The sequence below is a fragment of the Anaerobiospirillum sp. NML120449 genome (assembly GCF_023051105.1).
Lineage (GTDB): Bacteria > Pseudomonadota > Gammaproteobacteria > Enterobacterales > Succinivibrionaceae > Anaerobiospirillum.
The window spans coordinates 1-57671 of record NZ_JALKIL010000013.1 but is presented as its reverse complement, the minus strand read 5'-3'; the positions used below and the strand labels follow the sequence as shown (position 1 = coordinate 57671).

26 protein-coding genes (1 of these 26 running past the window's edge) are annotated in these 57671 nt (G+C 53.9%); 18 read left to right on the top strand and 8 right to left on the bottom strand.

Going from position 1 to position 57671, the window contains the following annotated elements; genetic code table 11:
• Positions 1-488, top strand: the 3' portion of a protein-coding gene (locus tag MXE41_RS05685) for a chemotaxis protein CheW (protein WP_246978145.1). It extends 25 nt beyond the left edge of the window; 488 of the gene's 513 nt are visible here — the last part of the coding sequence; its start codon lies off the left edge, out of view; it ends in the stop codon at positions 486-488.
• A gap of 654 nt (positions 489-1142) precedes the next feature.
• Positions 1143-6230 carry a hypothetical protein gene (locus MXE41_RS05680; protein ID WP_247099688.1) on the top strand — a complete coding sequence of 1696 codons (5088 nt, stop codon included), beginning with the start codon at positions 1143-1145 and terminating at the stop codon, positions 6228-6230.
• A gap of 264 nt (positions 6231-6494) precedes the next feature.
• Here the strand turns inward: MXE41_RS05680 and MXE41_RS05675 are convergent, their stop codons facing one another.
• The 3 genes from MXE41_RS05675 to MXE41_RS05665 all read right to left on the bottom strand — a co-directional run bounded on the left by MXE41_RS05675 (position 6495) and on the right by MXE41_RS05665 (position 11483).
• Complete coding sequence (locus MXE41_RS05675; RefSeq protein WP_246978147.1) at positions 6495-6851, bottom strand: hypothetical protein; 357 nt, start codon at positions 6849-6851, stop codon at positions 6495-6497.
• 401 nt (positions 6852-7252) lie between these two features.
• On the bottom strand, positions 7253-9322 hold the full coding sequence (locus MXE41_RS05670; protein ID WP_247099687.1) for a metallophosphoesterase: 2070 nt from the start codon (positions 9320-9322) through the stop codon (positions 7253-7255).
• Positions 9323-10118: 796 nt separating this feature from the next.
• The gene (locus tag MXE41_RS05665) at positions 10119-11483 is read right to left on the bottom strand and encodes an anhydro-N-acetylmuramic acid kinase (protein WP_247099685.1); all 1365 of its coding nucleotides are present in this window, start codon (positions 11481-11483) and stop codon (positions 10119-10121) included.
• 694 nt (positions 11484-12177) lie between these two features.
• Here MXE41_RS05665 and MXE41_RS05660 point away from each other — a divergent pair.
• The gene (locus tag MXE41_RS05660; RefSeq protein ID WP_246978150.1) at positions 12178-13227 is read left to right on the top strand and encodes a galactose ABC transporter substrate-binding protein; all 1050 of its coding nucleotides are present in this window, start codon (positions 12178-12180) and stop codon (positions 13225-13227) included.
• Between the two features lie 265 nt (positions 13228-13492).
• Here MXE41_RS05660 and MXE41_RS05655 read toward each other — a convergent pair whose 3' ends face one another.
• The 3 genes from MXE41_RS05655 to MXE41_RS05645 all read right to left on the bottom strand — a co-directional run bounded on the left by MXE41_RS05655 (position 13493) and on the right by MXE41_RS05645 (position 16365).
• On the bottom strand, positions 13493-13987 hold the full coding sequence (locus MXE41_RS05655) for a GNAT family N-acetyltransferase (protein WP_247099684.1): 495 nt from the start codon (positions 13985-13987) through the stop codon (positions 13493-13495).
• Positions 13988-14005: 18 nt separating this feature from the next.
• A complete protein-coding gene (locus MXE41_RS05650) occupies positions 14006-14500 on the bottom strand; it encodes a hypothetical protein (protein WP_246978152.1) in 495 nt (164 codons plus the stop codon).
• Positions 14501-14889: 389 nt separating this feature from the next.
• Positions 14890-16365, bottom strand: coding sequence for an AraC family transcriptional regulator (locus tag MXE41_RS05645; RefSeq protein WP_246978153.1), 1476 nt, complete (start codon positions 16363-16365; stop codon positions 14890-14892).
• Here MXE41_RS05645 and MXE41_RS05640 point away from each other — a divergent pair.
• From MXE41_RS05640 to MXE41_RS05590, 11 genes are all read left to right on the top strand, one after another.
• Positions 16364-16570, top strand: a complete 207-nt coding sequence (locus tag MXE41_RS05640) for a hypothetical protein (RefSeq protein WP_247099682.1) — start codon at positions 16364-16366, stop codon at positions 16568-16570. The genes MXE41_RS05645 and MXE41_RS05640 overlap by 2 nt on opposite strands.
• A 1746-nt stretch (positions 16571-18316) precedes the next feature.
• Entirely contained in the window at positions 18317-20059 is a 1743-nt protein-coding gene (locus MXE41_RS05635) for a putative transporter (protein WP_247099681.1), read from the top strand.
• 121 nt (positions 20060-20180) lie between these two features.
• Complete coding sequence (locus MXE41_RS05630) at positions 20181-20714, top strand: GNAT family N-acetyltransferase (protein ID WP_247099680.1); 534 nt, start codon at positions 20181-20183, stop codon at positions 20712-20714.
• Positions 20715-21784: 1070 nt separating this feature from the next.
• On the top strand, positions 21785-22957 hold the full coding sequence (locus tag MXE41_RS05625) for a hypothetical protein (RefSeq protein ID WP_247099678.1): 1173 nt from the start codon (positions 21785-21787) through the stop codon (positions 22955-22957).
• A gap of 284 nt (positions 22958-23241) precedes the next feature.
• The gene (locus MXE41_RS05620; protein WP_247099676.1) at positions 23242-23733 is read left to right on the top strand and encodes a YbaK/EbsC family protein; all 492 of its coding nucleotides are present in this window, start codon (positions 23242-23244) and stop codon (positions 23731-23733) included.
• A 153-nt stretch (positions 23734-23886) separates the two neighbouring features.
• Positions 23887-24603, top strand: a complete 717-nt coding sequence (locus MXE41_RS05615; protein ID WP_247099674.1) for a DNA-deoxyinosine glycosylase — start codon at positions 23887-23889, stop codon at positions 24601-24603.
• A gap of 301 nt (positions 24604-24904) precedes the next feature.
• Positions 24905-26332, top strand: a complete 1428-nt coding sequence (locus MXE41_RS05610) for a hypothetical protein (protein WP_247099673.1) — start codon at positions 24905-24907, stop codon at positions 26330-26332.
• Between the two features lie 1206 nt (positions 26333-27538).
• Entirely contained in the window at positions 27539-30670 is a 3132-nt protein-coding gene (locus MXE41_RS05605; RefSeq protein ID WP_247099672.1) for a glycoside hydrolase family 2 TIM barrel-domain containing protein, read from the top strand.
• A 2263-nt stretch (positions 30671-32933) separates the two neighbouring features.
• Positions 32934-34544 (top strand): methyl-accepting chemotaxis protein, encoded by a 1611-nt coding sequence (locus MXE41_RS05600; protein WP_247099671.1) that lies wholly within the window; start codon positions 32934-32936, stop codon positions 34542-34544.
• A gap of 547 nt (positions 34545-35091) precedes the next feature.
• A complete protein-coding gene (locus MXE41_RS05595) occupies positions 35092-48519 on the top strand; it encodes a hypothetical protein (protein WP_247099670.1) in 13428 nt (4475 codons plus the stop codon).
• Between the two features lie 15 nt (positions 48520-48534).
• Entirely contained in the window at positions 48535-49314 is a 780-nt protein-coding gene (locus MXE41_RS05590; protein ID WP_246978164.1) for a hypothetical protein, read from the top strand.
• A 158-nt stretch (positions 49315-49472) separates the two neighbouring features.
• Here MXE41_RS05590 and MXE41_RS05585 read toward each other — a convergent pair whose 3' ends face one another.
• Positions 49473-49703 carry a hypothetical protein gene (locus MXE41_RS05585; protein WP_247099669.1) on the bottom strand — a complete coding sequence of 77 codons (231 nt, stop codon included), beginning with the start codon at positions 49701-49703 and terminating at the stop codon, positions 49473-49475.
• A 292-nt stretch (positions 49704-49995) separates the two neighbouring features.
• Between MXE41_RS05585 and nadA the strand changes: the two genes are divergently transcribed.
• The 4 genes from nadA to MXE41_RS05565 all read left to right on the top strand — a co-directional run bounded on the left by nadA (position 49996) and on the right by MXE41_RS05565 (position 55145).
• Positions 49996-51081 (top strand): quinolinate synthase, encoded by a 1086-nt coding sequence (nadA, locus tag MXE41_RS05580; protein WP_246978166.1) that lies wholly within the window; start codon positions 49996-49998, stop codon positions 51079-51081.
• A 415-nt stretch (positions 51082-51496) separates the two neighbouring features.
• Positions 51497-52498, top strand: coding sequence for a DUF3261 domain-containing protein (locus MXE41_RS05575; protein ID WP_247099667.1), 1002 nt, complete (start codon positions 51497-51499; stop codon positions 52496-52498).
• A gap of 636 nt (positions 52499-53134) precedes the next feature.
• Positions 53135-53830: a hypothetical protein gene (locus MXE41_RS05570; RefSeq protein WP_247099666.1), complete on the top strand. Its 696-nt coding sequence runs from the start codon at positions 53135-53137 to the stop codon at positions 53828-53830.
• A gap of 1018 nt (positions 53831-54848) precedes the next feature.
• Positions 54849-55145, top strand: coding sequence for a hypothetical protein (locus MXE41_RS05565; protein ID WP_247099664.1), 297 nt, complete (start codon positions 54849-54851; stop codon positions 55143-55145).
• A 510-nt stretch (positions 55146-55655) separates the two neighbouring features.
• Here the strand turns inward: MXE41_RS05565 and MXE41_RS05560 are convergent.
• Complete coding sequence (locus MXE41_RS05560) at positions 55656-57365, bottom strand: hypothetical protein (protein WP_247099661.1); 1710 nt, start codon at positions 57363-57365, stop codon at positions 55656-55658.
• Between the last annotated feature and the right edge of the window lie 306 nt (positions 57366-57671).

Genomic DNA, 57671 nt, shown 5'->3' with positions numbered 1-57671 from the left:
CCTCAATTTACGATCCTGATAACAACAACCAGGGTGAGGTATTACGCTGGGTTACCTTCCAGCTGGACAAGGAAATCTATGGCGTAAACGTAATGCAGGTTCGTGAAGTATTACGTTACTCCGACATTGCTCCTGTTCCAGGTGCTCCTGCCTATGTTCTGGGCATTATCAACCTGCGTGGTAACGTAGTATCTGTTATCGACACCCGTATGCGTTTTGGTCTGCCTCCATCAGAGGTTACCGACAACACCCGTATCATGATCATCGAGTCTGAGCGTCAGGTTGTGGGCATTCTGGTTGACTCCGTTGCCGAGGTAGTAGACCTCAACACCGCCGATATCGACGACACTCCAAACGTCGGTACCGAGGAGAGCGCCAAGTTCATCTGCGGTGTATGCAACCGTGATGATGACCTCTTAATTCTCATCGATTTATACAAGCTCCTTTCCGAGGAAGAGTGGCAGGACATCGCCAACATCTCCAACTAATAAGGACCTGTATCGCTCCTGACTGCCACGGGCTTTGCCTGCCACAGGCCGGGCCAGGAGCTGCATCAGGAAGGCTTCATGACCTCACCGGTCGTGGAGCCTTTCGTCATTATGGGCCCCCATTTTCATTCCCTGTCGCCAGAGAGTCTCATACCGGTGATGAAGCTGCCCCGCGCGCAGCGCGCTGCGCCGGCCTTCCCGCCGGGGCGCGCGGCCAGTCCACAGCCTTTATGGCTGAAAGCCTCCACGACGGGCAACAGGCGGCGCAGACAGGCCCTGACAGGCAGGAGATCCGGTTCCGGGAGTGCGGTCACCGTAGACGCGCAGTCAGTCCGTGGCCCTGTGCGCTTAAGATGTGATCACATCTGCGTATCGGCAGTGCCATAAGGCTTAAAAGGCTTGATAACTGGGGGCTTGTGGTATACTGAGGCGCTTGCAGGTATATCCTGCTTTTGGTTTTTGTATCGATATGGTGATACAGAACCTGTCAATTCTAAGAGAGATTGAAAGGGCTTCACTGCCTGGTTCCTGTCAATGTCACTTCTTAACCGTGACAGACCGGCTTTGGAGTATTTGGTTTAGGTTGTACAGTCAGCCAGTACCGCCAGGATAAGGCGGTGCAGTTTCGGAAAGCTGACTTATAGGAAAATTCTGATGGACATGACCAGCAGCGGAATGAGCCTGCTCTCAATTTATCTCGTGGGCGGCCTGATAGTTGTTTTGCTCCTGTTACTGGCAGCCTTTATCCTGAATAACAGGCGTGCTTCCCGCATCGAAGGTGCCATGGAGGAGATGCAGGAACGTCTTGTTCAGTCAGAAGTTGCGCTTAAGGACGCCGAGCAGTCGCTCGACGAGCTCTTTGGCCGTCGTCGTCTTGAGGGCGGTTCCTCCGTAAGCGATCTGTCTTCCATTACCTATGTTGATGAAGAGGGTAACGAGCATAACCTCAAGGAAACCATTGAGGGCATGAACCGTCAGATCGCTGATATCGGTGCCGAGCAGCAGCGTTATTACGAAAGCATTATCAAGGAGCAGCAGGTTCTGGTCGAATCAGTATCCTCGGTCAAGGATCTGATTGGCAATATTCAGTCCGGCGGCTCCCATGGCGACATGGGCCAGAGTGACACGTCCATGCGCGCCTCCATGAACATGGACACTCAGCAACCTTTGCGTCAGCAGAGCTATGGCAATCAGAACATGTATGCCCAGAATGAAGAGCAGGCATACATGGCCGCTGACGAAGCTTTCAATCAGAGTTCCAATGGCATCTTTATGCCACCTGATGGCACTGAAAGCCAGGGTGGTGGTGATGACGATCTGGTTAATGATGCCGCCTTTGCCCAGACTGCCTCAGATATTGCACGTCTGGTAGCCCGTACTGACTTTAACAGCCTGGACACTTCAGGCGCTCCGGCCACCATTGGCGAGCACATGAACAATGCCCGCAACGAGCAGGGGGCTCAGAGCCGTGGTCAGGGCCGTCAGGGACAGGGTCGCGGTCAGGGGCAGAACCGTGGCCAGAATCAGGGTCGCAAGCCTCAGCCAGGCCAGCCTTTCTACAATGGCGGCCGCGATCCTATGAATCCTCTGGGAATTAACAACAACTATTCCCAGAACAATGCCGAAATGGGCTCCTTTGCTGCCGACCAGAACATGCCATATGGCTCCCCACAGGGGCAGGTTTATGGTTCCGGCCAACAGGTGAATCCCACGCCAGGCTTATCCTCAAACTCAGAATTCATCCAGGTCGAGATCGACCCGCAGCAACGTTTATCACGACAGGAATCCGTATTAGAGCAGCCTGAGGCTGATCAGCAGCCTGAGCTGGCTGTCGGTGAACGTACCTCATCAGGAACTGCCTTCATCAAGGCTGCTGATGACGACAGCTTTATCCCGGTAAATCATGCTGATGCCCTCAGTGCCGTCGATGACAGCGCCTCAGCCATGAGCAGCGGCAGCGCTGGCATGGGCAGCGCTGACCCGGGCATGGGCAGTGGCTCACAGGGCAGCGCCGGTCGTGACCTTGGCAATATCTCAGTTGACGATCTGAGCATGCCTGATGACATGATCATTCCTGAGGGCATGCAGGCCCCTCCACCTCCAGTTCATGTTCCGCCACCAGTAGATGATCTGGTATTACCAGACAATGGAAGTGCTGATGGCATGAGTGGACTAAGTGCCGAGGACATGGCCGACCTTTCTGATGATCAGATTGGCGATATTGCCGATGCCACCATGGACGAGGTCATTGCCGAGGCCACCTCTACCTCTAAGGTTAATGATGGCCTTGAGTTTGCCTCGGACGATTTTGAGGCTCCGGTGCCATCACCAAATCTGTCAGCCAATGACGGCATGTCAGACAATGTGCTCTCAGGTGACGAAGTTCAGGACATGCTCCATGAGCTCGATGACCTTGACCTCAAAGCTGTCTCCCAGTCAGATAATGACGGCGCTGCCTCTGCAGGCAATGCTGCAGCCTCAGCATCATCTGCAGACACTTCAGGCGCTGACGCTCAACCACGCGATCCTGTAGCCGATACCATTGAGGAAATCATGGATATCATGGGCGACGATCCGGCTGCAGCTGTCGTAGACGAGCTCAGAATGAGCAACAGGCCTGACCGTGATGAAAAGTCTGATCTGGCTGACAAATCAGACAGCTCTGACCTTTCAGATAAGAACATCAGGGGCCGCAAGAACCGTAAGTCCGACAGGGGCGCCAGGTCTGGCAAGGACAGCAAGTCGGACAAATCCGACATGGCAGCTGACCTGTCAGCTGACAGGTCAGCTGGCGAGGCGGATACAGCCGGCGGCGCAGCAGGCGCAGCAGGCGCTGCAGCCGGGGCCGATGGCAAGGGCGGCGATGAGAGCAGCTCTGCTGCTCAGAGCGGTGCAGCCGCACGCGTGATTGAGGAACCAGCTCAGGTTATCCTTTCTGTTCAGTCTGGCATTGCTCCTGAAGAGTCATCCTCAGCTCGCAGAAATAACAACAGACTCAAGGAGGGTGAGCGCTCCACCTACAAGGCTGAAAGCTTTGAGGGCAGTGGTCGTCCTGATCACTCCAATGGTTATCAGCCTGATAAGGACAGCTCTGATTTTTCCTCTGTTGCCATTACCGAGGAAGGTCAGGCGCTGCGCTCTTTTGCCAGCGCAGATCAGCTCAAAAACGGCAGCTATGCTCAGCCTGATCGCAATGATGGCTGGACCATGGAAAGTGGTGACAGTTCCCTGATTTCATCAAAGGATATTGGTGGAAAGGAAGATCAGGAACGCCTTGAGGCTCTTGAGAAATTTACCCGTCGCAACAGCAAGGTTACCCCGTCTGAGGACATCAGCTCTGATGGTGATGATGGTGCTGTCTCCTTCAGCTCAGAGCAGAGCGTGGGTGAGGCCACCGGCAAGACTCAGCTGACCATCGACTATGCCTCAAGCAAGTCACTTGATGATATTGACGATCTCAGAGTGGCTGTTAACCATGATATGAGTCCTGCTGATGCAGCCAAAGCTGCCAGGGCTGGCCGAGGCAGTGCCGGTGACAGCGCCGGTGCGGCAGGTGGCATGACCGGCGACATGTCTCAGGCCAATGAGAACTATGCAAGCTCTGCAGAGTCTGCTCCTGTGGTAGACATGATCTACGATCATGAATTTGTGCAGAAGCAGAAGGAAATGGGCAATACCGGTATCAGACTGGATACCCTGGACAAGGCCCATGAGTACATCGAAGCAGGTGTTTCCCTGGCTGAGATTTCTGCCAATACCGGTCTTAGTGAAGATGAGCTGCGTCTGATTTACGAAGTTGATGAAGACGGCAGGATCAAGGACACTTCAGCCGAGTTCAAGCGTAAAGCCATGGAGCATGAGGCTGAAATGCAGCGTCAGGCTCTGCTTACCCCTGAGGAAAAGGCCGCTCTGGAGCTGCCGGTTACCGAAGAGGAGCTGGCTGCCGCCGACTCTGCTCTGGCCGCCGCAGCTGCATCAGATCGCGACAGTCATACCGGCCGATCCGGCAATGCCGCCTCAGGCAGCGCCCAGAACGACTCAGACTCACAGGCAGGTTCAGCAAAGAGCCGCAAGGGCAAGAAGAAAAACAAAAAGAATGCTTCTGGCAAGTCACGCAAGCGTGCTGCTCTTGAAAGTCCTGAGCCATCATCAGCCCTTGATAAGGATGAGCGTCAGATCATTGCCTCCATGATGCAGGAGAAGCCTGATCCATTCTCCCCAGAGGTGGCACGTCAGGCCCGTCTGGAGCTCAATGATCTCTATGCTGTAGCCGGTAATACCACTTTTACCGCAGGTGTCGAGCTTCCTGATGAGGTTCCTGAGGAAATTGCTCTTGCAGACAAGCTGCGTGAGGCCGGCGCCCGTCCTGGCGACATGCCGGAACTTAATGTTCCTGACACCATGATGAGCTTTGGCCGCTCGCTTGATGATATTTCCTCTCTGGCTGCCGGTGACGGTATCCGTGCTCAGAGCATTACCCTTTCAGATGATGAGGTAATCAGTGACAAGGATCTCGATGCTATCGACCGCCTTGCTGATTCCATCATCAGTGAAAACGAGAAGAAGGGGCTGCTCACTACCAGCCGTCAGAGTCAGGGTGAGACTGCAGCCGGTTCATCAGTTTCCTACGATGAAGTTGAAGATCCGCTCAATGTGCTCAATGACTTCAAGCACAAGGGCGCTTCAGCTGCAGCACTGGCTCTGAGCGTGGAAAACACCTCACAGGATTATCTGCGCAACCTTACCGCTGACCTTGATTCAGCTCTTGAGGATGACAGCGTTACCATTGGCAGCTCTGCCAGGGCACCGGCTGAGCCGGTGATCGAGCTAAGTCCTGAGGACAAGGTTAAGGCCAACCGTGAGAAGATCAGCAAGCTTGCCTCCGGCCGTGACAGCAACTCACATGCAGCCCGCGCTGCAGCTGTTGAAGATCAGCGCGCCCGGGCCCGCCGCAACAGAGCAGCTGACCAGAGCTCCATTGGAGCCATTGGTTCAGTTACCTCTGAAAGCTCCATTGCTGAATCGGTAATGCCAGTGGGTAACGGTTCTGCCTGGGCTGCAGCTGCTGGTGCAGCAGCGGCGGCCGGTCGCAGCATCGCCCGTGGCGGCGCTCAGGGAGCTGCTGCCATGAATGGAGGCGGTCACGGTACCCCTCAGGATCTGGCACAGCTTTTAGGTGCTGACGCTGTTGATGACGAGGATCTGCAGATGCTTACCGGTGCCCATGCCGAAGCAGCAGGTGCCGGTATCGCCGGGGCAAACCGTGGCGGTGGCCGCTCTGCCTCCTATCCAACAGTAGAGCAGGCTCTTGCCCGGATGGATTCACCTCCATCGGCAGGTGGCGCGCTCAGTATTGGCGCTGTGGAGAGACCGCTTCCGGCTACCTCTGCCTTCTCTCATGCCACCTCCATGAATCCGGGCATGTCTGATGTAGTGTCCATGGCTCCAATGGCTCTGGGTACTATTGAGGGCGGCACCTCATGGAGTGATGATGCAGCTGCAGCTGCGGATGATGACGAGGATCCGGCAGCCCTGTTAAGCCAGGTAGTAAACGGTGGTCTCAACTCGGTCTCAACCTTAAGCAAGGACCAGCTTGATACCCTCAATGAGCTGCACAATACTGGCATGGCAGGTGGTGCCGCCGCAGCCTCAGCTGCAGCAACGGCTCAGCCAGGCAGCCGCAGTGGTGGCCATTACGCCAACTACCAGGCCCGTAACGCTTACGGCATCAAGCGCCGCTAAAGGGCACGCCAGCAGCACCCGGCTGCCGGCTCGCCCGTAACCTCCAGATCAAAAAAGGCCCGTCGCTGACAAGCTGACGGGCCTTTTTTTGGCCTGGCTACCAGATCTCAAAGTGGACCTGCTCCGTAATCTTATCTGCAGACCGGCCTCGTCGGGGCAGTTGCGCTGCAGCAGCGCTGCAATTACGCACCAGCGACGCTGCGTCTACGCAGCTCTCAAGCAGTCTCATCGCAGCCTCGAGGCAGTCTCGAGGCAGCCAGGCGGTCAGAGCGGGGCGCTTTCGTAATCCTGAGGCTCGCTGACCATTTCGTTCTTGACCAGGGCCGGAATAAAGTCATCCTCATCGGCAGGAGAGGTAAAAGGGCTGATCTCATGCCAGCTGCAGGCACCGGGAATAAAGTGCACATATCTGAGCACATCCCTGTCCTCGTGGGAGCCGTGAACAGTATAGGGATCGGTGCCCAGGGCGTTGCAGTTTTCCACAGGGTCAGGGGCATTGCATGAGAGCATTTCCAGGAACCATACGTCTACACTCTTGAACCTGCCAGAGGTGCCGCTGCCATAAATTCCCTCCAGGGTGCCCTCTACTGAAGGCAGGTTATAAATCTCATTATTGCTCATAGACGTACCACAAAATCATCACAATACAGCCACACCAGACAGCCTTACCCGTGCAGCGCCTGCACAGTACAGACAGTACAGGCAGGACGGCAATCCATTCATACCTGCGCCTGCGCCTGCACCTGCACCGGCGCCTGCGCCATGCAGAGCACAAAGGCCAGTCATGACCGTCATGCCTGCACCGGCCCTGCTCAGAATACAGAGAATACTCATATCTGTAGCGTACCGCCAGGCCGCCGCAAAATTAAAGAGCCTATTCTAGCATGCCCTCAAAAACACAGCCCGTCGCCTGTATGTCAACAGGAGGCGGGCTGGTATTGGCGCTGCTGCGCCTGCAGCAAGCGCCGCAGTAGCTGCAGCTTAAGCTGCAGCATGTCGTCAGGCAGGCAGCAACGGGGGAATCAGCGCTTTTCGAGCATGTCCTTTACTCCCTTGTCATCAGGCTTTTGCTTAGAATTGCCCAGGGAGATGGCGTACTCGCTCTGAATTTCAGCGGTGCTGTTTTCGGAGTTGTACTCAAGTTCAGCAAGCTCCTCAGGAGTGAGCGGCCTGACAGGAGCGCGACCTGATGGCGAGGACTGGTCAGCCGGATTGGCCGGAGTTCCTCTGGCCTTGCCGTCGGTACTGTGAGTCTGGGACATGCGCTCGGCTGTCTGTCCCTGATTACGGCCCAGTGATGCGGCCTTGCTGTCACTTACAGCCGCTGAGCTTTCCTTGAGCACCTCAAGGTAAATTCCGTCAGGGAAGTGTACGCGGTTATCCTCAGGTGCCGGTTCTTCCACTGTTTTCTCGGGAGCAGCCGGAGCCGGAGTGCGGCTTTCATTGATGATTTCGTTGATGCGGTTAATCTGGTCTGTGCTCAGGTTTTCTGGCAGAAGGGCCAGACTGGTTATGCTATGCCAGGTCTTGCCACTTTCAGTGTCTACCATAGGCAGGATGAGATTGAGTCCCTGGACGCTGCCTGAACTGGTACGGATTTCACTGGCATCCACAGGGCTGCCTCCACGAGGTGAGGTTTCCTGAGAAAGCACATCTGGCAGTGCGCCGCCTGGTGCTCCAGTGCCGGCTGCTGCTGCAGCCTGGTTTTTGCTTGCAGATGCTGTCAGCACCATCTGGCCAGGTGCACCCTGTGACTTGCCTGCAGCACCGGCTGCACCTGCGCCGTCAGCCTTGCTGCCAGCTGCCGCATTCTGAGCGGCGCCTCTGGCCTCTGCCATGGCCTTGCGCTGTTGGGCCTCACGGGCCTTGAGGGCAGCTGCCTCAGCTCGTTCGCGTTTGATGTCTGCAGCCCTGGTAATTTTGACTGTTTTTTCAGTGGCCGGAGTGCTGGAGCGCAGGGTCATGACTACAAATTCATTAGGCACGCCCAGACGCATTGGGTAGCCCTGCCATACGGCAATGCCGTTGCTTACTATCAGATCGGTGCTTTTAATGCGGTAATGTCCGGATAAAAAGCCGTCATTGAGACGGGCGACAATCTGGTTAAAACCCAGGACCAGACCGCCATGGGTATGGCCTGAGAGCACCAGGTCAACCTTTTTGTCGCTGTCGGCAAAATCAACAGCATAGGCCGGGCGGTGCGAAAGAATGACGGTAGGAGCGCTGTCATCAAGAGCGGCAGCTACGCCTTTGACATCAGGCAATGGCAGGCCGTAATTGGCCGCTTTAGGGTCGGTAAGACCGCCCAGAGTAAGCATGGTCTTGCCCTTGGCGTCCTTAAGCGCAACTACCTTGTTATCAAGGCTGATAAGGCCTCCCTGGACAAAATAGTCATGCCACTGCTGATAGCCTGAGTAGTACTCATGATTACCGGAGGTGATATAGACACCGTATTTGGCCTTGAGGTCAAAGAGCTGGCGTACTACGGCATGACGGCGGTTGACCTTGCCATCGATAAGGTCGCCAGGCAGCAGGACGAGATCAGGGTTGAGGGCGTTGATGCGGGTAATAATGTCAGCCACATAGGACGGATCAGACGGAGCGGAAATATGGAAGTCTGAGAGCATAATCACTCTGAGACCATCAAGGCGCGGATCGAGGCGCTCCATGGTGATCTGATAGTGATTGATACGTGGCTTGGTATAGGCGCAGGAGGTACCGTAGCAGGCAATGGCAAAGGCACCAAGCAGCATCAGCTGGGCATGGAAAACGGAAAATTCAGGCAGGACAGAGGCCTTGATGTCACGGCGCATGATCTTGACTGTGCCATTGATGGCAAGGCGGATCAGGACGAGCGCAGCAAGGGTAATCAGGGTAGTGCGGGCCAGATCGAGAACGAAGTAAAGATTGTAGGGAATATCAGGATCAAAGCCGTTGCCGCCGGTAATCACGTAGATGTAGTTGCGGCTCATGCCTGTAATGACAACAGCAGCAAGAATGGCCTTGGAGCGCCATGAAAGACGCAATGGCAGAATAAGGCCTGCCAGGAGAACCAGGAGAACAACTAAAGTAACTGCTGTCAGGGTGTTCATAACTTAACCGAAAAACTGTTCTGTTAACCGTCACCATCTGCCTCACAGTAGCAGGGGGCTGACGGTCTGTCCCATAAAACCGTGCCTGTGGTGCAAGGAGCCACACAGCTGAGCATATGGCAACATAAGCTCCAGGCAGCGGAGGCCAGTAAACCTTGCATTAAGGACAAGCATATCAGGAACACCTGTGGTCTGCAGATGTCTGAGCCTGAGCTCACGAAACGCGACATCATCACAGCAACCGCCCCTGCCTGGCCAGCGTCACGGCCCTGGCCACAGGCTATGGCTTGGCCGGGCAGGAATTGAGCGCCAGTCATCAGGCCTTATCAGGCCAGATGCCATATGGGCAGTGGTTTTGAGGGGATATCTTCTGCAGGTGCAGATTGCGACCGGTGATGTTCGGTCTAAAGTGTTCCAGATTATGGACTGAAAGTGCAACCGGACCTCAGGCGGTTCCGGAAATACTCCATGGCGCACATTACACAGGTCTTATGCCTGTTCAGGGCAAAGGCAAAACGCCATTGCATCTTTCGTCCGGACTGTGTGTACACAGCCCCGCCTGATTATACATAGCAAAACTTAGCTGAAACATGGTCATGGCAAAAAGGCGGGAGTGCTTCATGGCCTTTGAGCATGACCAGACCAGGATCTGTTTGTCCACTGCGTCGCCGCGCATCATCAGGCCAGGCCAGGTCTTGTTCATGCAATGCCTTTCTGGCAGTCCCCAGGCTTTGTGCCATACAGCCGGACATACATCCGGTCATACAGCCAGGTAGCGGGGCAGGCGTGCTGACGGTCAGCGTGTGGCGCGGATAAGGCGGCTGAAGGCGCCATCGGGAGCCGGACACAGTGTGCCGGCAATTGAGAGGCGGCGGGCATTGCTCGAACTGAACAGAGGCAGGGGGACAGCATTTACTGTGCACCAGGCAAACCAGGCAAAGGCCTCAGCCTCAAGGAACTTTGGATCGACACCAAAGTCCTGAGCCTGCATGACAGTAAGCTCAAGTCCGGCCTTTGAGCCCAGAGCTACCATGCGTTCAAGCAGGAAGCTGTTAAAGGCTCCTCCTCCGCAGGCCACAAGGTCAATGCTGTTGCTCATGACCTCAGGGTGGGCATCACAGACGCGGCTTATGGCATCTGTTACAGTGCTTGCGGTCAGCTCTGTAAGCAGGGCCAGCAGGTCGTTTATCTGCTCAGTGCTCTGAGGGTTGAGTTCTTTGAGCAGGGGCGCAATGAAGTCCTGATTGAACAGTTCACGGCCGGTAGACTTTGGCCATGGTCGGGCAAAGTATTCGTGCTTTAGCAGGGAGCACAGCTGCTGTTCATCGCACTTTCCCTTGCGGGCATGGGCGCCATCAGGGTCAAAAGGGATATCAAGGAAGGTACGGCACACATAGTCCATAAGGGTATTGGCTGGACCGGTATCAAAGGCAGTGAGCAAATTGTGCCCAGCTGGCAGAACGCTGATATTGGCAATGCCGCCCAGATTGAGTACTACACGGGTACGGCTGCTGTCAGCAAAGACGCTCTGATGAAAGGCCTGAGCAAGGGGAGCACCTTGACCGCCATTGGCAATATCGGCAGCACGGAAGTTGACCACGGCATCAATACCTGTGGTGGAGGCCAGCAGGGGGCCGTTATCAATCTGGATGCTGAAACCGGCCTCAGGATGATGACGTATGGTCTGGCCGTGAGCTCCAAGAGCAAAGACGTCCTGAGCACTGACACCTGCCTTGCTGAGCACGGCAGTTACAGCACGGGACTCACCAAGGGCTACGGCATTTGACGCAAGGCCCAGAGTGTAGACATTATCATGCTCTGATCCTGCTGAGCACAGGCCATTGAGCATGGCGCGCTCCTCATCACTCCAGTCCACGGCAGCGGTGGCCAGAGTGCGGTACCTCATGGAGCCTTTCTCATCCTGTCCAATGGACATGAGCACAGCATCAATACCGTCAATGCTTGTACCTGACATAAGACCAATAAACAGCCTGTCCTGCAGCCTGCCCTTGCCATAGCGCTCATATGGATCGGCACCACCTGAATTGCATACTGAACCGTTATTGCCTGATCCAGTGGCTCCAGGAACGGTGGTATCAGCACCTGGTGCACTTATGCCGGGCTGTAAGCAGCCTGCAGCTGTCATATTGCTCATATCCATACTCCAAAACCTGTCATACTCTGTTCTGATAGACCAGCCGCTCCGGCTGCCTCGGCTGCCACGGTCCTCAGGTCTGGTCCGCCCGTGCTGTCGCCCGGCTGGCTATGGCCGTCTGTCTGCCCGGGCCGTCCTGCCGCCCGGCTTGCCATGGCCGTCTGTCTGCCCGGGCCGTCCTGTTGCCCGGCTGACCATGGTCGTCTGTCTGGTCCGGCCGTCCTGGCGCCCGGCTGGCCATGGCCGTATGTCTGGCCGGGTCAGCCTGCCCCAGCTTTGCAAGGATGGGCCCACAGGACCGCAGCACATAATACTGCACAAGAGGCAGGCAGGGAAAATCAATACGCTGCTTACTGCTCAGTATGGTGCGCTGCACTGTGCCCCTGAGGCACGCAGGCGTTCAGGCAATAAGGCAGCCGCTCTGGAGGCGGCGCTGCCGGCATGCTTCCCGGCCTGAGCGTCTCAAGGGCGGTGTCAGGACCTATTGTTCTGTGAACGGGCGTGTATTGTCAGGTTCCCGGCACGGTGGGGTATAGTTGAGACTGAGGCAGGGAGCAAGGGCGAAATCGGGGGCAGGCATGAATCGACCTGGGATGAGCATACCTGGCCTTGTATGTCACCATGAAGTGGCGCGGATGATAAATTTATCAGGGCGCTGAACAGAGTATAATGACTGTCACAGCTACGAGGAATTTGGATTTTGAATAAATTTTTATCCTTTCTGGCAGCAGCTTTTGCAGGTCTGTCCAGTATGTCGGCCGTCAGTGCAGGTATTGATCACAGTGAAAGCCCGGCCCAGGTTAAGGTGTTCTACTATTCGCTTTCTGATCCCTTTATCGGTCATTTGAGCATCTCTTTGCAGGATCAGGCCATAGGCAGCATGATCAGGGTTACCCAGTATGATGCTCAGGGAAGTCTGCAGCGTCAGCTCGAGCAGCTGGAGTTTGTGCTCAACGGGCAGTCCGACCGTACACCTGTGATGGTAAACCCTGTTGATAATCACGATGGCAGTGAGGCCCTGGAAATTGCCCGCCGTCATAATGTGCCGGTAATTTTCTTTAACCGTCGACCTTCTGATGAGGTCATGAACAGTTATCCCGATGCCTGGTTTGTGGGTACCAATCCTGAACTGGCCGGCATGATTCAGGGCCAGATGGTATCTGAATATGTCAAAAGCCATCCTGAGATGGACCGCAATGGCGATGGCATCATCAGCTACCTCATGTTCAAGGGCGAATCAAATCACGAAGATACCGAGCAGCGCACCTCTGCTTTTGTCCGTAACATTGCCAATGCAGGGGTCAAATTCGTGCAGCTCAATGCTGCCTATTGCGACTGGTCACGTCCCCGTGCTTTTACGGTGATGAACAATCTCATCAGCCGCCACGGTCTTGATGGTATAGAGCTGGTGGTCTGCAACAGTGACTCCATGGCTCTGGGCGTCATTGATGCCCTGCAGGACAGGGGCTATAACCGTACTGAGACATCAGACGGATCAGAAAGCCCGCTCATTCCCGTATTTGGCATCGACGCGCTGTCGGCTGCTCTTGATGCTGTTGAGCGCGGCATTATGGCCGGCACAGTTCTCAATAACTACAGCGCCACAGCTGATGTGCTGCTGCGCATAGTTGAGGGCTATCTTTACGGCGAGCAGATTGACTCAGACTTCCTTGGATATCCCGTTATGAACCGCACTGTTGAGGTGCCTTACGTCAAGGTCAATACCGATACCGTCTATTTGCTGCGCTGACCATGCTGCAGCGGCCTGCAGCTTGCCTGCAGCTGCGCTCCCCGGCGGTCTGCCCCTGCAGCACATGGGCATGCCCCGGGCACCAGGCAAAGACGCGTCGCGCCCGGGCATCACAGGGAGCTGTGATGCCCAATAAGGACAGAGGCCCTGGCCCACACAAGTGAGCCAGGGCCTCTGCCTTTACAGGGCGCGGGCGCTGCCAGCGGTGCGGCCGCCTGCATGTGCTGCAGTACAGCAGCAGCGGCTGGAGCCGCCTCCTGCTGTATTATTTACTGCGCATCCAGTCGTAGCACACACGCTCGCCATCGCCGCCTGGACGATCGTACATGACAACGCCAATGTACTTGAAGCCCAGCTTCTCCATGATATGAATCATTGGCTTGTTGGCGCGGTGGGTGTCAACGCGCACATAGTCGTGCTGATCCATGACATGACGGAAGATGAACTGACCGGCGCCATAGCCCGGAGCTGTAGCCAGACGGTGAATTACTGCATAGTCACGGTCGGCACTCCACTGACCGTCGAGCTGATGGTAGGCAGGCTCATAAGGGCTGACCACGAAAACTCCCACTACCAGATCATCTTTGCAGCAGACAAAGGCCTCATTTTTGGACAGAGCTTCATCAAGGCAGCTGCTGTCAGGGAAACCGTTGGTCCACTGGGTAGTGTTGCCAATGCTGGCCATATAGCTGCGGGCATCATCGAAAAGCTCATCGATGCGTGGATAGTCTTCAAGTGTTGCAAGTCTGATTGTAAGCATAGTGGAGGATACCTGTATTCAGTTGGCTGATGGACGCATCCAGTCGTAGGCTACACGGTCACCGTAGCCAGGATAGTGAACAATACCGCAGTATCTGAAGCCGAACTTCTCCAGCAGGTGGAGCATGGTCTTATTGTTTTCGTGAGTATCGATGCGAATGTAGGGGTACTTTTCAGTCAGGTATTGGAAAATGAAGCTGCCGGCACCTTTTTCAGGCAGGGCTCCCATACGGTGGACCACAATATAAGGCTCATCACAGCTCCATGAGCCGCTGTGAATATGGTCATACTGCTCTTCATAATCACCAAGAGCAAAGCTGGCCAGCACAGTGTTGCTCTCATCTGTGCACACATAGCCGTGGCCGGAAACAATATCCTGCTCCACTACGGCTGCAGTAGGATATTTGCTGTCCCATTGATCAGGGTTGCCCTGTGCGTTCATATAGGCACGACAGGTGTCAAAGAGCTGGTCGAGGCAGGATAAATCCCCGGTTTCGGTCTTTCTGATGAGCAATCTTCACCTCATTTTCTGGCAGAAACAATAGTCTTATGCACAAGTGGCCTCACTCAGGTCAGGACCACTGCAGCTCAATAGTTTACCCTGAAATATCAGCCCTTTTGCCCAAAATCTGAATGCCCGCTCCAAATTCAGCAAGGTCCCTTCATGCCCGCTCAGCATGGCCGGCCGCCCAGCCTCTGAGCCGGTCTACCTCCTGGGGAGGCCTGCCGCACAGCTGACCGTATGCCCGGCTGCCCTGGCGTGCAGCGCAGGTCGCTGCGCAGCTGGCAGCGTATGGCATAAAGCACTGCGCCGGCATAAGCCGGCGCGTGTTAACAGTAAATGAGGCTGGGGCGGGGCCTGGTGCCATGGCCTGCAGATGTGCAGCGGCCTCAGGCCCTGATTCAGACTCCGGCTGCTGCTCCGCCTTCGGCCGCAGCACCCATGCTGCCGTATTCGGATGAGTAGCGCTCAAAGTAGGAGTAGCTGCGTGAGACCGGCTCCTGGTTCTCCCTGAGCATGTTACGTACTTCCTTAGGGGTGAGCTTGAAGCGGGCCTTGAAAGAGCGGTAGAACTGCTTGGAGTCGGAGAAGCCGTGGCGTCTCATAATGGTTGAGATAGGGGTCTTGTCCTCGGTAAGGTCATTGTAGACGTGGCACAGGCGCAGCTCGCTTACGTAGGACAGCAGACTCATGCCTACAGCTTCTTTGAATACCTTGCAGAAATAGCGCGGATGCAGATTGATAAGAGCGGCCATGTCATCAAGACGTATATGCTCGTTGTAGTGCGTCTTGAGGAAGTCCAGCACCGGCTGCAGACGGCGCAGGTTCATGTTCTTGCTAAGAGCAATGGCTACCTTGGCCTCGGCTTCGAGCTGAGCTGATGCGGCATTACCGGCCATCAGACTGTCGTCATGATCTTCATGGCCGCACATGCAGTCAGCAGCGCTGCCATCGCCATGAAGACTGTAAGGGGCGCCGTCCTCATCAGAAAGCCTGAAGCCATGGGCTGGCTCATTGTTTTCCAGATCACTGTCCTGACGGGCAGAGCTCATGGAACCAAAGCGCGGAGTCATGCCGCTGAAACTGGTGGCCATGGTGGTAGTACGGTCAGGATGGGCGTTGACCGGCTCTGTTTCCAGCAGTTCTGAGGCATGCTGGCTGAGAGCGGCCTGCTGGGCAAGATGATGGAGGTTAAGGGCACCAGGTGTACGCAGCTGATTGTGCATGGAGGCACTAAGGGCCGGCAAAGGTACAATGATTTCCATAAGGCATGAGAGTATGCCATACAGGGCATGGTTGAAATGAACCTTAAAGCCCATTTCCCCCTGACTGGTTTCATGAGCTACGGTAAGCTCAAGCAGGTAGTCGGCAAGTCGCTCCAGACACCTGGGGGAGGCGCGCTTGAGATCAAAGCGCAGCGGCAGGGGCAGATCGTAGCTGAGTTCCTGCTCAAGGAAGCTCTCCGGAATCTGCAGTACATAAGCCTCGTTATAGCTGGTACATGCAGAGTTGTGCAGCTCATTGCAGTTAATGAGCACGAAGTTGGCACCCTCAGCGCTCAGGTTGCACTGATTAGGCAGGTCAGCTTCAATTTCCGGCGGTGGATCACTAAAGCGCAGGTTAATACCGCGCAGATCACTGACACTGGCAGGCAGAGGTTCAGGGAAGCGGGGCAGCGCGCATTTCATGCAGGCATTGCTGGCAGCCTGCTCGGGGATCTCCACCATGAGCTTGCCTCTGGTGAGATAGATCAGCTCAAGGGCAGGATGGTAGTGGAAAGGCACAAAGGATCCGTAATCACCGGAGCGGAAGAAACGCACCGGCAATTTCTCCTGGATTTCTGCCTGTTCATATTGCTGTATATGATTTTTGCCCATGTTAAACCTACCTGAAAAGCTGTTTAATTTCAGAATATATCACAGATGGTTTGCAGGTCATGTTGAGAAAAAAGTGAAATTATCCCCTAAATCACTGACTATTTTCTCTGGATATCAGGTGCAGGACTGCATTATTATCTGCATTGTTGAAAATAACCCAGCCCGGGCCCAAGTGGTAAAAACTGAAAAATTTTCCCGTCCCTAAGGGCTTTTCAGCCCAAAAGGGCATTATCTGGATCACTGTCTTGCACCTGTGGGCACAGCTGCTCTCAGGCCGGCAGTTTACCTGAAGCAATACATATATAAGGGGCACATAAGGGAATCACGGGCACCAGGCCCGCCCCACGTCAGCAGTGCCGCCAGGGCCCCTCGGCCCCGCTGACACATGGCACATGACACATGGTCCCACAGCCCGATGATTTCCGACGCAGTGGCCCATGAGCTCATGGGCCAGCATCCTGCGGCTGTGCCGCTATATGGCCGCATGGCCCCGTGGTCCGGTCACCTTTCCCGCGCAATTCAGGGCAATTGAGCGCAATTTCGGCTTTGGTCCGCTCAGGCAACATAAGGGCAGTTTATGTATACAGCTCAGCGCCCCTCCTCAGAGAGGCTCTTATTCTTGTCTGATTTGGTCAGTACTTCAATTTTGTCTGGATGTGCTGACACGACAGCACCGGCCGTACAGCGTGACCCGGTGCCAGAGTTAAACAATCCGTAGGGCGGTTCTTTTCAGAGCCGCCGTTCCTGATTCATTTTACTGTGTCCTGGTGCGCCGTTCATAGCGTTTCCAGCCTGACGTATGACCGCATCGACATTCTTAAAGCAAAGCCAGCAGCAACGCAGCTGCCACCGCTATCCAATCCCATACGCATTTACCACTCCCGCATCACAGTCAAAGTGCCCGGTAAGCTCAATAAGCTCAATAAGATCTGACAGCAAATGAGCATAATGAGCTCAATGAGCTTACTCAGAGCCCTTACGCGCTTATGCAGTCAGTGACAGCATGACACCTGAGCGGCATTGTGCGCCGCACGTGTGCTGCCTGCCCAGCCGCTTCTGAGGTGGTTGCGGCAGCGGAGGCGGCGCGGCAGCTGCTGATCTTGCGCCAGCCGGGCAAAGGTATGACAAGCATGCGAAAAAAGCTTTGCTGTGGTGTACTTATGCATGATTTTATGCAGACGGAAAAGTAGTTAGTTTACACAGGTAAAACACAAATAAATGTGTATATCTTTGTATTTGTCTGATGAATAAAAACTGGTGTAATCAGCATGTTTACGGGCATTGCCCAGGCCTGATCCTGGGGCATGCCCATGGTATGTTATTGTCAGAGCATTGTACATGTCCAAAAACATCCGTAAAAAGGGCATTTTCATAGCTCAACATGGCCATTAAAAGCGGCTTTTTGCGCTTGATTTTGTGATGAGGATCACCGAAAATAGCGGCATTGAGCACTTGTTGGAAAAATTGTTCATTTTATATTTGTTCAATATATGTGATGAACTGCTCAAATTCTCCTTCCAGAGTCATCGTTTTTACTGTGAAAATACCCGTGCAGGGTATGAGAGTTTTTTACATTGCCAAAACGGGCTCAACTGCATTCTGATCACCTATGGATGTGATTGGAGGGGCAGTAAGGGTTAATGGCTTTTGTCAGGGGCTGCCCTGATAATACGTTTTTCAGGTTGTCTTTTAAGATCTGGTCAGTTGTCCCTGAAACGGGGTTGCCTGTGCCGGACATAACCGTGACAGGTCAGGACTTTTCAAAACGGCAGCTTCAGGGCTGCAGTTTGAAGTACTGGCGGTTGCGCGGAAGAGGACGGCTCTTAAAAGAGCACTTGGAAAGTGAGATGACAACCCTTTTGCCTTAAGTACTTTGATGTTATGGCGCAATGCGGGAGTTTTACTCCCTTTGTACTGTGATCATGACTTCCGGTGTTTTTTAGGAAAGCTTATGTCCACAATTCCTTTTTTAACGTTGGCGATTTCAACAGCCGCCATATTGGGAATTCTGCTTGGCGAAATCCGCTATCGCGGTATCGGCCTGGGTATTGGTGGTGTACTGTTCTCAGGTATTTTCGTCGGTCACTTCTTCCACGAGTGGTTCGGTTTAACCGTACGTACTCCAGATGGTCTGACCAATGCAGGTGAAATTCTGACCTACGTACAGGAGTTTGGTCTTATCCTGTTCGTATACGCAATTGGTGTGCAGGTAGGCCCAAGCTTCTTTGCATCTCTGCGTTCCATGGGCGCCAAGCTTATCGGCTGGGTAGTAGTCATCATTGCTCTGGGCTGCTCCGTGGCCTTGACCCTCCACTTTGTCGGTATTCTCAAAATCGACGCCATGGTTGGTGTCTATTCCGGTGCCATTACCAATACCCCGTCACTTGGTGCTGCCACCCAGATGATTCTGGACATGGAGAGTGTGCTGGGCGAGCAGGGTGTTGATACCAGTGCTGCAGGCTTTGATGAGACTCTGGTTCCATCAGCATACGCCATGGCCTATCCATTTGGTGTCTGCGGCATTTTGCTGACCATGATTCTGATTCGTACTATCTTCCGCGTAAATATCGAAGACGAAGCAAAGAAGTACATGGAGTCAAAGGCTGCTTCTCAGGGTGAAATTACCTCTTTCAACGTCAACGTACTGTCCAAGGACTTCATCGGCAAGCCTTTATCATCAGTGCCTGGCATTGTTGAGGAGCACCTGGTATGCTCCCGTATCAAGCGTGGCAAGGATCTTTTAGTTCCTCATGCCGATACTGTTCTTGAGTACGAGGACATTCTGCACCTGGTAGGTGCCCGTCAGCATTTGCACCCTGTTATTGCAGCTGTGGGCAAGAAGGTGGACTCTGCCTATACCACTACCCGTGGTACCAACAAGATCGTAAAGCGCATAGTTGTTACCAACAATGCCGTCATCGGTCACTCCATTGAGTCTCTGCACCTTGAAGAGCGTTTTGACATCATAGCTTCACGTTTATACCGTGCCGGTGTGCAGTTTATTCCTTCTCATGACATGAGACTGCAGTTTGGTGACTCCCTGAACGTTCTGGGTACTAAGGAGCACATTGACGCCGCTTCCAAGATTCTGGGTAATTCTGATATCGCCCTGCACAAGGTCGCCATGCTGCCAATCTTTATTGGTCTGGCTCTTGGTATTCTGCTTGGTTCTATCCCAATTCCTGTTTCAGGTGTTCCAGCCCCTCTCAAGCTGGGTATTGCCGGTGGTCCTCTGGTTATGGCCATTCTGCTTTCCCGCTTTGGTGAGACCCTGACTTTCAAGCGTATCCGCTGGTACATGCCATCAGCAGGTCTTTCTGCCCTGCGTGAAATTGGTATCACCCTGTTCCTTTCCATTGTCGGTATCTGTGCCGGTGCCAATGGCTTCTGGTCTACTCTGACCCAGGGTCCAGGTGTTACCTGGATGATGTGCGGTATGCTGATTACCTTTATCCCAATCTTTGTAGTCGGCATTCTGGCTTACAAGATTTCCAAGGTTAACTATCTGGTACTGTGCGGCATGATCGCCGGTTCCATGACCGATCCTCCAGCCCTTGCTTTTGCCAACGGTATGCATTCCAACCCTGAGGCCTCTTCCCTGGGTTATGCCACCGTTTATCCGGTAACCATGTTCCTGCGTATTCTGTCACCACAGGTCATGATTATCATTGCGGTACTGGTTGCAGGCTTCTAGCCTCAGTTATAAGATCCTGTCTGCACCAGGAACAGTATCGCATGCAGCAGCTGTTGGGGCTGCATGAAAAAAGCCGGCTGCTCAGTGCAACCGGCTTTTTTCTTAAACTAAGGAGTTGTCTATGAAAACATTTGAAATCAAAGATCCGACTCATAGGATGTATAAGGCCTTTGAAACCCTGTACCACTCCAGCTTCCCGGCTCATGCTCAGCGTTCGCGCGTCCAGCAGATGGAGGCTTTCAAGGACAGTGCCTATCATCTGCTGTGCTTTGAGGATCAGGGTGAGCTTCTCGCCTTTATCAGTTACTGGACCCTTGGCAGCTGTACTTACATTGAGCACATTGCCGTTAACGACAAGCTCAGAGGTCAGGGCAATGGAGGCCGTGTTCTCAGATCTTTCATGGCTCTGATGAACAAAATCGTGCTGCTGGAAATTGAGCCTCTGACTGATGCCGAGTCCCAGGCCCGCTTCAATTTCTACCAGAAGTGCGGCTTTGGCGCCAATGAGATCGAGCATTTCCATCCTCCTTACAGAAAAGACAAAGAGCCTCATCCTCTTATTGTCATGACCTACGGTCGTCCAGTTTCCCAGGGAGAGTATGAAGCTTTCATGAGTGAGCTTACCAGCAAGGTAATGGCCATAACTCCCGATTAGTCAGCTCCTGCAGGCTCACCATAGCTGTGAGCCTGTTATGCCAGAATCAGGACCTGGCCTTAAAGCCAGGTCATGGCCAGCCTCAGCCCATTCACAACAAAATTCCGTCCCGCACCCCTGAGTCCACGGCAACTCCAGCACCATACCACGCCAGTACCAGTCCCATTGTTCAGTTCCATAGCGACATCCCTGGTCCGTCAATCCTCCCTGCAGCCGACCACGCCGCCCCCAGGTCATATCAGCCCCCGGCCAATTCCTCCCTGCAGCCGACCACGCCGCCCCCAGGTCACATCAGCCCCCGGCCAATTCCTCCCTGCAGCCGATCACGCCGATCCATGGTCACATCAGCACCCGGCCAACTCCTCCCTGCAGCCGATCATGCCGATCCATGGTCACATCAGCACCTGGCCCATTTCTCAGTTCCACTGCAAAAGTCCCAGTACCGCCCGAAGAGCACCTGGTCCTCAATTAGATAATTGTTCAAACATACATACTGTATGTATGTTACAGATTGCGCTATAATTCACTGTCCCATCAATAAGAGGGGCAGAGTATTAGCATCATTCTCATGCTCATGCTCATGCTCATGCTCATGCGTCTGAGCAGCAGCTGAGTTGCATTACCTGCTGTGGCGGCACCTGAGATAAGGTGCATGGCAGGTCCAGGGGCCTCTTTTCAGGCGGCTGACAGGCTCTGGCAAGTTTATGTGCCGGCACCTGAGATAAGGTGCATGGCAGGTGGCAGGGACGGCTTTCCAGGCAGCATCCAGGCATCGTGGCTTATGATGCATGATAATTTATATGTTCCAGGCTGAAGGTTGCAGCTTCTGGCTATGCAGCAGGGCCGGCAAGTCAGTACCGTGCAAGGCAGTACCGCGCAAGGCAGGCTTGCACAATGCAGGTGAGCAAGAGTTGGCACCGTACCTGGCAGAGCCTTGCTGCGCAAAGGCGCCTGGCAGCTACCGCCATGGCGTGCCGTGTGGGGCCTGGTTGCGCAAAGGCGCTGTGTCGCCGGACCCATGGCGTGCTTGCGGGGGGCGGGCAATTGAGGTTGATTAAAGGCAAAGGGCTATGATTACAGTAAAACCAGTCAATATTGGAATAGGTGGACCGCTTGCGGCTCTGGTAAGCGGCATGTCCGGTTACTCTCAGGCTTTGCCATGGTGGTCTCTCTTTCCTCTGGCCTGTGTGGTCGGTGCGCCGCTGACAGTGCTTTTTCCTGTGATCCTGCCTCTGTATATGCTCACCGTCATATCACGCCGTTACCGTGAGCGCTGGGGAGCCCATGCCGCTTTTGAAGAAAGGCTCAGAGCCATGGCGGCCGCCGAGGCTCAGGCTGCTGCTGTAACAGACAGCGCCGCCCGTGAATTAGCTGGTGCGGCTCAGGCGGCAGCTGAAGCCGGCCGTCAGATTAAGGATGACAAAAAGACTGAGCTTGGTCCTATTGAGGGTATTGGTGAGGCTGAGGTCAAAAAGGCAGGCGATCGTCAGGCCCAGATTGATGCTGAAATCGAGCAGGAGAGACTGAGCCGTGAGCATCAGCATGAGCTGGTCAGCAGCGCTCTGGCCCGCTTTAATCTTTCGGCCTTTATCAAAAACCACATGCTCATGCTCTCGCTCATTCTCACTGCCTACTACACAGTGCTCTCAGGAGCCTTTATCTGGGCAGGCTGGTCAATTTCTGAGGCCATGAACCGCTATACAGCCCTGGCCAGCAAGAACAAGGTACTGCAGATTGCTACCCCTGAGCAGCTTGCTTACTCAGATACAGTTATCAATATCGTAACCATTGCCGGCATTATCATTTTTACCGCCATGCTGGTGAGCTTTACTCTGGTGGCTGTGCGTGCAGTGAAAGATCTGCTGGTAATCAAACTCAATGACAGCAGTTCAGAAGGCTCTCAGAGCATTTCCTTTAATGTAAACAGTGACAGTCAGGATCTGCTCTCCGGCTCCATGTTTTCACTGACCATGTCCGTAATCATCAGAAATCTGCCGGGCATAGCCGTACTGTCGGCCATTTTCTACTCAGCCTTTATTGTCATTGAACGCTACTATGCTCATCTGCGCATTTCAGCCATTGATGCCATGGTGCTGGGCAGGGATTACTTTGACCCGAGTCTGCTCTTTATCTTTCTCAGGCTGTATGCCGTCCAGGCCTTTACCGTCAGCCTGATGCTGGTGATCCTCATGTCTCTGCACGCCATAGCCCTCAACTTCCAGCACCGCTTCTCCCGCATCTGACCGCCGTGTGCGCAGCTGCCGCTGCAGCAGCCGCTGTGGCAGTGGCATCTGCGTCAGGCGCAGTACCGCAGGCAGCCGCCGGCATGTCTGCAAGCTGGCCTGCGGCCAGTGGCCAGTGAGCCAGGACGTGGTACTTTCAAAGACCGTATGCCGGGCATTGCCATCCGATGTGGTGCTCAGCTACGGTCTTTTTGCTTACATACTTGGGAAAGGGGCAGCTTTAAGGCACAATAGTCAGGCTCTGAGAGCAGGCAATATCATGGCTCATTAATCAGGAAAGGCTCATGTACATCAAGGATACTCTGCTGCCATTACTTAACTCTTATCAGATCAACTATCAGCTCTATGCCCATGAGGCCCTGTCTCATGGCGATATTGATATTGAGCTGCCGGACATGAAGGGCACCATTTTGAAGAATCTGGTGCTGACCAATAAGACCAGAGAGCTCTATCTGTTCACTCTGCCTCTGGATTTCAGAGCCAATCTCAAGGGACTGTCCAATGCTCTGGGGGTACCACGTTTCAGCTTTGCCTCAGCAAGCGATCTTGCCTTCATGGGCATTCCTGCAGGTCACGTAAGTCCTTTCTGTCTGCTAAATGACCCAGGCTGCAAGGTAAGATACATCCAGCCTGTAGAGCTCGATGACTTTGCTCTGGTTAACTGTCATCCGCTGGATAACCATTTTTCCGTAGATATCAGCCGCCATGACCTCGAGCAAATCGTAACCGGCAGCGGCCACGAAATTACCCGCGTTGACGGCGCGGTCTTCCGTTAACCATTATCGGCCAGGCCTGCCCACAATGGCTGCCCCCTGGGCATTCCTGCCTCTGGCTTTCATCCCCGGGGGCAGCGCATGGCTTTAATCCCCGGGGGCAGCGCATGGCTTTAATCCCCGGGGGCAGCGCATGGCTTTCGGCACGGAGCTCTTATGACCACATCAAAAAGCTCATCTCAGACCACTCTGGCAAAGGCTGGCGCGGGCAGCAAAAAGAGGACTGCCTCAGCTGCCCGTACCAGAGCTGCATCTTCCAGGGGGTCATCTGCAGCTGTGGCTGACGCAGCTGCACCAGCGGCAACCGGTGTGGCTGAGGCCGGGGCCGGTGGTGAGCGCATTTATGGCTTTGAGCCCTTTGTTCCCGACAATGCGCGCGTGCTGATCCTGGGCTCCATGCCCTCGGTCAAAAGCCTGGAGCAGGGCTTTTACTATGCCAATGCGCAAAACCGCATGTTCAGGCTGATTGCCCTGTATTATGCGCGCTCACTTGGTATTGCCTCTGAGGATGCCCAGCCGCTTGCTACTGTTGAACAGCGCAAGGCGGCCCTTGAGCATCTGGGCATTGCCATGTGGGACGTAATCGCCAGCTGTCAGAGAGTGGGCTCGCTTGATTCCAATATCAAAAATCCCGTCTGTGCCGACATCATTGGCCTTATCAGCCATTACCCCTCAATAACAACCGTTATCACCAATGGCGGTCTGTCAGCCCGTCTTTTTGAGCGCCATACGCTTAAAGATCCCCGTCTTCAGGGCATTGAACTGCCCTTTACCCATATTGCTCTGCCCTCAACCTCTGCTGCCAATACCATCAAATTCGAGCGTCTGAAAGAAAGCTACGATCAGGCCCTGCTGCCTGTGCTGGGCATTTAGCAAGGCCCCAGCCTGCTGCTGTTACAGCAAAGCCCTGGTCAGCCCAGGCATGTCCTGTCCATGCATGGCATGCCCTGTCCAGGCGTGGCATGCCCCGGTATGCCCCCGCATGGACGCTCCTTGCGGGACAGTGCAGGGTCGGGAGTGTACTTCCATGATGCCCTGGTGGCCAGGTGTTGAACAGATGCGGTCATGATGGAGCTGATGCTGATAAAATAGGGCTTATGAGCAGATCAATTCCCGGCGGCAGCGCCGCCAGGTGACGCTCAGTATTATTGTTTTTTTTATCGATGAGGTTGCCATGATCAATGACATTGATGTGATATGGAGAAAGCTCCTGACACTGACAGGCGCGGGCGCTGTTGCCGTCGCTTCATGCCTGATGGCCGCCCATGCCTCAGACGGTACAGCAACTTCCTCATCACATAATGAATCCATTTCAGCTGCCAGTAAAAACGACGCCGAGGCGCTGGCCGACGCCAACAGTCTGAGCAAGGTAGAGGCTGACCGTGCCATTGAGGCTCTTGAGGAGCAGCTGCTCTCTGAAAATACCAGCAGTGCCGGTGACACGGGCGGCACCAGGGGCAGCGCAAACGGCAGAGCTGCTGGAACTGGCGCCGCTTCGGCAGGAGCTGTTATCGCATCACGTGCGGTGACCGCAGATGAGGCATCTGCAAGTTTAAAGGGCGCCTATGATCGCTCAGCTGCAGCAGCCAGTAAGCATGATGCCCGCCGCAAGGCCGACCGTGAGGCCGCCAGCAAGGCAACAGCTACCGCTGACCGCAAGGACAATGCAACCAGCAGCCGCGATTCAGACAATGTAAGTCACGTGCTCGACAGCGGAGCTGCCAAAGCAAGTGACATAGGTGGCGGCAAAGAACTGGTGCTTGAGCGTTCCTTCAGCATCAGTTACATCAAGGTGCCAGCCAAGTGTGAAGAGGATACCCTCAAGAGCACCTGTACCCGTCTGGTCAACTACTATGCCCGCCGTTTTGAGCGCGAAATGGTGAGCAATATCAGCATTGACTACGATGAAAGTGATCCTTTTAACAAGGACAATTTCAAAAACAGTCTTAACCGCCAGAAGTCAGTGCAGCACATTCAGATGAGTGTTTACACTCATCCTGACAACAAGTTAATGACCATGTTCAGTATCTTCCGTCAGCGCATTGCCGGTGGAAAGGAGCAGCTGCTGGTCGAGACTATCAACTTTGAAACAGCCACTGGTCGTGTTATCCGTTTTAACGAGCTTTTTGAAAACCACCAGCTGGCCGCCATGCTCTGTGCACGCGCCATCGAGGCCCATTACCGCAAGTACAACTCTCCGCTGTTGCCTGTGGTTATATCAGCAACAGAGCTAAGTCCGTCCAATTTCATCATTACCCCGCGTGGCCTGCGCTTTTTCTTTGCTCCAGGCCTGGTAAAGCCTGACAGCAAGATTGCCGAAAGCATGCTGGTCGGACTTAATCGTCTTAAAACTGCCCGCCCGGACAGCCGCTGGTGGTCAGGCAAGAACATACCTGTGACCGAGGAGGAGAAAAAGGCTCTGGCCAACTCAGCTCTTGCAGGGGTCATCAGTCTTGATGAAAACAGCAATCTTGAGAAGATCAACGCCATCAACTCCCGTCGTCAGGCCGAAGGGGCAGCCGATCAGATTGCCAGCGACGTATACGATGATGAAGCCATGAGGGGACAGAAACGCGCCGTGGTCAAAGTTAAAGAAAAGTAAGCCCCATAGTGACCTGCACAGGCTCTGCCCATGGCACAACCCTGTCTTGCGCTGTGCCATGACAGAGGTCCTTGCACCCTGGTAACGTCCCGGGCAGCTGCAGCATGACAGCATGCAGCTGCCAGCCTTTATGACGTGGCATAACATGCGGTAATTTGTCTAATGCAAAGGCAGCTATCTGAACGCATCAGAGGCTGCCTTTGCTTTTTTGTCAGGGGAGTCCACGCTAAAAGATGTGTCATTTGTGCTGTGCCGGCACAAAGTGCACGGCTGACGGGGGCGGCATGCCTGCAGGCATGAGCGGCATGCATGTCTGTCGACAGGGGTGCCATTTCTGTCTGTCTCGTGGTCGGCATGTCTGTCGGCAGGGGGCGACATGCCTTTGGTCGTTGGGGCTGGGGCACGCTGGTATGGAGCCTGTAATTTGTGCGGCATTTCATGGCTTTACTGGAGGGGAAAATAAGGTGGTCCGGGCCAGCCTGATCCGGGTTTAACTGGCTTTTTTATGGGGAATGTATGTATGGGACGAGGGGGTTGGAGTTAAGACACAGGTTTTTTGTGAGAGTGGAAATAAATTGCGCAAATAGTTCCAACAAAGGGAAAAAGGCACGCTGTTTTTTGCTAACATTATCCCTTGTCCGGGAAGTGAGAATCCTGTTCATGTCAGGTGAAAAACAGGACATATACTGCATGGTACTGACGGTGGAGGAGCCGCAGTCAGCCGCATGAACACAGCATGAGGCACATGACAGGGAACAGTAAGGTGAATTTTCCGGCAGCAATACAGCACAGTAAGCACACTTAATGGTGAAGGTATGACCTGGTTGAGTCCGGCTGCCTGCTGCTTTGAGCGAGCATAGCTGCAGGTTCAGACTCTGTCAGTGACTGAGGTCTTTACCGTGTTGCCTGCGCTTTATCAGCTGTATTTGGCTGCATCTGTCAGCAAAGGACAGAGGCAGTTATCAGGCATATGAACTCTTTGCCCGACAGGGGAAGTATCTCCGGACGAAAAACGGATGGGCTCCCGACAGGGGCCGGCGCTGCCGCCCTGTGGTTTCAGGAGCGCTCTGAGACAGTCGGAGCCAGGTGCTGAGCTCATTGAGAAGCTCAGTGCAGAGCAGAGAGGGGCTTTGTGGTGGCCTCATATGACTGTGACACAGCTTGTGTGTTTGGTTGATCATTTCTTTATTCTAAGGAGTCTCCACAATGGCTGATTTTGATCTTGGCATAGTTAAGAATCCTCAAATTTATGAGCAGAACCGTCTTGCTCCTCATTCAGATCATGAGTGTTTCAGCAATTACCGTGAGCTGCTGGACGGCACTGAGAACTCGCTGCGTCACAGTCTCAACGGCAACTGGTTCTTCCATTACGCAAAGAACTTCGGTCAGATGGCTGCGGGCTTTGAAAATGACGATTTTGACGTGTCCGGCTGGAGCTCCATCCGTGTCCCAGGCCATTTTGAGACTCAGGGCTACGGCAAGCCTCACTACACCAATGTCTGCTATCCATGGGATGGCCGTGAGAAAGTACTGCCAGGTGAAATCCCAACCCGCTTTAACGCTGTAGGCTCATACGTTACTTTCTTTGAGAGCAAGTGGAACTGGGAAAACTGCTTTATCTGCTTTGAGGGCGTTGACTCAGCCTATGCCGTTTACCTCAACGGCCACTATGTAGGCTATGCCACCGGCTCCTTTACCCCGTCAGATTTCGACCTCACCCCTTACGTACGCCGTGGTCAGAACCGTCTTGCAGTACGTGTCTTCAGATACAGCTCAGGATCTCACCTTGAAGATCAGGATTTCTGGCGTCTGTCCGGCATCTTCCGTGGTGTCTACCTGTACTCAAAGCCAGCTGTTCACCTTGAGGATATATTCGTAAGGGCCACTCTTGATGAAAGCTGCACCCGTCCACTGTTAAACGGTACCGTACGTCTGAGCGCTCCTGGCGCCGTACAGATTCATCTGGTTGACGAGCATGGCAAGCGTGCTACCCGCTGGTTCAGCTCTGATGAGAGCAAGGGCAATGAATTTGATTTCAGCCTCGATATCAGCGGCCTTGATATCAAGCCATGGTCTGCCGAGCATCCAAATCTGTATTCCCTGCTGTGCCAGGTAGTAACCACTGAGACTGCCCAGTCCATAAACTATGTCAGCGAAGGTCAGGACGTCAAAGACGATATCGACCAGATGCTCAAAGTTGATGAGTCTGCACTCGAGGCCTGCCAGCTGAGAATTGGTTTCCGCCGTTTTGAGATGAAGAACGGCATCATGCACATCAACGGCAAGCGCATTGTGTTCAATGGCGTTAACCGTCATGAGTTCAGTCCTGTAGGCGGCCGTACCGTACCTGCAGAAGAGATCTACGAAGATCTGCTGACCATGAAGCGCAACAATATCAATGCCGTACGTACCTCTCACTATCCAAACTCCAGCATCTTCTATAATTTCTGTGATGAGCTGGGTCTGTACGTTATTGATGAGACCAATCTTGAGACTCATGGTACCTGGCAGATTCAGGGCAAGGCTACCCATACTCAGTACACTCTGCCTGATGGCCACCCTGAGTGGCACGATGCCGTTATCGCCCGTGGCCGCGCCATGCTCGAGCGTGACAAGAACCATCCTTGCGTGCTGATCTGGTCATGCGGTAATGAATCCTTTGGCGGTCAGACTCTCTTTGATCTGTCCAATTTCTTCCGTGAGCGTGATCCATCCCGTCTGGTCCACTATGAGGGCATTTTCCATGACCGCCGTTTCAACGGTACTTCCGACATGGAAAGCCAGATGTACACCACTGTTGCCGGCATCAAGAAGTTCCTGAGCGAGAACCCTGAGAAGCCTTTTATCATGTGTGAGTACACCCATGCCATGGGTCAGTCCTGCGGCGGCATGAAGCTTTACACCGATCTGGCCCGCACTGAGCCACGTTATCAGGGCGGTTTTATCTGGGATTACAAGGATCAGGCTTTCCTCGTATGCAATCAGGACGGTGTTGAGTACTATGCCTATGGCGGCGACTTTGACGATTTCCCAACCGAGTACAACTTCTCCGGTAACGGTATTGTCTATGCTGACGGATCTCCTACCTCCAAGATAAATGAGGTCAAATTCAACTATCAGAATTTCGACATCAAACCATCACGCAACAGCATCACCATCACCAATCACTCTCTGTTTACCAATGCTGATGAGTACGTACTCCACATAGAGCTGCTGCTCAATGGTACCAGTATCCAGACCTTTGATGACATTGTTTCTGTAGAGCCAGGTGAGACTGTTGAGACTGAGCTGCACATTGACGCCTTCGAGGACGTGCTGAGTGGTGACAGCTTTGATCCTTCCGCCGAGTATGTGATGCGTGCCTGTCTGTGCCTGAAGAGCCAGACTGCATGGGGCCCAAGCGGTCACAAGGTAGCCTTTGGTCAGTCTGTTATTCACTCTCCTGAGAAGTATGTAACCCTGCCTGAAAAGGAGCATGGTCTTGAGCTGCTCTCAACCGGCTTTAACTACGGCGTAGTAGGCGAAAACTTCCGTGTCCTGTTCTCAGTAGCTGCCGGCGGTCTGGTCAGCTACCAGGTAAATGGCATTGAGTACTTAAGCGGCATGCCTAAGCCAAACTTCTGGCGTGCTCCTACTGACAATGACCGAGGCAACAAGATGCCTTTTCGCAATGCCGTATGGCGTTCAGCAGGTCAGTTTGCCCGTTGCGTTGAGCACAAGGCCGAAAGCCTCAGGGAGTGCGTACAGGTAAAATTCAGGATGCAGCTGGCTACTCTGCCAGTTGAGGCCTTTGTTGACCTGATCTACTCAGTCTACCCAACAGGTCAGATTCGTGTTGATCTTGACTACAAAAAGGCCGAGGGTCTGCCAGAGATTCCTGAATTTGGCATGCTCATGCCAGTCAAGTCCAGCTTCAGCCAGCTTGAGTTCTACGGTCGCGGCCCAACCGCCAATTACTTTGACCGCAAGAACGGCTACAAGCTTGGCTACTACACCAATGAGGTTATCGACGAGTTTGAGGTCTATCTGCGTCCTCAGGAGAGCGGCACACACTGCGATACCCGCTACTTCATCGTTCGTGACTCCAAGAGTGATCACGGTCTGATTGTGACCAGCATTGAGCGTCCTTTCAACTTCTCAGCTCTGCCATGGACTCCATACCAGATTGAGGAGGCCCAGCATCCATTTGAGCTGCCTGACTACGAGCGCACTATCCTCAAGATCAACTCCGAGATGATGGGCGTAGGCGGTGACGACAGCTGGGGCGCTCCAGTGCTCGAGCAGTTCCTGGTTCCAAACCGCGACTGCCACTTAAGCTTTGTCTTCCAGGGCTTCTAAGCCCCAGACCACCATCCATGCCACGGTCTGAGCTCCAGCAGAGCCCTGGCCAGGGCCTCAGTGTGGCCCCTGGCCGTGGGCCCGGATGGAGGCCCGGCAAGGCCGGTGCTGCACATCAGTGATGGCATCATGTCTGAGCCAGTACGGCTGCTTATCAGGTGGCCGTCAGTCCATGTTCCTGAGTGCCCTGATTTGCGAGTAAAACTCCAGGGAACATGGGCACGGGCATGGTGGGGATAACATATAGGTAAAGATCAAGCGTAATGCTGATAAAAAAGGCGACTGTTGTTTACGGACAGTCGCCTTTTGTTATTTCAGGGGTATAAAAACGGTTACATGCACTGTTATTTTCCGGCCTCAGGTGCACTGACATGGCCCAAATAATTACCCTGTGCGTTGACAGGATATACTGAATTGAAGTTCCTTAATTTACGCTGTCACCAGGTATGTGACACATGAAAGGTCATATTCGTCACAAATCAAACCTGTAATTACTGACAGCACTGCATCTGTGCGTTATTTTGTCAATATTCTGCTATTACATGGGCTTAACATACTGCAAGCACAATAGCCCGGCCTGACATGCTTTTGAGCCATGCCGGCCGTACGGAAAAATGAAAAACACCAAGAGGACCCAGCGCCAGTCAGCTAAATGACGCAGACATCAACAGGGAGCAAGTTCATCAGACACTGCTGAGCCAGATAATGCCATGGGACCAGGTGATATCAAAAGGTGGCCAGTTCAGCCAGTGACACCAGGGGCAGCTGTCTGCCCTGACATCAAAAGCATGGCGCTCCAGCCGCGACAAATGCGGCTCTGCAGCGAGCCCGGACATCAGAAGCATGGCGCTCTTGCCGCGACAAATGCGGCTCTACAGCCAGCCCGGACATAAGGAGCATGGCAGTACGCCCGCGATATCAGCAGCACTACAGCCAGCCCGGACATCAAAAGCATGGCGCTCTGGCCGCGACAAATGCGGCTCTGCAGCCAGACTGGCCATAAGGAGCATGGCAGTACGAATGCGATATCAGCAGCGCTACAGCCAGCCCGGACATCAAAAGCATGGCGCTCTGGCCGCGACATATGTGGCTCTACAGCTTCTCTGACATCAAACAAATCCCTCCTGTCTCAGCGCAGACATAAAGCCTCTGTGCCATGGCTGCAATGAAAGGGGCAACAACAATCGAATATGAATCATAAGGAGATGCTTACTCCGTCAGGCTCGCAAATGAGTCAGACAAAATAATTTGCTGTGAGTACGTTACTGTGGGTCGCATCAGTCTCTCTTGTCAGGTTCCGGCAGTTCAGCTGGACAGGGACGGTAATGGTCAAGGTCGTACTCACTATGGCATGCTGCCCGTCTTTTCTGACTGCGCTTACATCTGATGCTATATGGTCTTTCATAACTGTCAGCATGACAGCAATGCTGGATTTGATCCTGAGTCATATCTGTAAGAGAGTTTTCATTCCCGGAGCAGGTGATGTATGCCAGATAGCATTGCGCTCCTTAACTGCCTGAGCTGTTCCTGGGCACAGCCAGGCAGCAGGACGCAGCCTTAACTTCACAAAACTGTTCCTCAACAGTCCGTGGCTCATTGTTGATGCCTCAAAGAGCCCTTGCCTGCACTGGTCTATGCCCATGTAGCCATGCCCGACCTGGTTCAGGCCCAATGGAGCCATGCCCGACCTGGTGCATGGCTCATGTGGCCATGGCTGAACTGATCCAGGATCCATGTAGGTATGGGTGAATAACTCCCAGATCAGCGAGTGTATGTTGGCATGAGGACGGGCTCTGGAACGTAATACCTGTTCTTTAAGGACGCAGTGCGTGATGCGGCATGATGCTGTGGCTGTGGCTGTGTGCTGTGATGCGCATGATTGCGTACGGTCTGATTGTTTACGGTCTTTTCTGTTTTCCCCTGACTGCTCTCAGGGATGATTCGACAAGTGCTTAAATTTTGCTCATGCAGCAGGGATAAGTATCAGCATCTGAGTAACTTGTGGCAGGCGCCGTGGTGCCGGTCATATGCCCTTAGAGACGGTACTGGCTGCAGGGGCAGATATCCTGTTTTTGGTCCAATCAATATAAGCGTTCATAGTGGAGACTTCCCTGATAACTTAGCGGATCTGTACCAGCTGTACTTTTTTGCTTTTTATGCATGTGGTGGCGCTCCTGCTGTTGGAGGCAGACTGAGCCTTACCGGCTGTGTCCGGTCTGGCAGGCCAGCTCTGACGGGCATATACGCATATGGCTGTTTAGTTATGAGTTTCTTTGCTTCTTCTTCCATCAAAGTCCGGCTTATGGCCTGTTTTGGTCTGGTCATGGTGCTCTCATTGATAGTATCCGGCCTGTCAATCAATGCCATGTACAGCTCCATTTCAACTGCTACCAGGGTTTCAGAAATCATTACTGGTAATTACCGCCGTATTGCCCTGACATCGACTACCTTTGAAAGCACCAACGCAGCCATTATTAATTATCTGACTCCAAACAATCAGACTCCGGCAAACATGCAGAAGGTTAATGAGGAGATGGACAAATTCATTACCTCAACCAAGGCTCTGGGTGGCCGTCTTGGTCTGAAAGAAATAGTGTTTGCCCTCAAGGATCAGGCTCTTGAGTACGAGAGAATCTTTGAAAATGATGTAATGTCGCTTATTAATGCCGGCCGACCTTATGAGGCCCTTGAGGTTTACCTCAATGTGCTGGCTCCTCTGTCTACCACCATGAGAGCAGAAATCGAAAAGGTGGTGGCCTTACGCTTCATAGTAATTGAAGACCTTTCTGAAGAGCTGGTTCAGACAGGTTCACTTATCATGGTTATTTCCCTGACCACAATACAGCTTATTGTCAGCATCATCATTGCACTTGTCATTTCCTCCTCCATCCAGCGCGCCATCAAGGCTCAGTGCACTGCAGCACAGGCACTTTCAAATGGTGAGTTCAACTACAGGTTTGCTCCATCATCAAAAGACGAGTTTGGTGTGCTCAACAATGCCATGATTTCCATGGCAGCCAAACTGCGTGAGACCATTGCTCATGTCATAACCCTTGCTGATAAGGTCAATGCCGATATGAGTGATATGGAAAAATCAGCTCAGAATATCTGTGAGGCCATGGAGCGCACCGAGCGCAAGGCTATTGCCGTATCTGCATCTGCTGATGAGATGGTGGCTACCACTACCAATATTGCCAACAACTGTAAGGATGCCGCCGCTTCATCTCAGGAGTCGGCTGATCTGACCAGTGTGGGCATGAAGAGTGTTAACGAGTCCACCAACGCTATTCGGGATCAGTATGAGCACATGAAGCAGAATGCCTCCACCATCCAGTCTCTGGTAGACCAGGCTCTCAAGATTGGTTCCATTGTAGGCACCATTGATGAGATTGCTGCTCAGACCAATCTGCTTGCCCTTAATGCTGCCATTGAGGCTGCCCGTGCCGGTGAGGCCGGTCGTGGCTTTGCCGTGGTAGCAGATGAGGTTCGAGCCCTTGCTAACCGTACCACAGCCTCTACTCAGGAAATACGAGGCATGGTGGACCGTATTCAGATAGAGACAGCTCATGCTACCGAGGCCATGCAGCAAAACCTGGACAGCATGTCTGAGGTTGCCGCCAGCAGCTCCGGTGTTCAGGAGAATCTGTCCAATGCCCTCAACTTTGTAAATGATGTAAATACCCAGATTACTCAGATTTCCAGTGCTGCTTCCCAGCAGACCACGGCCTCATCTGAGATCTCAAACAACATGCAGGACATTACCCATGCAGCCACCGAGGTTAACAATGTGGCTCAGAATGCCCGCACCACCTTCGTGGGCACAGCAGACAGCCTCAACGATCTGATAGACAGGCTCAAGTTCTTCAAGATCTGATGACGGTCTCATGACTGCACAGCAGGCAGGCATGGTCATGGTACGTAAGACCATGCCCGCCAGGCTGTGGCGGCCAGGCCCTGGTCCTCCGTTCATGGCCTTGAGCCATGGTGCAAGGGTCTTGCTGCCAGACAGGCAGCTGGATGCCTTAATGCAGTTATGTTCACCATAGATCAGTTATTCATATGATGGCCGCCACCTGGCAGCCGACTGCAGCAATGCCCCCGTAATCCTTATCCGGATGCGGGGTTTTTACGTCTTAAGGGGCACTGTTGCTTATGGCTGGTCCAAAAGGGGCCTTTTGCGCGAATCAGAGCCTGATATTCAGGAAAGTAACAGGTGTACTAATGGCACGCAAATGGAGCGCAGGTGGCGCGCAAGTGGCGCGGCTACGGGCCGTGCGCGGGCCGCAAGCGCTCCCGGGCTTTACGGATGCCATGGGAGCTATTTGCTATAATGAGTGATCCATGGCCCGCACGCGGGCCGACCTCTGCCATCTTCTGAATCAGGCTTAAGAGCTCACAGGCTTTTACCCGAAGGACATGCTGTGCCATCTTCATCCTCATCCTCAAAAGCACGCTCTGCGGTAAAGAAAAAGGATACTTCCCTTATCCGCAGCAAGCGACGCTCCTCAAGGTCTTCAAGCACCGGGGTTCAGCCCGATGACGAATTGTCTGTTTATCAGGAGCTCGAAGCTGCCTTAAGCGCCGATCTTGAAAGCCGCAGCGCTCAGAAAGCTGCCGCCCGGTCCGCCCGCAGTGCCGACAGCCAGTCTGACAGGAGCGTCGACAGCCATACCCTGGGGGCTGACAGCAGCGCCTGCTCCGGAGCCGGCGAACAGACCGCTGGCGCCGCAACTGGCGCAGCAGCGGCCGCTGCTGGTGCGGGCGCTGAGGCTGCCAGGGGCGGCTCTCGCGCTGCCGGTCGTGCCGGTAAAGCAGCTGGGCGCTCAGCCACCAGGACCCGTAACTCCCGCAAGAAAAACACTGACACTGCTGCAGCTGCAGACAGTGCGTCAGACATGCCTGCCGATCACATGAGAGAGGATGACTCTGTGGTGGCTGTCGCAGCTGACATTTTCGTGGATGATGACAGCACAGCTCAGACAAGCCTGATTTCCGATGAGCTGATGAGTGATGCCCGAGAGCATGCCCGCCGTCGTCGTGCCGCCTTTGACGGTCAGGATCTTACTGATCGTGCAGATGCTGCTGCAGATGTTGCAGATGGTGACGTTGGCGCAGCTCGTGATGGCTGTGGCAGGGACGACAGTTCTGGCATGGCCGACAGCGCAGCTGTCTCTGTCCATGATGACAGCGATGAGCTGGTGCAGATAGATGATGGCGGGATAAGTGGGGCTGCAACTGACGCTGCCGACTATGAGTACACTGCATCTGTATCTGACGATGACGCAGCTTCCGTCGATGATGAGCAGGCTGAAAGCTCTGAGGGAGTATCTGGCAGGGCAGGCAGAGGTTCTGGCCGTGCCTCCAGGTCCGCCAGGGGATCCCGCAGCCGCGCAGGCAGCGGCGGCAGCCGCGCCAGAAGCCGCACCGGCAGTGCGCGGGGCGAAGCTGGCGCGGGCGATGGGGGCCGTGAAGATGACGGGTACGTTGCCGACGGTGCGCTTGCTGATGACAGTAGGTTTGCTGATGACAGCAATGGCAGGGGCGAGGCCGCCATTGATGTAGGCACTGATCTCACTGAGGATAAGGCAGCAGGCTCTGACATGCATATTGGATCGCTGCTCAACTCGGGCATTGGTCTTTCTCATGCCATGATTCAGGGGACCCGTCTTGCCTCGCGCCGGAGCGGTAAGGGCGAAGATGCTGCAGCCATATCTGGACAGTTTCCGGGATCTGATCCGCGCCGGGTCATGATTGACAGACTTACTCATGTCTCGGGACGCACCATGGACATGAGTGCCCTTATTCATGAGCTTAAGCTGGTTGAAAAGGAGATGGCCAGGGTGGCCGGTCAGGAAAGCCTCGGTGGTTTTGCCGCTGCGGCCAATGATCTTATTCTCTATCGCAAGCTTGAAGAGCTGGGCGCCGAGCAGTACAGCAATATCACTGCAGGTCAGCTGCGTACCCTTATTAAGCGCAGTATTCCCAAGCTTACCGACAAGATGATTTTAGAGTGCTGGCAGTGCTTTAAGTCATGTATCAAAAATGAAGAGCTCAGCGAGTCAATTGAAGAAATTGCCAGAGAGCACAATATCACTCTGCCCTACAATGAGGTGGAGGCCTGGCTCTTTACCGAGGAGGCTGACTTCCGCGGCGACCCTGTGCTTTCAGCTGTTCGTCGTACCGTGGTTGATGCCTACAGCAGCTATGAAGAAGAGCTGCTGAACATTGTCAAAATCTTTGATATCAAGAACTCCCATTTCTCCAAGGCTTATGACGAAGTAACCTTCTATTACTATCTTATTGCCCACAAGACCGGCAGGGAGAGTGATTTCCGCATTTATGAGGCTCTGGTAAAGCTCAAAAATCATATTGAGCTCTTTATCCTCATGCGCGGCAGCTTTGTCAAAACCTCAGATTTCTCGGTATTTTCCGACAGTGAGCAGGCAGGTGAGATTTATGACGATCACAGTGTCTTTTCCCAGCCTGTCTACAATAATGGCAGTGAGCTTGGCAAACTTGATCCCTGTGGCATGCACTTCTGCTACCTGGAGTCAGTGCTCACCAAAGTAGTGGACTCAAAATCTGACCGGGATCTTCTCTTTACCTTTATCCGCAAGTTTGGCGATCTCTACGTCCAGCAGGCCAGCCACAAGTTCTTCAATCCCAGCATGGGCTTTGAATTTGACTTTGTGCCCGGAGTGCTGAGCTATCTGCATGGTGTCTATGCCTGCAAGACAGGTGCTGAGGCTTTTTATGATGCCTCCCGTCGCGTTGAGGACAGCGAGGAATCTCCTATTGTGCTCTACGAGCTCTTCATAAACGAAGAGGCTCTCAACAGTGCCAGATGCGCCGAGCACCGTCATGCCTGGGACAAGTTCCACAAAACCCTTGCCGAAAACCCTTTTGAGCATCAGTTTACCGACGAGATGAAGGAGTGGGCTACCCACATCTATCATCAGGAGGCGGTGGACAGGGCTGTTGCGTCCTTAAATCCTGGTATCGTTACCTGCGGCCATCCTATGAGTGCCGAGGTCAATTACCTCAATGACCAGGTTTACTGTGAGCTCATGGCTTTTTACAGTAAGTATCTCATCAATATTGAGCGCCGTAATCTCTATGCTCTGACTCAGCAGCAGGCTGTTGATGAGGCCGTGGAGTCCGCCAGCGCTGACGATGATGAGGCAATTGGGGCCGCAGCCACCTCTGCATCAGCTGCAGCTGCGGCAGCGGACGCTGCTGACGCGGCCGATGGTGCAGATGCTAATGACGGGGCAGGGGCTGACAGGGATGACGGGGATGATGGCTCTGAGGCCGCAGCAGCACTGGCGGCAGCCAGAGCGGCGGCAGCAAAGGCTGCTGCCAGGGCGGCGTCTGCCACAGCTGCTGCCTCAGCTGCTGCCTCATCTGCAGCCAGCGCGGCAGGATCTGATGATTATGACAGTGACATCTGGCTGCTGGGTGACAATGGCTTTATTCCTGTAATTCCTGGCACTCCGGCACTGTCATCTTTCCTTATTGGCCGTGTCTTTACCTATGGCGAGCTTATTGGCGAGCAGAACATAGGCATGGGCTATTCAGCCATGATTTATGCCGATATCTGCGGCAACTATCTGGCCTCTGCCTACCGCTCCCAGTATTACCAGGCGCTCTTTGACTCCAAGATCAACTGCGAGGGGCAGCTCTTTTTCCTCTATCAGATGCGCTCCATTCTGGCATTTCATATGGGCATGACCTGCCTTGACATGCCGCTGTGTTCGCTGCGTCTGTACCACAATTACGATTTCCACATTTCTCACAGCTCAACAGCTGCCTATTTCCGTGCCCTCAGCGCCCAGAGTGACTCCTGGAAAAAGATTCTGGAGCGCAATCCAACCCTGGACCCAGGTCTTGAGCACGAAGGCCGTCAGTGTCTGCAAAGTACGGTCTTTGGCACCATTGTAAGCAATGCCCTGATCTACCTTTGTGATCTGGTGGAGGAGAACACCCGCATGGGTGACTTCTACCATAACAGTCTTCTGTTGCTTACCAGTCTGCTGGCCCGCTGCCTTAAGGCTGAATACAATCCGGCAGGCTGTCTGGCGGTCTACCGTGTCATGACCACCAACTGGGGCGGCTCCATCAGCTCTATCGATCAGGCCGAGTTTTCAGTGCTGTTCCCGCACAGCTCGCCCTCTGATCTGCTCTACCATCAGCTTTTTCCTCATGCCGCCAGCAACAGTAATGCCGATGATCTCATTGGTCCTGAGTTCTCCCGTGAGGACACGGCAGCTCTGTTTTTACAGACAGGCATGCTCTCACCTGACCACCGTGAACAGGGTTACAACCTGCTCAATGGTCATCTGTCTTCATACAAGGGCAATTTTGCGCCGGTAACCGAGCCTTATCTTGACGAGCTTTACCGTACCAGTGCCGGTCTTGGTAATGCTTCATCAATTTCCTACCTGTCAGAAATCTCCCATGCTCTGCAACATGAGGATGAGAGCGATCTCTATGCCCTGATGGGCGGGCGCATGCAGGCAGGTGCGCTGTACAAGAAGCTCAGCCATTACTTCATCAAAAACGAAATGGATGCCGAGCGCAGCCGTCTTGCTTTCCAGATGTTCCTCATGCACCGTCCTTACGGTTTTTATGAGTCCTATCTGGTACTGCGCGAGCATGAGGACCGTATTGCCGAGGCACATACCTGGCTGTTTTATGCAGCACGTCTTGCCGTTCCTGAGGCCGTGAGCGAACTGGAGTCCCTTAAGGCTGCCGGGCGCTTTGAGCCTCTGCCTTTCGTGGTTTATATCAAATACCTCGAAGAGCTGGCTCTTACCCGTGTTGATGCTCTGCTGGCGCTGCGACAGCTGGCTACCCGAGGCGGTGTGCTGCCGGTTAACAGCCTCTACTTTATACGCTACATCGAGCGCAATCATGAGTTCTTCAGCAACTCCATGCTGCGCCGCAACATGCTCTCAAGCGGTCAGATTGATCTGGAGCTCGATGAGGAAAGAGATGTTCTCAAGGCCATTTCCCATGCCGAATTTTTCAAGTCCGAGCTTGATTATCTGCGCTTTAACAGCACGGACATGGAGGGCAATTTTGCCACCTTCCATCAGCTTGAAGAGCAGGATTTTGATCCTGATGCCTTCACAGGCAGTCAGATTGGCAATGATCAGATTGCCCAGCTGGTCACACGTATCTTTGTCTGTTTAAGTCACGGTACCAGCCAGCTTGAACGTGCCCTGCTGCTCAACTGGTACATGTCAGGTTCACTGCCATCCTATCTGACTCCTCTGGCCAGCAAGCTCGATATTACAGTCAACTCCCGTCAGGATCATGTAGGCATTGATTCGGTCATGGCCAATTACCGTGCCGATCTTGATACCTATCCTCTGTCACTGAACATTTGTCTGTGCATGGAAAAGCGTGGCAGTCACATTCTGGATAAGGCTGACTCGGTAGATGAGGTCTTTGAGGCCATTGTGCGAGGCGAGGGTGCCGGCATTACCCTTGAGACCATGTATGCCTTTACCCTCAACGCCTTGCGTGGCAGGGGACGCCCTAATGTCCAGCTGTTCCTGAACATGTGCCGCTACCTTGCCAATGTCGGTGACAGTGCCGCTGCGCGCTTTACCCATCTGTGCATGGATCACCTGACAGTCATGCCTTATGGAGATGTCTTTAATGACACCATGGTCGAATCCTATGAAAGGGATGTCACCAGATGGGCCGACTTCTTTGCCCGTCGTGCCTTTGACGGTGATTTGCTGCGCACCATGATTGAGTCACTGGAGGCAAGACTTGAGCGTGACTTCATTCTCAAAAACCATCTGACAGCAGGGGAAGGTACTCCTGTTGAGCCGGGCGCAGATGACATGCCCGGCACTGCTCAGAGTGGTCTGTCGGGCATGCTCTACGGTGGCAGTGCCATCAGCGCTCAAACCATTGATGTGCTCTCAGGTGATGAGGGATCTGACTCTTATGAGCAGAGGGTAAGGCAGCTGGGCCGTCAGGAAGACCGCCTTAACTCCCTTATCATCCAGGAAAACCAGGAAGCAGCTGTATCCTTTGTTGATGCTTACGTCAAAGAGCTCGAGCGGCATCGTGATGAGCGTGTTGCCCGTGCTGCAGAGGCTCACTCCAGCATGGAGGATGTCTCTGAGGTCATGGACGATCTCAATGAGGTTGATATTTTTGGTCCTACCAGCACGCTGATACTGCAGTCCAACAGCTTTGACCGCAGTCGTCTGCTCCTTGAGATTGAGCCGCGTCTGCTTGAGAATCAGGAACTGGTTATCAAGGAGCACATTGCCGGCCGTATCTACCTCAAGGCCTTTATCGACTATCTGTACTTCATGAAGACCAGAGGCTGGAATACGGTTCAGTCCATGGTCTTCAGCCGCAACGGCTGGCAGCTGGGACGACGAGCCAATGGCCCGGCCCGCAGCTATGCCTCGCTGCTGGCCCGCGACATGCTGACAGGAGCCCCGGGCGCCCGTGAGCGCTTCCTGTACTACGTCCAGAGCCATGCCTTCCGCTACCACCTCAATAGTGAGTATTTCCATGAGGACGACAGCTCTCAGACGGCCCGCAGGTTTGCCACTGATGTGCTGCAGATTGATTTGCGCTCCCAGAGATTTGAGGAGTTTTCCTCATCCATGGATCTGGAGGGCTTCCCTGAGTTCAAGGCTCTGATTTTAGAGGAGAGCAATGGCTATGTAGCCGGAAGACCACGTTTTTGTATTGATGGTCTTGAGTATGACCCTGAAAGCGGCTATTCATCAAGTGACAGTGATCCTGTACCTGATCTGGTATTAAGCCAGCAAGAAGCAGTAAAAGCCCGTGATGAGCTCAAGAATCTGGCCCGTACCTTAAACGATCTGAGCACAGCAGATGCTGAGCTGCGCAGCCGCTGGTTTACCGTAAGTGATACCGCTCTGGCCGCCATGGTTCCTCAAGTGCCTGATCCTGATGCTGATGGCGACGAGGACGATGAGGGCGACAATGGCAGCGCCCGCTCCGCCAGCTCCGACCGCGCCGGCCGCCGCAAAGCCGGCCGCAGGGGCGGTACCCGTGCCCGCGCTCTGGAAAGAGCCAGAGCTCGAGCACAGGCCCGTGACATCGCCCGTGCCGGCACAGGCGCCGGCGCAAGCGCCAGCACTGGTGCTGATGCCAAGGGCAGCATCGGCGCTCAGTCCCGGGGCAGCACCGGTGCAGAGGATAATGCCTGGTCAAATGACAGCATCTGGGACGATGAGTCCTCAGACTCAAAGCGCTGGTATGACGACTGGTCGGACTGGATTTACGATGACAGTGAGTCCGAGTCTGCTGCCAGCAGGGGCGGCCTGCCTGCCATTGTGGATCGTGAGGCTGTAATAGCCCGCTGCCAGATTGAGCGTATTATCGGTATGGACAATATCGAGCGCCTGCTGGGCAGTGACGGTCAGTGGATCAGCTATACCTTCTATGAAAACAGCTCTACCTGCAGCGAAGACATTCTGTCTATGCTGGGACCTGGCTGTGCTCTTTTGCCTTACCGTCTTTTAAAGTCCATTGATCCTGAGTCGCGTAACAGGGTATTAAGCCGCAGCCGCCGTCTTAACAGTCTGGACATCAGTAAGGAGCAGGGTTCTGATATCTCAGCCCTTCAGGCAGGTGATATCAATACTGCCCGTATTTACGGCATTAACCCTGAGCACGCGGTGCGTCGCTGGCATGTAAGCCGTGAGCAGCTCATTGACGCATCCGCTCAGGATGCAGCACGTCATAAGGCTGCTCTGGACCGCGCTGCTCTTGATGATGACGATGAAAGGAAAAAAGCTCCTTTAACTGCACATTTCCGCTCGAGCTACGACTATGCCCTGCATCAGGTTGATGTCATGGGAGTGGCTCTGGCACAGCTGTACAGCCGTGAACAGACCTCCATGAGTGCCACTGTCAGCAGCGGCACTGGAGGATCAGAGGACAGCAGCTCTGGCAGCCGCTCCCGCAGCACCCGCGCCGCCCTCAGAGCTGGCAGCTCTGCAGGCGCTGCCGGGCGTGCCGCCGCTGACCGTGCAGCTTCCCATTCTGCAGCAGAAAGCTCTGCACACCGTATTTATCAGGATGATGATTACGAAGATCAGCTGGCCGATGAGCTGATGCGCCACATTGAAGAGGACAGTGACCAGGATTCAGGCGCCCGCACCACTGAGAGCACCACAAGCAAGTCAGGCAGCCGCTCCGGCCGCTCCAGCCGTGCCGGCAGCACCGTCAGGGGCGGCACTGCCGACAAGGCCGGCAAGGCCGGCAGGGGCCAGGCCGCCAGGAGCCAGGCCTCCAGTACAGAGGTGGAGCTGACTCCAGAGGATCTGGGGCTTTCTCAGAGCGATCTTATTGATGACAGCCATGTTCGTATCAGCACCAGCTTCAAAGATTTATGGGGCAGGGGTAAAAATGGCTCTGATGGTAATGAGGCTGATGATCAGATTGATGGACCTGATGCCCTCAGTGCCTTAAGCATTTATGAGTACGAGCCCGGCGAACTGCAGGATCTGACAGCTGTTGCCGCTGATGAGGCCGGTGCAGACAGTGATAAGGAAAATACTCTGCTCAGCGCCGGCAGCGCTGCCATGGCACGCCGTCACCTTACTGTTGAAGAAAAGCAGCTGCTGCGTGATCTCATTTCGGGAAAGGAGTATCAGGGCGGTCTCTTTACTCTTTCTTACGCCTCTGATCCCGATGAGGTGATTGAAAAGGCCCGCAGGCGTTCTAAAAACACAGGTCGCTCCTATGGCATAAATCCAGGCGAATCATGGTGGGATGATCCGGCTGAAGAGCAGCAGCGCAATGGCGCAGCTGCAGTCAGTGCCGTGATTGAGGAGGGCGCAGGAGAGCAAGGCAGTGATGGCACCGGCGGTATGTTCTCCGGCACCGGTTCGGCTGTTCGTGCCCTGCGTGCGCGCATGGGTAATGACGGGGCTGATGTAATTACCAATGAGCGCAGTGATGATGAAAACCTTATCTATGACCGCCTTAAGTCTTTCCTGAGCAGCAGACTTGGTATGGCAATTCCTGGTCTTGAGGGGGTTGATGCAGCTGTCCTTTCAGAGGGGCTGGGGCCTGACTTTGATGATATGGATGAAGCCAGTGATGACGGCTCGGACTCCTGCTGGAGCCGTGTCAGAGCTGCCGGTTCGCCACTGCTGCGCCGTATCTTTGAGCATGCCTGGGAGTTTGATGAGCAGCTTGAGTATCAGTACACCCGTCCATGGATGTTCCATGAGGACGAGAACCCGCTGCATGTCTATATATACATGTTACTCAATCTGTGTACTGCCAATGAAACCTGGGATCTGCGCCTTGGCTGTGAGGAGCAGTTCCTAGATGCCCTTTATTCTCAGGGCTATTACTTTGGCTGCTCGGATCTGGTGGACTGCTCATTTAAGAACACAGTCTATGAGTCATGGCGCTACCGTTTTGAGCGCTCTGAGGTATCCTCACAGCGTGGCAGCGCCATTTCCAATCTGGCAGGCTCCATTCTTGAGCGTATCTTAAACAAGGATGAGCTTACAGAGTTCTACCGCTGTGATGTCAATGCTGTCACCGAAGAAACAGCAATTGTCGCTGAGCAGTTTACCTTCCCTGAGGACACTCCCAAGCATTATCTGGTGGAAGCTCTCATCAACTACTCTGATGAGCAGGTCTCCCGCCGTTCGCGTTATTACAAGGTACTGACTTCAGCAACAGCCCGCCAGCTGCAAAGCCACAATTACATGGTCATGCTCGATGACAGCTTGCAGCATCAGGCTTTTTACGATCTCTTTAACAGCCGCACCATGCTTGCCCGTGCACCTAATGTCATGCACTGGCTCTATCAGCACAGCTTCAAGGGCATGGACATAGGTCATGTCACTCCGCGCCATCCATTATGGACCAGAGGCAGCACAGTGCTGGACCTGATTTCCGCCACCCTGGAGCGCTCTACCATGGGCGTTACAGCCGACGGGGAGGAGACCCCATCAACAGGTGCCCCGGCTGCCAGCTCATCAGCCGCCTGCAATCAGGCCGCCAGCTCATCAGCCGGCATCACTCCGACCGCCAGCACGGCGGCCGACAGGGGCTTACCAGCTGCCGCCGCCCTGAAAAATCATCTGCACTCAGGAACTGCTCATGACAGCCTGGCTCTTTGTCCAGTGGAGACTGACACTGCAGCAGGTCTGCTGGTTGACAGTCCTGAGCTTGCCTATGAGGATGTGCGCCTTGCCAAGCTCCATCGCAGCCTGAGCGGCGATGAGGACTGCCGCCGCCTGAGCTACGTCGAGCTTATTTACGGTCAGGGCTGCTCCTATGAGGAGCTGACCCGTGGGCAGCGCAATGAGCTTGATGCCCTGACGCTCAAGTTCATTGGCATGCAGGATACGCTCAACGCAGCTGCCGAATCAGGTGGACTTGTCTACTCTCCATTTGCAGCTGAGTATGTGGCTGCCGGTCTTGATATCACTGATGATCGCCCATGGTCTGATGTGGCTGAGCAAAGGGCCCGTGAGTTTGACCGCCGCAGCATGGAGCTGTATGGCTATCATGGCCTGCGCGGCACCACACTGGGCTCATACCGTGATCAGGTGAATTTTTCAGATGAAGACTATGACTATTTCCAGCAGTACTTTGCTGCCTGCCCGCTGAAGAAAGCAAGCGGCCTCAAAGACGTTGCTGACCGCCTGGTCTTCAGCGGACGCACCCGTGATGCTCTTGCCATGCATAACATGTCGCTGGTGCAGCTGCAGACAGCCGATCCTGACTCCGAGGAGGAAAGTGAGGAAATCGAGCTGCGCCTTGCATGCTATGAGTACGCAAGGTCCATGGGGCTCAAGTACTTTATCTACGATGAGGACAACTTCTCTGACACCCTGACCAACGTCATCATCAGCCACGTTTGCGGACACCGCGAGGCTCTGATTGAGCAGGCCGCCGCTGCTGCCGCAGCCGCAGGCATTGATCTCTCAGCAGGTCCGGCCGCTGCAGCTGCTGCGGCCGCAGCAGCATCCGCATCGGGCGCTGCTGCCGCCGACCGGGACGAACACCTGGATGACGGGCCTGGTGAAAGCGGCTACGAGGATCAGGGCGATGATGACGAGGAGATTAGCGACGAAGATGTCCTGACCACAGGCGATGGCAATTACATCTTCAGCTCCGACGAGCTCAGGCAGTGGGCCCAGGGCATGGAGGACGAGTCCGACTACGCCTCAGACGTTGACGGCTATGACGAAGATGAAGACAGTACCGCCGACAGCTACCAGGGCGATACCGGCTACGCCGACGAAGAAGAGACCGGCTACGCTGACGAAGAAGAAACCATCTACGGCGATGAAGATACGTCAGACTACGACGAAGATTACGAGGACGAAGCTGGCGACTATTCAGATGCTGGCGATGCCTCCCAAAGCACTGACGTTGAAGCTGACACATACCATCAGGACGATGAGTACCTGGATGACGGTCAGTACAGCAGTGAGCATGATCAGTTCCAGTCATACGAGCTTCCGTCTGAAGATGAGCCTGGCTATGACGAGCTATCTGACGAAGAAATCTCCGATGAAGACATACTCAATCCTGAGGCTCTGACAGAGGAAGAGCACTCTGATGAGGAAATCTCCGATGAAGACATACTCAATCCTGAAGTCCAGCCTGGCTATGACGAGCTATCTGACGAAGAAATCTCCGATTATGACATACTCAATCCTGAGGCTCTGACAGAGGAAGAGCTCTCTGACGAAGAAATCTCCGATGATGATGTGCTCAATCCTGATGTCCTGACAGCGGAAGAGCTCTCTGACGAGGAAATCTCCGATGAGGATGTGCTCAATCCTGAGGCTCTGACAGCGGAAGAGCTCTCTGACGAGGAAATCTCTGATGAGGATGTACTAAATCCTGAGGTCCTGACAGAGGAAGAGCTCTCTGACGAGGAAATCTCCGATGAAGACATGCTCAATCCTGAGGTCCAGCCTGATGAGGAGCTTTCTGACGAAGAAATCTCCGATGAGGACATACTCAATCCTGAAGTCCAGTCTGAGTACTGGGAGGGCTATGACAAGGAGTCATATGAGGATGAGTACGATGAGTATGATTCAGATGAAGATGAGTACCGCGAGGGAGAGCATGGTGAGGGGCATTACCATGACACGGCTTCTGCAGAGATTGCGGCTGAGTCTGGCTCTGGCATAGCCCCGGCATCTCAGTCCGGCTCGTTGTCAGAGTCTGAGGCCGCTGGTGCTGCTTATGGCTATGGCTATGCTGATGAAGATGGCGCAGATGCAGAAAACTGCGAGTCTGATGGCCAGTACAGGGATAACAGCCAGTACGGGGATGATGAGTCTGAGTACTGGGAAGAGTCTGATGATTTCAGCGATGATGACCGTCAGGCCTTTGAGGCATTTGCCCAGTCTGAGCAGGACCTGCCTGATAATCTGGCATCGGCCCTTGAAAACTACAGCGCAGCTGCAGCTGCAGCTGCTGCGGTCTGCGCACCTGCCCCTGCAGGGGCAGGCATGCCTGATGGTGCTGCTGCTGGATCTGGTGAGTATGTATCTTACGCAGATATGGACTCTTCAGTCTCTGAAGATCAGGTAACAGCCGGCCTGTCACTGCTTGAAGGTGAGGACAGTGATGAAGAGCTCAAGCGCAGGTTTAATGAGTACATGTATTACTACTCAGGTAATGATGATCTTGATTACAGCGGCTATGACAATTACGGCGACATGTGGCAGGACCTGTCTTTTGAGAAAAACAGTCAGCTTAAAAGCGAGACCCTGGAGCGCGATCGTGAGCGCAGCAGGGCCGTCAGTGAAAGCGCGGGCGAGGACGACAATTATGTACCTGTAAGTGCCCTGCTCTTCCATCAGGACCTTTCCATAGTTGATGGTGATGAGACTGTCGATCAGCTCTCACCTGCCAGTGCCCTCGCCATGAGTATTGCCGAAGATCAGGTAAGAATGCGCGAGGGGCTCATGAAACTGGCCCGCAAGGAGGAGCTCAGAGAGCAGCTTGAGGATCTGGATGAGTACGACTACGACTATGACTTTGACGATGACTCTGATGATGACGAAGAGCCAATGTTCATGAGCTACGATCAGATGGAAAGCTTCTCGCGCTTCCTGGCTGAAAAAAATATCAATCCAATGGATATCGAACGCATTGCCGATGCACTGGTAGAGAACCATTTTGATATTTTGGATCAAAAAGGTCTGAGCACTGATGATATTAAACGCGCAATGCGCGACAATGGCTTTGAATTTGACGAAAATTCAGCCCTTGAAGAAATCAGGGCAACACAGGAGACCGCTTCCGGTACTGCCGCTGCCGGATACGTCCCGTCACCAGATGATGACACTGATACCCTGCAGCTGCAGTTCAGTCATAACGATCAGCAGTATGTCTGCCGTTCAGCAGATGCAAATACCGGCCGAGCCCCTGAGTCAGTACTCACCAGTGAGTATGACTCAGTTGCCTCCCAGCCGGATGACTCAGGGGCCGGCCTTACAGGACTGTCAGGCTCTGACCTTGCTGACACTGAGCTGACAGAGGCTCAGGATGCCGAACTGGCACTGACATCAGGATCTGAACTGACAGCCGAACCGGGCGCTGACTCAGATACCGCTTCAGCCGCTGCAGGCAGCTCTGCCTCAGGCAGCCCGGCCTCAGGCAGCCCGGCCTCAGGCAGTGCCACGGGCTGGGGCCCGGGCAGTGCCACGGGCTGGGGCCCGGGCAGCGCCCCTGGGGCTGAGCAGGTAAGCGCTGGCAGCAGGAAAGTTGCCGCAGGGCGCGGATCTGAGAAAAAGTCAGCTGGTTCAAAACGCAGACGCGGCGGTCGCAGCAAAGTTAAAAAGTAGGAGTTAATTTCTGTTATGCAGTACGTACTGAAGATTACTACTCTGGGTGTTAAGCATCATGTCTTCCGTGTGGTCTCCGTAGACGGCATGGCTGACGTGGAGCACGTGCTCAATCTGTGTGATCTTTCCTTTGCTTACGCCGGCTATAACACCAAGGAACTCTATTTTGCCCGCAATCATGAGTCCTACAGAGCACTGTCACTGGACACTGCCCATGAGGATCATGAGCATTACGGTCCTACCGGCAAGGAGCACTCTCCTTTCTGGGAGGATACAGTAGACCTCAATGCCCTGCAGATAAATGCCGTACGCCTGCTTGAGGACAAGGCTGCTGCAGTAGGCCGCTTTGATGCCCTGATTGAGTCCATGCAGACTCAGCTGGTGCAAAGCGCCGGTCAGGCACAGGGAACTGCCTTAATGGGCAGTGCCTCTGATTCCTGCGATGTTCACCCTGGTGAGCAGCAGGGAGCCCGCTTCAAGTTTATCTACTGCCTCAATGGTGTGCAGCATCTGGTGGAAATCATGACCAGCTCTGAAAAGCTCAAGTGCTTCCTGCCTGCAACACTGATGGGTGAAGGTCTTATTATCGACAGCGATGAAAATAAGCCGCTGTCCTGTGAGATGATCAACGAGTGCCTTGATGCCCAGGAAGGCAACGAGCAGCTCGATGATGGACTCAGCCTCAAGGACTGCACCTCACGCATGAGAGCTCTGGGCGCCATGCGTAATACTGACAATATCAGCAATGCCATTGTCAAAGCCGGTGCTGCCCCGCTAAAATTCAAAGCAGAATAGTCAGCGCTTGCTGTCGGTGATATCTGTCACTGACTGTCCACAGGTTTCAAAAGGTCACGCAAGTGGCCTTTTGTGCACCTTGAGCGCTCTGGTCTGTCCCTGCAACTAGCAAGACAAGTCTGGTTAGGGGCAGACTTCACGATCACCATCATGCCAGCTTAAAAGGCACCAGCGCTCAGCCATATTGTTTTATAAAGCATATTGCGCCAGGGCAGGTACTGCCCCCATTGCAGCGCGCTACGCTGCTGCAGCGCAGCGCATGTCACTGCAGGCAGCAGCACTGCGCGCGCCTCGCTGTATTGCACTGCATTGCCATGCGTTGCAATATACTGTTTTGTAAAGCAGTCTCTGGCTGTGCATTTATGCTGTGCTCTGTTAATCTGATCCATGGTGGCGATCATAAGCCCAGTGTTCCGGCATGCTCACAGTGCGCACAGGCGCAATCTGAGCATTTTTTGTATGTGCCTGTCATATTTGCTGACCGGCCGGCCGGAGCTTGACTTGCCTGCAGGGGAGCATGCTGAATGTGGTGTGCCTCTGCAGGTTCCATGCACTGCCCTGATGGTTTTGCCGACAGCGCTGCTGTCAGCTGCACTCCGGCAGCCGTTTTATCTTTCTACGCCCGGCTGTCAGCTGCATTGACCGTTGGGGCAGGGCATACAACTTAGGAGTTAGGATCAAATGTCTTTAATCACACTCAAAGATATACAGATGCCGCAGGAGTTTGACCTTCCTGCCCCAATGTCTGATGAGGAGCTCGAAAAAGACAGTCGTCTTTATGACCAGGCCAAAGAGGTAATCAAAAAGCACAACGCCCTGGTGATTGCCCACTACTACACAGCCCCAATTATTCAGCGCCTTGCTGAGGAAACCGGCGGCTTTATCGGTGACTCACTGGAGATGGCCCGTGTCGGTAAGGAAAGCCCGTCAAATACCATTGTAGTTGCCGGTGTGCGCTTCATGGGTGAGACCGCCAAGATCTTATCTCCTGAAAAGACCATCTTAATGCCGGACATGGGTTCTGAGTGTTCGCTCGATCTGTGCTGTAAGGGCTCTGAGTTAAAGCGTATCCGCGCCATGTACCCTGATGCCACCGTCGTTGCCTATGCCAATACCTCAGCTCAGGTAAAGGCCATGTCCGACTGGATCGTGACCTCATCTCTGGCTGTGGAGCTGGCTGACTACTTAAAGGGCCGTGGTGAGAAGATCCTGTGGGTTCCGGATCGTCACCTGGGCGGCTACATTGCCAATAATGCTCAGACCGAGGTTTACTCCTGGCCGGGCCGCTGCATTGTGCACGATTCCTTTGAGGCCAATGACATTGCCCAGATGAAGGTGGACAATCCAGGTGCCAAGCTGCTGGTACACCCTGAGTCTCCTGCTGAGGTTGTGGCTCTTGCTGACAAGGTAGGCTCTACCTCTCAGCTGCTTGAGTTCACCAAGACCGATGATGCCCAGACCTATATCGTGGCTACTGAAAGCGGTATCTTCTACAAGATGCAGCAGGCAAACCCTCACAAGAAGTTCATCGAGGCCGCCGTAGGCGATCGCGATGGCGTAGGCACCCTCAACGGCGCCCGCTGCCCATGGATGGCTCTTAACTCTCTGGGCAAGATCATCAACTCCCTGGAGGGCTCTGAGGAGGTTCGCAAGGCTCACTCCGTACAGGTTCCTGAGGATGTACGCCTCGAGGCTCTCAAGCCTCTGGACCGCATGCTCCGCTTTGCTGCTGCTGTCCGCTCCGGCAACGTACCTGGCGACCTCTGATTTCACAGGCCAGGCCCACGCCCGTCCCCACGGGACAGGCAGAGTCTGACCGGCCCGGTCCGGTCCGGCCCGGCTCTGCCTGAACGGCGGCCCTGGCCAGCCCGGCCTGCCCGGCCTGGCCTGGGCATCATGATTTAAGGCAGCACCGACGCTTTACAGAATCTGACCACATTTCAGGGATCTTTATGATCCCCGGGGCCAGTTACAGGCGTCAGGCTGACCTTACATGAATAAAGGCTGTGCTCTTCTCACCGGGAAAAGCACAGCCTTTTTCTTTGTCACAGCTTAGTGGTGTGGAGCGTTTATTATTTGCTTTTACAGATTGTCCAGCTGTGTCAGGCTGAATACCGTTGACGCGCGTAGCCGTAAATCACCAGGCTTCTCCGGAAACAAAGTGATATCACTACAACAAAGAATGAAAAGAAACTCTCTCTTATGGATGCTGTGTATCAGCACAACTCTTGTTTTTCCATTATTAAGCGGCTGTACAGCTGCCCAGCGCCCTGATCCTCAGGTGCAGGCAGCCCGTCCCACCGCAGCTACCGCAGGGCGCACTGCTCCCAACACTCAGGAGTCACCCGAAGGCCAGCTGCGCTACGGCCGCATGACTGCCGCCCAGCTGCGCAATGAAGAAGGCCCGGTAATCAGCCTGGGCAACGGAGCCTACAATGCCTATAAGCAGGGGCCGTCAGCCCAGGTAGCACCGGCAGCCCCAGGCTCAGCAGCTCTGCCTGCAGTGACCGTAGAGCCGGCCATGGATCAGGTCCAGTCCTGGGCTAACCAGCCGGCCTTGCAGCAGGCCCCGGCACAGCAGCAGGCCCGCTCTACAAGTCAGGGGCGCAGTCAGACCTTGGGGGCCATGCCAGTTCACAGCAGGGCTGCCGCTGCACCAGGCCATGGCCAGGGACCGGGCCAGGGCCAGAGCCGTACTTACTGGCCGCTGCTTGACCGCAGCGTCAGAGTAGCTCTGCCACCGGCATCAGTTATTCCTCCTCAGGAAAGCCGCCAGGTACTGAACCTTAGCTATGGGGCGATCAATCAGAGTATTGATGTGCTTTTCCGTGCTGATGGCCAGCGCCTTTTAATGGCCGGTTCAGCTCCTCTGGGCATTAAGCTCTTTACAGCCCGTTATGACAGCAACGGTATTCATACCAGCATGCTTGTTGAGTTCAAGGGACTGCCCCGCCCTGAGCAGGTACTGCTTGATGTCATGCTCTCTCTTGCTCCGGCCGACGCATGGAGCTCAGTGCTGCCCCCGGGCTATGCCGTAACTGACAGAGGCGGGGACCGCATTGTCACCAACAGTAAGGGCCAGGCTATCAGTATCATTTCCTATGCTGATGTGGGTGGCAAACGCAAGCCCGTACGTATGGTCAACAAGGTCTTTGGCTATCAGATAAATATCAGCTACCGCTAAGCCCGATCCAGTCCCCTGGCTCACCGGGCAGACAGCGCCAGGAGCACGCTGACTGCCGGGCAGCCCGTGCTGCGGCCCAGCCGCTCTGCCCGGCCAAAAGGGCCAGCAGAGCCGCACAGGCCTGCAGCCATGGTGCAAGTAAATGCACAGCCCCATACGGCAGCTCTTAACAGGTGAATGCAGTTTGCTGAGCCAAAGGCAGCGCAGGGTAGCACGCTGCGCAGGCAGCACAGGCACCACAGCCAGCACAGGCAGGCTGTCAGCCTGACTGTCATCAGCCTCACAGGCGAAAAATTAGCGTTTTGTCAGCCGCGCAGGCCTGACATTTTTGGTAAGCTAAATCAGGCAGCTCAAAGACATTGCCGTAAGAAAGGCCAGCGCTTTACCACACCAAGGCATGAGGCCACGGACGCCGACACGGCTCAAGCAAGTACCTGCTGGCAGGCATCAGGCGGCCAGGCCAGGGCATGATTTACATGCTCCGTACAGGGGCTGATGGCCGTACAGGCTGAGGCCGCAGTCAGGCTCAAGCCAGAGTCTTGCTAAGGCCATGGGCTGGCCGGGCGTCTGGGAGCAGGGGCCGCCATCAGACATTACTGAAAGTTTTCATATTGATAAGAGGAATGAGGAAAGGATATGAACGGCAGGATCGCGACATTTGATAACAAGAAGGGTGAGGGTCGCCTGCAGGGTGATGATGGTCATATCTACTGGTTTAACCGTGACTGCATTGCCCGTGAGGAAGAGTCTGACCTGCTGATGATGGATGTCGAGGTATCCTTTGAGACTGGCGAAATTGAGGTCAAAAACCGCCGCAGCGGCCAGATGGAAAAGCGTCAGGCGGCTATCGAGGTCAAGGTACTCAATCCTGAAAGCCTTGAGGATCTCAATGTCTACTATGCCGAGCCTCCAACCTTCCTGTACGAAAAAGAAGACCTGGTAGAGGGCTTTGACGTGCTCGACCGTGGCATTTTCGCACTGTCGCGCTCCGAGCGTACCGAAGAGAAGGCCCGTCAGCGTATTACCCGTGAGGTCATGGAATTTGGCGCCAATGCCCTGGTTTCCTACAAGGTGGATGTCAAACTCAAAAATGCCTTTGGCTTTGGCTTTAATATCTATACCGCTACCGGCGTTCCTGTAGTGCTGGGCTGTCGTGATGACAATGGCGACTTCCGTCGCAGCGAGCTGCAAAACCGCCTTGATCAGACCAAAATCCGCAAGGCTCACGATATCCTCGTCAACACCCGTATTGGCAAAATGGTAGTAAAAGGCCTTGCTGCCCTCCTGCTGCTTATCTTTGCCCTGGGCTTTTTCCTCACCGGCGGCATCTAAAAGCCACCAGCAAACACCATCCTCCGCCACTGCCACCGGACCCATGACCTGGGCAGTCCATGCCAGGACCGCCCAGGCCGCGCGTTGCCTGGCTCAAACCTGCCTGGCCACACCGTCCATCCCGCCGGCCATGCCGGCCCTCCCGCCGTCCACGCCGGCCCTTCCGGCCGGCCAGCCACAGGCATCACGGCTTGTCCTGCCTCTGGTATCAGGCCAGACCCGTCAGGCCATTGCGTCCCGGGCATCAATTGCAGCTGGGCATTTACTTTACGGGGCCTGACATACCGCCCTTGCTCAAGGTGCAGGCAGGGGCACTGCTTTCACCTGTCCAGCCCCATAAAAAGACAATTCATAAAGTCCGTACTGACCCTTTCTTTCTTATTTACTGCCTTTTACATCACACTTCAGTCCTTTGCAACAGACAGGTCTTATTCCTTTGCCCGCCGTGCTGTTATGCAAGGACGCGCCGGGCTGCGCCGGACCGCTCCTGAGCGTACAGGACGAACGCAGCGCAGCGTACCGCATTATTCCTATTCTCACAGGCAGGCAGCCACTCTGAGAGAGCACCCTGAACTTCACCGATAAGCACCACGTCTGTGAAAGCTCAGGGAATCTTATCGCCAGCCAATATCTCTGTGACAGGGCGGGGAGCGCACCTGGCTCAATGAGCCCACAGCACACCAAAGCGCAGCGCAGCACAGCGCAAAACCGCTCACAGCGGCACATCCTTATCCTCAAACTCACCTTTACGGCAAGCCCATTACTGCAGCCTGTAGCCCAGTGGTGCAGGGGCTGCAAGGGTCGCAAGGGCCGCTGCGACTGCGGCGGTACTGGTAATGCAGCAGGGGATATTGCCTGAGGGCGGGCGTTGGCATGTCAGGACTGTATGTCATGCCGGTGGTCGCTGGCGCGGTGAGGGCGACCTGGCTCAAATTCATGATGAAAGATATTGTCAAATACCTGGGCGGCGGTTACTATATAAGCTATCGCTAACTTAAGTAAGGTATGGTTAATTTAAATGACATTAATTAATTACCTGGTAATCGCAGCAATCATTGGAGTCATTGCCTTTCCTTTTTATCTGGGCATGAAGAAGATTATCCGCATGTTCGGCCCGGGCAACTCCTGTGGCTGCGACAGCAATGACTGCGGCTGCGGGGATCATGGCAAAAGCAACAGCAGCTGCGGCTGGAATCCCAACGACAATCATCTGTCCCGTAAGGGCCATGACATTACCGGCATCAGAGGCCCGGTAAAGAGAACTGAGCACAAGTGCTCTGAGGACAGCTGCAACTGTGGCCGCAAGGACGACTGACCTGATAATCCTGCCTGACAGCGCAGTGCCCGACCAGAGCCATGGCCATGCAACACAGCAGATTTCAGGCAGGCACAGCCGCGTGGCGCCGCTGTCAGGTCCGGCAGCTGACAGACTGACAGCTAACTGTTGCGCTCAGGCCGCCACATTGCCAGGGGCAAGCCCTCTGTTCTGGCAGGGCTTTGTCTGCCATGCTTAGTCTCGTGCTGAGTCTGCCGGGCTCCGGGATGACAGGGAGTGCCAGCATTGCGCCCCAGGGGCAAGGGGATGCCCGGAGGCTGCAAATCGATATCTGGTTATCTGGTTATCAGGAACGTGCTGCCATGTTAGTGGTGAAAAGAAAATAAAACTTTCCCAAAATTTAGAACTATGTGCATGCCGCCTTAGTAGGGGGATATGGGAAATTGCTCCGCCTACAGGACAAAATCCATTGTACAGGCCAAATAACAATAGACAATACTAAATAAGGTACAAAGTTAACCAAATTAATAGTTCCATATATTAGAACTATCAGCCATAGGCTGCAGCACGAAAGCCCCAGCTGCTGTTGCTGTGCGTCCAGCTGCGGTAGCTGTGGAGGCTGCGATAGAACACGCCAGCGCAAGTGGTGTACGACCACATGCCGCCGCAGCGCAATACAGCGGGGTAGCTGCTCCACCAGTAGGCATACGCATAATTTTTACCAAATTCATTAATAGCGGTGGTTTGCTTAACAGCAGGGAAAAGGCCGCAGTATGCCCGATTTATGCCATTTTGATTAGTAAAGAAAGTATTGCCTGATGAATGGCCCCAATATGCGCAATAGCCAGTATTTGCAGTTGCGCCGGCATAGCATGGGGGTACGCTTTGCCAGTCGTATAGAGTGGTTTGGCCGTCTTGAACGTTGTCTTTAGTAAACTGTGTTATAGAAACACTGTCTTTCATTACCATGAACTTGCCAGCGTTTGAGCTGGCATTACACATGATAACGCCTAAAGCAACCTCTTCTAAAAGGCCGTTCAGGTCAGCAATACCGCATGTCTGGCCGTTATGGGTGGTTCGTTCAAAGTGATTAGCGCCGCCTGTATTGCCTTTTTGAGCGATTTCAGTATCGCTGCATTCGTACAATATTTCTTTGTCGTCAGTATCTCCCAGCGCATTGTTATTGCAGCCTTTAGGATAATTAGTAGTTCCTGCTTCATCATACCAGGCGCAATTGTCTTTAGAAGTTGCATGTAAGCCGTGCACATATGAAAGCATAGCCAAAGCAGAGTACATAAAGCCGCTTGCGCAAGTGCCTTTGTTTTGGGTCATTTTCTTTGCAATTGTAATTGCATCATAAGCAACGCCAGCGCACTCGGTATTTAATTCACTGTCTTTAGACGGTGCATCAGTGCCTGAGCTGGTAAGAGAAATAGCAATAGCGTTCCTAACTGACCTATTGCCCTTGCTAACCAGGTACTTAGTAATGAAAAAGCCTTCTTTAACCTCGCCTCCGTCAATAAAAGCACGGTGTAAGATGTACTCTACCTCATTGGCTTTTGTTTCGTTACAGTTAAACTCTGCAAAAGACCTGATTGCAAAAGCCGATGGCGATTTAGCTGTAATTTCGTTGCCTGTTTCAGCCTTGTCAAAGCTATAGCAGAATGCAGGCACAAACACGTATACATTATTGTTGCTATCTACATAGTTGCCAAAATTAGGACTTGTTTGAATGGTTGTTCCGTCCATTACGCTTAAGCCTAAATGCTCTAACAGGTGAGCAGGCGCAACACCAACGCCAAAGCCAGCAGCGCCTGGGGTTCCAATGCCTGAAACTGTGCCAGTTTTAAACACTGTTGTAAGTGTTTTGCTTTCGGCAGGGGCTTCGGACCTGGTTCCATAGGCTTTAATGTTTAATGTATAGAAGGTTTCAGCTTCTAAAAGTTTAGGGCATCTAATTGAGGTTAGATTCCTGGTATCTTGCAATGATTCCCAGATGGTTACATTGTTAGAAACGTCCTTAATTTGCCAGTCGGTCTTAGTGTGGGTGAACTGCTGAGGGCCAAAGTTCAAGCTAATGTTAAACGATGGGAACATATAAGCATCAAATTGGCCGCCCTGAATAAATTCAAGTAATACTGAGATGTTTTCATTGATAGTGGCTGGTTCCAGTGGCTGATAATGGTGTTTCATCATTGTCTTCACCATTGCCCTTATAAAACACTTGATATTTAAAATCGTCAATATCGATAATTTCATAAGAGTTAACTTTAGTTACTTCATAGTTGCCTGTTGGAACTGCAGCAGTGGTAAATTGGTCTACATGGTCGCTATTTGTCTTATTGTAGACTTTTATACGCAAGTGGGTTGCTGCTTGCTTTTCTGGTCTGGTGTGTAGCTGAGGGGTGCTAAATTCAAAGCGCAAGCCGGTATCAGAGTTCAAAAGTTTTGACCCACTGAGTACTAGCACTAAATACGTATCGTAATCTGCAAATATATAGTAGAATCAGGGCTTATGAAAAAAGTAGAATGCCCTGATTCACAGGCTGCCCATGCCCTGCATAA

Excerpts from the sequence above, each read along its gene's own strand:
- MXE41_RS05670 (WP_247099687.1), bottom strand. The coding sequence starts at position 9,322 with ATGAACACCCTGACAGCAGTTACTTTAGTTGTTCTCCTGGTTCTCCTG.
- MXE41_RS05615 (WP_247099674.1), top strand. The coding sequence starts at position 23,887 with ATGACCACATCAAAAAGCTCATCTCAGACCACTCTGGCAAAGGCTGGC.
- MXE41_RS05645 (WP_246978153.1), bottom strand. The coding sequence starts at position 16,365 with ATGGGCAAAAATCATATACAGCAATATGAACAGGCAGAAATCCAGGAG.
- MXE41_RS05560 (WP_247099661.1), bottom strand. The coding sequence starts at position 57,365 with ATGAAATTATCGATATTGACGATTTTAAATATCAAGTGTTTTATAAGG.
- MXE41_RS05655 (WP_247099684.1), bottom strand. The coding sequence starts at position 13,987 with ATGCTTACAATCAGACTTGCAACACTTGAAGACTATCCACGCATCGAT.
- MXE41_RS05640 (WP_247099682.1), top strand. The coding sequence starts at position 16,364 with ATGTTAAACCTACCTGAAAAGCTGTTTAATTTCAGAATATATCACAGA.
- MXE41_RS05600 (WP_247099671.1), top strand. The coding sequence starts at position 32,934 with ATGAGTTTCTTTGCTTCTTCTTCCATCAAAGTCCGGCTTATGGCCTGT.
- MXE41_RS05665 (WP_247099685.1), bottom strand. The coding sequence starts at position 11,483 with ATGGATATGAGCAATATGACAGCTGCAGGCTGCTTACAGCCCGGCATA.
- MXE41_RS05635 (WP_247099681.1), top strand. The coding sequence starts at position 18,317 with ATGTCCACAATTCCTTTTTTAACGTTGGCGATTTCAACAGCCGCCATA.
- MXE41_RS05675 (WP_246978147.1), bottom strand. The coding sequence starts at position 6,851 with ATGAGCAATAATGAGATTTATAACCTGCCTTCAGTAGAGGGCACCCTG.
- MXE41_RS05570 (WP_247099666.1), top strand. The coding sequence starts at position 53,135 with ATGAACGGCAGGATCGCGACATTTGATAACAAGAAGGGTGAGGGTCGC.
- MXE41_RS05610 (WP_247099673.1), top strand. The coding sequence starts at position 24,905 with ATGATCAATGACATTGATGTGATATGGAGAAAGCTCCTGACACTGACA.
- MXE41_RS05605 (WP_247099672.1), top strand. The coding sequence starts at position 27,539 with ATGGCTGATTTTGATCTTGGCATAGTTAAGAATCCTCAAATTTATGAG.
- MXE41_RS05585 (WP_247099669.1), bottom strand. The coding sequence starts at position 49,703 with ATGGATCAGATTAACAGAGCACAGCATAAATGCACAGCCAGAGACTGC.
- MXE41_RS05620 (WP_247099676.1), top strand. The coding sequence starts at position 23,242 with ATGTACATCAAGGATACTCTGCTGCCATTACTTAACTCTTATCAGATC.
- MXE41_RS05630 (WP_247099680.1), top strand. The coding sequence starts at position 20,181 with ATGAAAACATTTGAAATCAAAGATCCGACTCATAGGATGTATAAGGCC.
- nadA (WP_246978166.1), top strand. The coding sequence starts at position 49,996 with ATGTCTTTAATCACACTCAAAGATATACAGATGCCGCAGGAGTTTGAC.
- MXE41_RS05565 (WP_247099664.1), top strand. The coding sequence starts at position 54,849 with ATGACATTAATTAATTACCTGGTAATCGCAGCAATCATTGGAGTCATT.
- MXE41_RS05575 (WP_247099667.1), top strand. The coding sequence starts at position 51,497 with ATGAAAAGAAACTCTCTCTTATGGATGCTGTGTATCAGCACAACTCTT.
- MXE41_RS05680 (WP_247099688.1), top strand. The coding sequence starts at position 1,143 with ATGGACATGACCAGCAGCGGAATGAGCCTGCTCTCAATTTATCTCGTG.
- MXE41_RS05625 (WP_247099678.1), top strand. The coding sequence starts at position 21,785 with ATGATTACAGTAAAACCAGTCAATATTGGAATAGGTGGACCGCTTGCG.
- MXE41_RS05590 (WP_246978164.1), top strand. The coding sequence starts at position 48,535 with ATGCAGTACGTACTGAAGATTACTACTCTGGGTGTTAAGCATCATGTC.